The organism is Paenibacillus puerhi (assembly GCF_009846885.1).
Taxonomy (GTDB): domain Bacteria; phylum Bacillota; class Bacilli; order Paenibacillales; family NBRC-103111; genus Paenibacillus_G; species Paenibacillus_G puerhi.
On record NZ_WUWM01000031.1, the window covers coordinates 1 to 57,081 of the forward strand.

General features: G+C 53.7%; 58 protein-coding genes and 1 rRNA gene (1 of these 59 only partly in view). 18 read left to right on the forward strand and 41 right to left on the reverse strand.

Translation table 11 applies throughout. The features are described 5' to 3' along the window. From GSF01_RS23025 to GSF01_RS23095, 15 genes are all read right to left on the reverse strand, one after another. A 16S ribosomal RNA gene (locus GSF01_RS23025) occupies positions 1-105 on the reverse strand; the annotation flags it as partial. A 510-nt stretch (positions 106-615) separates the two neighbouring features. Beyond that, the gene (locus GSF01_RS23030) at positions 616-1,320 is read right to left on the reverse strand and encodes a 5'-methylthioadenosine/adenosylhomocysteine nucleosidase (protein ID WP_159887629.1); all 705 of its coding nucleotides are present in this window, start codon (positions 1,318-1,320) and stop codon (positions 616-618) included. A 37-nt stretch (positions 1,321-1,357) separates the two neighbouring features. Next, a complete protein-coding gene (ccpA, locus tag GSF01_RS23035; protein ID WP_159887630.1) occupies positions 1,358-2,371 on the reverse strand; it encodes a catabolite control protein A in 1,014 nt (337 codons plus the stop codon). Between the two features lie 153 nt (positions 2,372-2,524). Beyond that, the gene (locus GSF01_RS23040; RefSeq protein WP_159887703.1) at positions 2,525-2,941 is read right to left on the reverse strand and encodes a hypothetical protein; all 417 of its coding nucleotides are present in this window, start codon (positions 2,939-2,941) and stop codon (positions 2,525-2,527) included. 147 nt (positions 2,942-3,088) lie between these two features. Continuing rightward, positions 3,089-3,484: a VanZ family protein gene (locus GSF01_RS23045; protein ID WP_159887631.1), complete on the reverse strand. Its 396-nt coding sequence runs from the start codon at positions 3,482-3,484 to the stop codon at positions 3,089-3,091. A 36-nt stretch (positions 3,485-3,520) separates the two neighbouring features. After that, the gene (locus GSF01_RS23050; RefSeq protein WP_159887632.1) at positions 3,521-4,054 is read right to left on the reverse strand and encodes a type 1 glutamine amidotransferase domain-containing protein; all 534 of its coding nucleotides are present in this window, start codon (positions 4,052-4,054) and stop codon (positions 3,521-3,523) included. A 77-nt stretch (positions 4,055-4,131) separates the two neighbouring features. Further along, positions 4,132-5,931: a phosphoenolpyruvate--protein phosphotransferase gene (gene ptsP / locus GSF01_RS23055; RefSeq protein WP_159887633.1), complete on the reverse strand. Its 1,800-nt coding sequence runs from the start codon at positions 5,929-5,931 to the stop codon at positions 4,132-4,134. Then, the gene (locus GSF01_RS23060) at positions 5,924-7,822 is read right to left on the reverse strand and encodes a glucose PTS transporter subunit IIA (protein WP_159887634.1); all 1,899 of its coding nucleotides are present in this window, start codon (positions 7,820-7,822) and stop codon (positions 5,924-5,926) included. Before GSF01_RS23060 ends, ptsP begins: the two co-directional genes overlap by 8 nt. Positions 7,823-7,969: 147 nt before the next feature. After that, on the reverse strand, positions 7,970-8,737 hold the full coding sequence (locus tag GSF01_RS23065; RefSeq protein WP_159887635.1) for a hypothetical protein: 768 nt from the start codon (positions 8,735-8,737) through the stop codon (positions 7,970-7,972). A 141-nt stretch (positions 8,738-8,878) separates the two neighbouring features. Continuing rightward, positions 8,879-9,535 (reverse strand): thiamine phosphate synthase, encoded by a 657-nt coding sequence (gene thiE / locus GSF01_RS23070; RefSeq protein ID WP_235941692.1) that lies wholly within the window; start codon positions 9,533-9,535, stop codon positions 8,879-8,881. Position 9,536: 1 nt separating this feature from the next. Beyond that, on the reverse strand, positions 9,537-9,965 hold the full coding sequence (locus tag GSF01_RS23075; RefSeq protein ID WP_159887636.1) for a CoA-binding protein: 429 nt from the start codon (positions 9,963-9,965) through the stop codon (positions 9,537-9,539). Positions 9,966-10,003: 38 nt separating this feature from the next. Continuing rightward, on the reverse strand, positions 10,004-10,858 hold the full coding sequence (locus GSF01_RS23080) for a C39 family peptidase (RefSeq protein ID WP_235941693.1): 855 nt from the start codon (positions 10,856-10,858) through the stop codon (positions 10,004-10,006). A gap of 99 nt (positions 10,859-10,957) precedes the next feature. Next, positions 10,958-12,253 (reverse strand): 3-phosphoshikimate 1-carboxyvinyltransferase, encoded by a 1,296-nt coding sequence (gene aroA, locus GSF01_RS23085; RefSeq protein WP_159887638.1) that lies wholly within the window; start codon positions 12,251-12,253, stop codon positions 10,958-10,960. Between the two features lie 53 nt (positions 12,254-12,306). Then, entirely contained in the window at positions 12,307-12,675 is a 369-nt protein-coding gene (gene crcB / locus GSF01_RS23090; RefSeq protein ID WP_159887639.1) for a fluoride efflux transporter CrcB, read from the reverse strand. Beyond that, a complete protein-coding gene (locus GSF01_RS23095; RefSeq protein ID WP_159887640.1) occupies positions 12,672-13,058 on the reverse strand; it encodes a fluoride efflux transporter FluC in 387 nt (128 codons plus the stop codon). The genes crcB and GSF01_RS23095 overlap by 4 nt, the downstream gene beginning before the upstream one ends. A 136-nt stretch (positions 13,059-13,194) precedes the next feature. Here GSF01_RS23095 and GSF01_RS23100 point away from each other — a divergent pair, with 136 nt between their 5' ends. Further along, on the forward strand, positions 13,195-13,497 hold the full coding sequence (locus GSF01_RS23100) for a rhodanese-like domain-containing protein (RefSeq protein WP_159887641.1): 303 nt from the start codon (positions 13,195-13,197) through the stop codon (positions 13,495-13,497). A 7-nt stretch (positions 13,498-13,504) separates the two neighbouring features. Here GSF01_RS23100 and GSF01_RS23105 read toward each other — a convergent pair whose 3' ends face one another. Beyond that, positions 13,505-14,023 (reverse strand): shikimate kinase, encoded by a 519-nt coding sequence (locus tag GSF01_RS23105; protein WP_159887642.1) that lies wholly within the window; start codon positions 14,021-14,023, stop codon positions 13,505-13,507. Between the two features lie 173 nt (positions 14,024-14,196). Between GSF01_RS23105 and GSF01_RS23110 the strand changes: the two genes are divergently transcribed. Beyond that, on the forward strand, positions 14,197-14,541 hold the full coding sequence (locus GSF01_RS23110) for a hypothetical protein (protein WP_201305468.1): 345 nt from the start codon (positions 14,197-14,199) through the stop codon (positions 14,539-14,541). On the opposite strand, the gene gndA is transcribed toward GSF01_RS23110, so the two are convergent. The 9 genes from gndA to GSF01_RS23155 form a co-directional block, all read right to left on the reverse strand. Continuing rightward, positions 14,538-15,953 (reverse strand): NADP-dependent phosphogluconate dehydrogenase, encoded by a 1,416-nt coding sequence (gene gndA, locus GSF01_RS23115; protein ID WP_159887643.1) that lies wholly within the window; start codon positions 15,951-15,953, stop codon positions 14,538-14,540. The two genes, GSF01_RS23110 and gndA, sit on opposite strands and share 4 nt — an antisense overlap. Positions 15,954-16,087: 134 nt before the next feature. Further along, positions 16,088-16,855, reverse strand: coding sequence for an SDR family oxidoreductase (locus GSF01_RS23120; protein WP_201305473.1), 768 nt, complete (start codon positions 16,853-16,855; stop codon positions 16,088-16,090). A gap of 20 nt (positions 16,856-16,875) precedes the next feature. After that, positions 16,876-18,420 (reverse strand): gluconokinase, encoded by a 1,545-nt coding sequence (locus GSF01_RS23125; RefSeq protein ID WP_159887645.1) that lies wholly within the window; start codon positions 18,418-18,420, stop codon positions 16,876-16,878. Positions 18,421-18,435: 15 nt separating this feature from the next. Then, the gene (locus GSF01_RS23130; protein ID WP_159887646.1) at positions 18,436-19,704 is read right to left on the reverse strand and encodes a nickel pincer cofactor-dependent isomerase, group 22; all 1,269 of its coding nucleotides are present in this window, start codon (positions 19,702-19,704) and stop codon (positions 18,436-18,438) included. A 5-nt stretch (positions 19,705-19,709) separates the two neighbouring features. Then, the gene (locus GSF01_RS23135) at positions 19,710-20,723 is read right to left on the reverse strand and encodes a LacI family DNA-binding transcriptional regulator (protein WP_159887647.1); all 1,014 of its coding nucleotides are present in this window, start codon (positions 20,721-20,723) and stop codon (positions 19,710-19,712) included. Between the two features lie 158 nt (positions 20,724-20,881). Beyond that, on the reverse strand, positions 20,882-21,478 hold the full coding sequence (locus tag GSF01_RS23140; protein WP_159887648.1) for a hypothetical protein: 597 nt from the start codon (positions 21,476-21,478) through the stop codon (positions 20,882-20,884). Between the two features lie 466 nt (positions 21,479-21,944). Beyond that, positions 21,945-23,090 carry an ABC transporter permease gene (locus GSF01_RS23145; protein WP_159887649.1) on the reverse strand — a complete coding sequence of 382 codons (1,146 nt, stop codon included), beginning with the start codon at positions 23,088-23,090 and terminating at the stop codon, positions 21,945-21,947. Next, the gene (locus tag GSF01_RS23150) at positions 23,083-24,261 is read right to left on the reverse strand and encodes an ABC transporter permease (protein ID WP_159887650.1); all 1,179 of its coding nucleotides are present in this window, start codon (positions 24,259-24,261) and stop codon (positions 23,083-23,085) included. The genes GSF01_RS23145 and GSF01_RS23150 overlap by 8 nt, the downstream gene beginning before the upstream one ends. 13 nt (positions 24,262-24,274) lie before the next feature. Further along, positions 24,275-25,210, reverse strand: coding sequence for an ABC transporter ATP-binding protein (locus GSF01_RS23155; protein ID WP_159887651.1), 936 nt, complete (start codon positions 25,208-25,210; stop codon positions 24,275-24,277). A gap of 157 nt (positions 25,211-25,367) precedes the next feature. Between GSF01_RS23155 and GSF01_RS23160 the strand changes: the two genes are divergently transcribed. Further along, positions 25,368-26,498 carry a sensor histidine kinase gene (locus GSF01_RS23160; protein WP_159887652.1) on the forward strand — a complete coding sequence of 377 codons (1,131 nt, stop codon included), beginning with the start codon at positions 25,368-25,370 and terminating at the stop codon, positions 26,496-26,498. Between the two features lie 40 nt (positions 26,499-26,538). After that, positions 26,539-27,234, forward strand: a complete 696-nt coding sequence (locus GSF01_RS23165; RefSeq protein ID WP_159887706.1) for a response regulator transcription factor — start codon at positions 26,539-26,541, stop codon at positions 27,232-27,234. Positions 27,235-27,255: 21 nt separating this feature from the next. Here GSF01_RS23165 and GSF01_RS23170 read toward each other — a convergent pair whose 3' ends face one another. Beyond that, on the reverse strand, positions 27,256-28,140 hold the full coding sequence (locus tag GSF01_RS23170) for a stalk domain-containing protein (RefSeq protein WP_235941694.1): 885 nt from the start codon (positions 28,138-28,140) through the stop codon (positions 27,256-27,258). Between the two features lie 205 nt (positions 28,141-28,345). Here GSF01_RS23170 and GSF01_RS23175 point away from each other — a divergent pair, with 205 nt between their 5' ends. Genes GSF01_RS23175 through GSF01_RS23185 form a run of 3 tightly spaced genes read left to right on the forward strand, consistent with a single transcriptional unit; the run spans position 28,346 to position 30,989 of the window. Continuing rightward, a complete protein-coding gene (locus GSF01_RS23175) occupies positions 28,346-29,185 on the forward strand; it encodes an ABC transporter ATP-binding protein (protein ID WP_159887653.1) in 840 nt (279 codons plus the stop codon). Next, positions 29,118-29,885 (forward strand): ABC transporter permease, encoded by a 768-nt coding sequence (locus tag GSF01_RS23180; RefSeq protein ID WP_235941696.1) that lies wholly within the window; start codon positions 29,118-29,120, stop codon positions 29,883-29,885. The genes GSF01_RS23175 and GSF01_RS23180 overlap by 68 nt, the downstream gene beginning before the upstream one ends. A gap of 42 nt (positions 29,886-29,927) precedes the next feature. After that, positions 29,928-30,989 (forward strand): ABC transporter substrate-binding protein, encoded by a 1,062-nt coding sequence (locus GSF01_RS23185; protein WP_159887654.1) that lies wholly within the window; start codon positions 29,928-29,930, stop codon positions 30,987-30,989. A 240-nt stretch (positions 30,990-31,229) separates the two neighbouring features. On the opposite strand, the gene GSF01_RS23190 is transcribed toward GSF01_RS23185, so the two are convergent. From GSF01_RS23190 to GSF01_RS23225, 8 genes are all read right to left on the reverse strand, one after another. Then, the gene (locus GSF01_RS23190; RefSeq protein WP_159887655.1) at positions 31,230-33,536 is read right to left on the reverse strand and encodes a DUF4962 domain-containing protein; all 2,307 of its coding nucleotides are present in this window, start codon (positions 33,534-33,536) and stop codon (positions 31,230-31,232) included. Between the two features lie 31 nt (positions 33,537-33,567). Next, positions 33,568-35,622, reverse strand: coding sequence for a heparinase II/III domain-containing protein (locus GSF01_RS23195; protein ID WP_159887656.1), 2,055 nt, complete (start codon positions 35,620-35,622; stop codon positions 33,568-33,570). Next, on the reverse strand, positions 35,619-36,386 hold the full coding sequence (locus tag GSF01_RS23200) for an SDR family NAD(P)-dependent oxidoreductase (protein ID WP_159887657.1): 768 nt from the start codon (positions 36,384-36,386) through the stop codon (positions 35,619-35,621). The genes GSF01_RS23195 and GSF01_RS23200 overlap by 4 nt, the downstream gene beginning before the upstream one ends. Continuing rightward, on the reverse strand, positions 36,383-38,287 hold the full coding sequence (locus tag GSF01_RS23205) for a cache domain-containing sensor histidine kinase (RefSeq protein WP_159887658.1): 1,905 nt from the start codon (positions 38,285-38,287) through the stop codon (positions 36,383-36,385). Before GSF01_RS23205 ends, GSF01_RS23200 begins: the two co-directional genes overlap by 4 nt. Beyond that, positions 38,284-39,324 carry a response regulator transcription factor gene (locus GSF01_RS23210; RefSeq protein WP_159887659.1) on the reverse strand — a complete coding sequence of 347 codons (1,041 nt, stop codon included), beginning with the start codon at positions 39,322-39,324 and terminating at the stop codon, positions 38,284-38,286. Before GSF01_RS23210 ends, GSF01_RS23205 begins: the two co-directional genes overlap by 4 nt. A 103-nt stretch (positions 39,325-39,427) precedes the next feature. Then, positions 39,428-40,993, reverse strand: a complete 1,566-nt coding sequence (locus GSF01_RS23215) for an extracellular solute-binding protein (RefSeq protein ID WP_159887660.1) — start codon at positions 40,991-40,993, stop codon at positions 39,428-39,430. A gap of 165 nt (positions 40,994-41,158) precedes the next feature. Then, entirely contained in the window at positions 41,159-42,040 is an 882-nt protein-coding gene (locus GSF01_RS23220; RefSeq protein WP_159887709.1) for a carbohydrate ABC transporter permease, read from the reverse strand. A gap of 30 nt (positions 42,041-42,070) precedes the next feature. Next, positions 42,071-43,033, reverse strand: coding sequence for an ABC transporter permease (locus GSF01_RS23225; RefSeq protein ID WP_159887661.1), 963 nt, complete (start codon positions 43,031-43,033; stop codon positions 42,071-42,073). 200 nt (positions 43,034-43,233) lie between these two features. On the opposite strand from GSF01_RS23225, the gene GSF01_RS23230 reads away from it, so the two are divergent. From GSF01_RS23230 to GSF01_RS23240, 3 genes are all read left to right on the forward strand, one after another. Beyond that, positions 43,234-43,857: a YktB family protein gene (locus tag GSF01_RS23230; protein WP_159887662.1), complete on the forward strand. Its 624-nt coding sequence runs from the start codon at positions 43,234-43,236 to the stop codon at positions 43,855-43,857. Between the two features lie 192 nt (positions 43,858-44,049). Continuing rightward, the gene (locus GSF01_RS23235) at positions 44,050-44,211 is read left to right on the forward strand and encodes a hypothetical protein (protein WP_159887663.1); all 162 of its coding nucleotides are present in this window, start codon (positions 44,050-44,052) and stop codon (positions 44,209-44,211) included. A 164-nt stretch (positions 44,212-44,375) separates the two neighbouring features. Continuing rightward, complete coding sequence (locus GSF01_RS23240) at positions 44,376-45,149, forward strand: hypothetical protein (RefSeq protein ID WP_159887664.1); 774 nt, start codon at positions 44,376-44,378, stop codon at positions 45,147-45,149. 85 nt (positions 45,150-45,234) lie between these two features. Here the strand turns inward: GSF01_RS23240 and GSF01_RS23245 are convergent, their stop codons facing one another. Then, on the reverse strand, positions 45,235-46,416 hold the full coding sequence (locus GSF01_RS23245) for an MFS transporter (protein WP_159887665.1): 1,182 nt from the start codon (positions 46,414-46,416) through the stop codon (positions 45,235-45,237). A 222-nt stretch (positions 46,417-46,638) separates the two neighbouring features. Between GSF01_RS23245 and GSF01_RS23250 the strand changes: the two genes are divergently transcribed. Continuing rightward, the gene (locus GSF01_RS23250) at positions 46,639-48,108 is read left to right on the forward strand and encodes an aminotransferase class I/II-fold pyridoxal phosphate-dependent enzyme (protein ID WP_201305469.1); all 1,470 of its coding nucleotides are present in this window, start codon (positions 46,639-46,641) and stop codon (positions 48,106-48,108) included. Between the two features lie 92 nt (positions 48,109-48,200). Here the strand turns inward: GSF01_RS23250 and GSF01_RS23255 are convergent, their stop codons facing one another. Next, positions 48,201-49,037, reverse strand: a complete 837-nt coding sequence (locus GSF01_RS23255; RefSeq protein WP_159887666.1) for a Cof-type HAD-IIB family hydrolase — start codon at positions 49,035-49,037, stop codon at positions 48,201-48,203. A 219-nt stretch (positions 49,038-49,256) separates the two neighbouring features. On the opposite strand from GSF01_RS23255, the gene GSF01_RS23260 reads away from it, so the two are divergent. Continuing rightward, complete coding sequence (locus GSF01_RS23260) at positions 49,257-49,676, forward strand: DUF1885 family protein (protein ID WP_159887667.1); 420 nt, start codon at positions 49,257-49,259, stop codon at positions 49,674-49,676. 98 nt (positions 49,677-49,774) lie between these two features. On the opposite strand, the gene GSF01_RS23265 is transcribed toward GSF01_RS23260, so the two are convergent. Beyond that, positions 49,775-50,077 carry a DUF1292 domain-containing protein gene (locus tag GSF01_RS23265; RefSeq protein WP_159887668.1) on the reverse strand — a complete coding sequence of 101 codons (303 nt, stop codon included), beginning with the start codon at positions 50,075-50,077 and terminating at the stop codon, positions 49,775-49,777. A 96-nt stretch (positions 50,078-50,173) separates the two neighbouring features. Then, a complete protein-coding gene (locus tag GSF01_RS23270; protein ID WP_159887669.1) occupies positions 50,174-50,788 on the reverse strand; it encodes a stalk domain-containing protein in 615 nt (204 codons plus the stop codon). A 348-nt stretch (positions 50,789-51,136) separates the two neighbouring features. On the opposite strand from GSF01_RS23270, the gene GSF01_RS23275 reads away from it, so the two are divergent. The 3 genes from GSF01_RS23275 to GSF01_RS23285 all read left to right on the forward strand — a co-directional run bounded on the left by GSF01_RS23275 (position 51,137) and on the right by GSF01_RS23285 (position 54,012). Then, positions 51,137-51,895, forward strand: coding sequence for an MBL fold metallo-hydrolase (locus GSF01_RS23275; protein WP_159887670.1), 759 nt, complete (start codon positions 51,137-51,139; stop codon positions 51,893-51,895). A gap of 53 nt (positions 51,896-51,948) precedes the next feature. Further along, entirely contained in the window at positions 51,949-52,182 is a 234-nt protein-coding gene (locus tag GSF01_RS23280; RefSeq protein WP_159887671.1) for a DUF3892 domain-containing protein, read from the forward strand. A gap of 195 nt (positions 52,183-52,377) precedes the next feature. Beyond that, positions 52,378-54,012 carry an ATP-binding protein gene (locus GSF01_RS23285; protein ID WP_159887672.1) on the forward strand — a complete coding sequence of 545 codons (1,635 nt, stop codon included), beginning with the start codon at positions 52,378-52,380 and terminating at the stop codon, positions 54,010-54,012. Here the strand turns inward: GSF01_RS23285 and GSF01_RS23290 are convergent, their stop codons facing one another. Together GSF01_RS23290 and mobA are read right to left on the reverse strand one after the other, a co-directional pair. Further along, positions 54,013-54,495 (reverse strand): divergent PAP2 family protein, encoded by a 483-nt coding sequence (locus GSF01_RS23290; RefSeq protein WP_159887673.1) that lies wholly within the window; start codon positions 54,493-54,495, stop codon positions 54,013-54,015. Between the two features lie 42 nt (positions 54,496-54,537). Continuing rightward, positions 54,538-55,206 carry a molybdenum cofactor guanylyltransferase gene (gene mobA, locus GSF01_RS23295; RefSeq protein WP_159887674.1) on the reverse strand — a complete coding sequence of 223 codons (669 nt, stop codon included), beginning with the start codon at positions 55,204-55,206 and terminating at the stop codon, positions 54,538-54,540. 182 nt (positions 55,207-55,388) lie between these two features. On the opposite strand from mobA, the gene GSF01_RS23300 reads away from it, so the two are divergent. Then, positions 55,389-56,105 (forward strand): Crp/Fnr family transcriptional regulator, encoded by a 717-nt coding sequence (locus GSF01_RS23300; RefSeq protein ID WP_159887675.1) that lies wholly within the window; start codon positions 55,389-55,391, stop codon positions 56,103-56,105. On the opposite strand, the gene GSF01_RS23305 is transcribed toward GSF01_RS23300, so the two are convergent. Then, positions 56,102-56,395 carry a DUF1811 family protein gene (locus GSF01_RS23305; protein WP_159887676.1) on the reverse strand — a complete coding sequence of 98 codons (294 nt, stop codon included), beginning with the start codon at positions 56,393-56,395 and terminating at the stop codon, positions 56,102-56,104. The genes GSF01_RS23300 and GSF01_RS23305 overlap by 4 nt on opposite strands. Positions 56,396-56,560: 165 nt before the next feature. Between GSF01_RS23305 and GSF01_RS23310 the strand changes: the two genes are divergently transcribed. Together GSF01_RS23310 and GSF01_RS23315 are read left to right on the forward strand one after the other, a co-directional pair. Continuing rightward, complete coding sequence (locus GSF01_RS23310) at positions 56,561-56,791, forward strand: hypothetical protein (protein WP_159887677.1); 231 nt, start codon at positions 56,561-56,563, stop codon at positions 56,789-56,791. A gap of 118 nt (positions 56,792-56,909) precedes the next feature. Continuing rightward, on the forward strand, positions 56,910-57,081 hold the start of the coding sequence (locus tag GSF01_RS23315; protein WP_159887678.1) for a PilZ domain-containing protein. 275 nt of this gene lie beyond the right edge of the window; only the first 172 of its 447 coding nucleotides appear in the window; the start codon lies at positions 56,910-56,912; its stop codon lies beyond the right edge, outside the window.

A 57,081-nucleotide genomic window follows, 5' to 3' on the forward strand; every position in this document is an offset into this window, starting at 1 on the left:
CCCGTCCGCCGCTAACCTATCCCCGAAGGAATAAGTCCGCTCGACTTGCATGTATTAGGCACGCCGCCAGCGTTCGTCCTGAGCCAGGATCAAACTCTCCATTAAGGGTAGTTCGACTTGCTCAAAAGTAATGCTAGCGAGAATTTTCATTCCCTATTTAACACTCACTCGTTGTTCAGTTTTCAAAGGGCAATTGCTAGTACTTCACTTGCGATTCGTAATGTAGCACATCCGAATCTCTTTTGCAACCGTGTTTTTCGATTCTTCCATTCAAGGGGTAATCCTCATGCTCAGAAGCTCTCATTCACTCTTGCTTGCCTCTCTCTCAAGGGGCGAGAAGTAATGTACCATATTCGATTCTGTTTTGCAACCTCATTTTTCATCTTCCATTCAAGGGGTCTAACCGCATGTGCAGAAGCTAAAGTTCTCCGTTGCAAGACATTAAATATATCATAGCCCAGCCAATCCTGCAACCCGTTTTTATCACTCTCTTTATTCCATGTCAACCGTTGCCAACTGAGACAAGTAACATCGATAAAAACAAACCTGCCCCCAAGCTAGATGGGAGCAGATGAATGATACCTATATGGTTATCTCCCGTTCAGTTCCTCGCGTCTACTCGAGTCTCTGAAGCATGGTTTCCACGATCCGGAAGGAATTCTCCGAAGCGAGCTGAGTAAATTCCGCAAAATTGACATGTGCCGATCCATCCGCCTTGTCAGACATCGAACGAATGACAACGAAAGGAATATCGTTCATGCAGCAGACCTGCGCGACAGCGGCTCCTTCCATCTCTACACAAGCTCCTTGAAGCTCGTTATATAAGGTAGATACGGTGTCGCGGCTGGCGATGAACTGATCGCCGGACAAAACACGGCCTTCCATGACATGGCCGTCAAAGTGCTCCTTGCTGACTTCATAAGCGAGAGCTCTCAAGCCGCTATCCGCGACAAACAACGAGGTGGCTTCATATGGAATGGTACCGCGCGGAAAGCCTAGTGCCGTCACATCCATATCGTGCTGCAAGCACTCCGTGGAAACTACGATATCCCCTACGTTCAACCCGGGATTTACAGCCCCGGCTACGCCCGTAAATACGATAGACTCAACGCCGAACATATCGATTAGAAGCTGTGTTGTCACAGCAGCATTAACTTTCCCTACTCCCGACTTGCACAAAACAATCGGCCGGCCGTGAAATTGTCCTTGAACAAAAGTAATACCCGCTTTGACCGTTTCCTTCGGTTCCATCAGAAGCGCGTGAAACTTCTCGATCTCTTCCTTCATAGCGCCGATAATGCCAATTTTAGAATACGCCAATCCACGCTGCCTCCTTTACAAAAAGAAGTGGCTCACATCAACGATGAGCCACCGAGTTTCTATGAATTAGATCATGCGGCAAAATAACCTGCGTGAGTTCCGAAGACTCCTTGGTTTCTTTATTCATCAGCTTCGTTAATAGCCTCATCGCTACGGCACCGATATCATACATAGGCTGAGCGACCGTGGTAAGCTGAGGGCGCACCATCGAAGCCATACGAATGTTGTCCACACTGATGACCGATACATCTTCCGGCACCTTGATCTGGTGATCCTGCAACGTATGAATCGCACCGATCGCCATTTCATCCGTAGCGGCGAAGATAGCCGTTGGCCGCGGATCGAGCGTCAGAAAATACTTGGTTACCTCAAGGCCCGATTCGTACCGGTAGTTGCCGACCCGTACATATTCCTCCCGCACAGGGATTCCCGCTTCCTCCAATGCTTTCTTATAGCCTTGGTAACGGGCATAGCCGTTCGCCGGATCCTGTAGGTGACCCGAGATCATGGCGATGTCACGGTGTCCTTGGGCAACCAGATAAGAAACTGCATCGTAAGCTGCCTGTTCATGATCAATATCTACGGACGGGATCTTGCGCTGTTCGTCGGCTGTTGCACAGAGCACTACCGGAACGGAGGAAGTTTTGAACGCCTGTACGTGCTCGTCCGTAATGGCTCCGCCCATAAACAGCAATCCATCGACCTGCTTCTCCAGCAACGTGTTGATGACTCGAATCTCTTTATCCTTCTTCTTGTCAGCGTTGCACAGAATGATATTGTAATGGTACATGTTAGCGATATCTTCGATGCCCCTGGCCACTTCAGAGAAAATGGAATTCGAAATATCGGGAATTACTACCCCGACGGTCGTTGTTTTCTTACTGGCCAAGCCACGTGCAACGGCATTGGGACGATAGCCCAAGCGTTCTATAGCTTCGAATACTTTCTTGCGTGTTTGAGGCTTAACATTCGGATTGTTATTGACTACTCTCGAGACAGTTGCCATGGAAACGCCTGCTTCTCTGGCTACATCATAAATTGTCACAGTCACGGCCATTCTCTCCATTGCTTAATAAAGTATAGTGCGATCAGGTCAATTAGCCTTATCATACGACAAAAAGCTTGCTTTCGCAATGAATCTGGGGCACGCCTGTAGTAATAGTATCAAATTATGCCAAAAAAGCCAACTGCGAAGCAGCGGCTTTCAAAAATCTTGCACCGTTAGGGCATGCTTGGCAATCTGCGACAACCTTTTACGCAAATCCTCGCTCCAGACCTCATCATGCAGAGACTGCGAGAGCAGCAATAAATCCAAAAGCTCATTAATGCGCTCATCGATGATCATTTCTACAGAATCATCTGCCCGATTTTTTTCGGTTGCTTTCATCATCAGATGAGCGATTTCACTCACTTCATTGAACAAGAACTGCTGCTTATCGGGATTTCCTCCCAGCGTTCCGATCAGCCCCGTCAATTCGGGCTTCACTTCGGGAAACACTTCACTGCGGTTGCAGGAATCGCAAGAGAATATAGGGACGTTTTCGATTTCGACTTTATTTTGATAAATGACGGTGCGGAGGCGGATGCCCATAAGCTCTCCGCATTTGCACTGCTTCTGCAACACGACCACTCCTTTTGGCAGTACACCAAACTTGCATTTCATTCTTTGCCTGATGATACAAATATTCGATGTCGGCTTCCGTTCTCCTGCCTTCGGGCTCTTAGCAAAATTAGGATGAGTGTGTCGCAGATAACAGGCAATATACGCTTACTTCCGCTCGAAATACCGGGAAACGGCAGGAATAGAAACGACCAGCATAGCAAGCAAGGCGCCAATCCCGTCATTGCGAATGTCGGCGATATCCGGTGTCCTTCCTGGAACGAAGACTTGATGGTATTCATCCGTTATCCCGTACAGCACACACAGCACAATGACTAGAGCCTTGGTCGTCCAAACGATACGCCTCGGTCTCAATCCCCATAGATACGCGAGCGCAAGCAAGAAATAGGAAATGAAATGTCCCCAATCGAAGCCTTCCATCCATGGCACGTACATTCGGATACCGTCAAGCCATCCGCCCAAATCGTCGCCCGTCCGCGACGAGAAATAAAATATGGCTGCCATCCAAAGGATGGAAGGCAGCCACCTCAGTACTATATTCATAATTGCTCCTTCTTCTATCTATTGAGGCTTTGCAGGTCAGCCGCGCACCGATTTGGCCAGCACATCTACGAATGCTTTGCTGAACGCAGGCAGATCCGGAGGACGCCGCCCTGAGACGATATGCCGGTCTACGACGACCTCGGCATCGACCCATATGGCGCCCGCATTCTCCAGGTCATCCTTAATCCCGGGCGTGGAAGTCATCGTATAGCCCTGGCAGATCTTCGCAGAGGCCAATACCCAGCCGGCATGACATATGTGAGCTATGGGCTTCTCCGCTTCGTGAAATTCGCGTGTTAGCCGAAGCACGGAAGCGTAGCGGCGCAGCTTGTCCGGAGCCCACCCTCCCGGTACATAAAGGCCGATGTAATCCTCAGAGCGAACCTCATCTATCGCATGATCCGTTGTCAAGGGAACGCCGTATTTGCCAACGTAAGCCTTCCCGGCGACAGGACCCGCCAGATGAACCTCCGCGCCGGCCTCCCGCAGTCTCATAACGGGATACCACATCTCCAGATCTTCAAACTCTTCATCGACGAAAGCAAGTACCTTGTAGCCTTTCAGTTCCACGTTATCTACACCCCTTCTGGCTTAATGCCCATCTTGTTTGAAAGCATAATATCGTCAGCAGACACAGCAAGCTCATGCTATCGCTGCATACACCCGTTCGCCGGGGATTCCGACTGAGGCGGGTCGGACGGTTCTTCCTTAGCCGTCTTTTTGGCGAAATCAGTTTCCCAATAGCGCCCTAGCACCTGAAGCACCGATGCGCTGCTCGGACAACCGGCCAGCTCTTGCCATAAGTTAGCCGCATCGCTGTATCGGCTTTGGATCAAGCTATTCTTCATTCGGAGGATCGAGGAAACCGACATGCTAAGCTCCCTGATGCCAAGGGACATCCAAAGCGGCAGCGCCCGGACGTCTCCGGCAAGCTCGCCGCAAACGCTAATATGGATCCCGTTGGCTTTGGCGCTATCGGACGTTAGCTTCAGCATGCGAAGCACCGCCGGATGGAACGGGTCATATAGGTGGGCGACCTGCTCGTTCATCCGGTCTACGGCCAATATATACTGCACGAGGTCATTAGTCCCAATGCTGAAGAAATCGACTTCCTTGGCAAGCAAGTCGGAAATCATAACCGCGGCCGGCAGCTCGATCATGATACCGACCGGAATATGGTTGCTGTAAGGAATGCCGGCGGCAGTCAGCTCCTCCTTGACCTCTCCTAGCACTTCGTTAGCCCGGCGAAGCTCATCCAAGGTCGAGATCATCGGATACATAATCTTGATGCTGCCATAATGACTGGCACGCAGAATAGCGCGCAGCTGGGTCTTGAATAAATCGACACGGTCCAATAGAACGCGTATGGCTCGATAGCCCAGCGATGGATTTTCCTCTTCGGGAAGCTCCAGGTAATCCAGATGCTTGTCGCCCCCGATATCAAGCGTGCGAATAACGAGCGGCTTCCCGCCCAGCCGCTCCGCAGCCTCTCGGTATACGTCAAATTGCTCTTCTTCCTCGGGGAAGGAGGTGCGGTTCATATACAGAAACTCGGTACGGAACAATCCGACTCCGCTGGCTCCTTTGGCGATGGACTGCTCCAGCTCTTTGATCGAGCTGATATTGGCTGCCAGATGCAATTGCATCCCGTCCATCGTCTGCGAAGGATGATCCGCCAGCTGCTGCAGTTGATCCTGCTGCTGCTTCCATGTTTCATGCATACGCTGGTAGCGCTCGACCTCATGCTCCGGCGGATTGACGTACACAATCCCTTCGTCGCCGTCGATAACTAAAAAATCTCCTGTCTGGATCGGCTCCTGAAGCTTCCCCTCCAGACCAAGCACATAAGGAACGCCCATCGCGCGGGCCATAATCGCGACATGAGAGGTTTTTCCTCCCATCATCGTGACCAGTCCCAGCGTTTGGGTGACATCCAGATGTACCATCTGGGATGGGATCAGCTCCTTGGCAACGAGAATATAGGGTTGATCCCGGGGAGGCAGCGTCTCCTCCAGCGCACCCAGCAGGTGCTTCAACAGCCGATTGCCGACATCCTTAATGTCGAGGGCTCTCTCTTTCATATAGCCATCGTCTAGCAAATCAAACATATTCACGAATTTTTCGATCGTCTCTTTAACCGCGACTTCGGCGGCCTTGTATTGGCGCTGCATGATGCCCTGGACCTCGTTCATGAAAACGGGATCCTCCAGAATAGCAAGATGGGCGTCAAAAATCTGGGTCTGCTCTTCTCCTAAAACATTGACGAACTCCTGCTTGATCTGTTCAATTTCGTCCTTGGAGTGGCGTATGCCGTCGTACAGCCGCTCAAACTCGTAAGCCAGATCGGCAACGTCGATCAATTTATCAGGAAAGTCCCACTCCCAAGTCGGGATAACATATGCCCTGCCCATGGCTATACCGGATGAAGCTCCGATCCCCCTAACCAAAAACGTTCCCCCCCCTTGTTCCTGTTGTACCGGTTTCTTTAAGAACGACCGACATGACGGAGGCCTGGCCTTTCTTCACCGCTTTATAAGGTGCGAAGCCCCATGATTTGACGGCATCCGCATTCGTGATCAGCATCGGTGTTGCCAATGATTTGGAGCCTTGCTTGACCTTCTGGAGATTAAACCTGACCAGAAGCTGCCCTGCCTCCACTTCATCGCCTTCCTTCACATAGCATGTGAAATGCCTGCCTTGCAATTGCGCGGTATCGATACCGATATGAAGCAGCACTTGAAGTCCTTCCTCCGTCTCGATGCCCAGCGCATGTAGAGTCGGATAAACATGGATGATTCTCCCGGCGATCGGGGCCACCAGTTCTCCTTTATCGGGAATAAAGGCGACTCCATTGCCCACGATTTTGCCCGCAAAAATCTTGTCGGGAACATCCTCGAGCGCGATCATCCTTCCCTGCATCGGGGAACTGAACAGCACTTGGCGAATATCCTTGCGCAGCACCTTGTTGATCTCTTCGCGGATAAGCTCCGAGTAAGTGCCGAATACAACTTGAACGTTGCCTCCGCCGAGCGAGATTACCCCCGCAGCACCCAGATGGCGAAGAGCGGCCGTATCCATCAGCTTCTCGTTCTCCAGCGTGATCCGCAGCCGGGTGATGCACGCCTCCAGGCTCTTCAGGTTGTTTTTGCCCCCCAGAGCTTCGAGGATCAACGGAGAGCGATAAGGGATGTCGCCGGCCCATTCCTCCAGCTGAGACCCTTCCTCGCGCCCTGGAGTCGGCAGACGGAACGTTCGGATCGCCCAACGGAACAGCACGTAATAAAATACGCCGTAAGCAAGTCCGATCGGGATAAGCAATAGGCCATTCGTGGATAAATGCAGATTAATCAAATAGTCGATGGCCCCTGCCGAGTAGGAAAAGCCATGGTGGATCTCAAGCTTATACGCAATCCACATCGATATCCCGGACAATAAGGCATGCACCATAAACAAATAAGGAGCGACGAACAAAAACGCAAATTCGATAGGCTCGGTTACTCCGGTCAAGAAACAAGCGAAAGCTGCCGTCAAGAAGGTCTTGCGAATCTTGGGCTTCAAGTCCTCTCTGGCCTCTTGAATGATCGCAAGCGCGATGGCCGGCAGGGCAAACAGCATGATCGGATACAATCCGGCCATATAAATCCCTGCGGTCGGATCGCCGGCAAAGTAACGGGGCAAATCGCCGAAGACAGGCTGCCCCTGATGATCGTAGCTGCCAAGCTGAAACCAGAAAAAATTATTAAATACATGATGGAGACCGGAGGGCACGAGGAGTCTGTGAATGACACCATATAAAAACGTGCCGAATCCGCCCATACTCAGCAGCATATCCGTAAGCTTCTGCATGCCCAGATTCAACAGCGGCCCCAAAACTATCGTAAGGAGCACGAGAACGAACATAGCGGGTCCCATAAAGATGGGGACCAAACGGGGCCCTCCAAAAAATTGTATGGCCTCCGGAAGCTGAATATGTTTGACCCGGTGATAGATGACGGCCGCGATCAACCCGACCAGTATGCCTCCAGGTACGCCGAGCTGGAACGATTCACCCAGGTAGCGCTGCAGCGTCTGAGCAAACATAAAATGCCCGATCAGTGCCGACATACCGGCTATGCCCGCACTCTCCGTCAGACCGAGCGCAACGCCAACCGCAAAAATCAGCGGTAAATATGTAAAAATAATGGTACCGAAAGTAATGAAAATCTCCCCGACCTGGTGCATATGCACCTGATCCCAGGGCAACGTGCCCAGACGGAGCAGTAGCGCCGCTATAGGCAGCGTGATGGTTGGCAGCATCAACGATCTTCCAAGCTGCTGCAAATTTCCCATCCAGTTCAAAGGCGCTAGCCCCTCCTTTCTTGAAGTACTTCCCCCAACTATTACGATGGTAAGCGCTAGCTCTCTATTTGTCAACGAGAGCCCCCCGCGCTTAAAGCAAGCAAAAGCGAGCCTTTCGGCTCGCTCCTGCTTGCTGTTCCCTTGCATCTAGAACTGATATTTATTGATATAGCTTGCGCTCGCTGATCCGATGCCATATTGGCTTTGCGCCGGTTGGCTGGAATCGGAACGCAGGTAAGAGTCATGGCCCTGCTGGTTACCGCGGTAGTTAGCCGTGTGGTAAGCTTGCGGGCTTTGGTATTGGTTTTGGGATTGCGAATAGGCATTATTGAACGCTTGTTGCTGGCCAAACCCCGAATTAAAGGAAGAAGCGTACTGGCTGCTATTCGAGTAAGATCCTGCTCCAATCCCGTATTGGCTTTGCGCCGGCTGGGTGGAGTCGGAGCGCAGATAAGCGTCATGACCCGGCTGATCGCCGCGATAGTTGGCCGTATGGAACGACTGAGCGCTTTGGTATGGGTTGTTATAAGATTGGTTCGCAGTCACAGCTTGATTATTGATGCCCGATCCGATAAAGGCATTGCTGCCGGAGAAGCCTGCAGCGCCGATCCCATATTGGCTTTGTGCCGGCTGCGTGGAGTCGGAGCGCAGGTAAGCGTCATGGCCCTGTTGGTCTCCACGATAGCTAGCCGTATGGTAAGCTTGCGGGCTTTGGAAGGACTGAGCTAACGAGTAGCTTTGCGGCTGCTGGTTGATGGCCGATGCAAACGAAGGGTTTGCGCTCGGGTTCAGCGACTGGTTATACTGGGATTGCACATAGCCGACCGGTTGATATCTGCTATCGATCCCGCGATACTGGGATATGCCACCGGAAGCTTGGTTCTGGAAATTGTTTTGGAATTGATTGTTGTACATACAAAATCCTCCTTAGCATTCAATAAGAAGTCTTCCGGCAGTAAGCGCCCTGAGCGTCCGTCCGAAAGCCTTTCTTAGTGTCTTCAAGGAGGATTTATTTTATTACCGGAACAGGAATAATCTTTTAGAGCGAATAGGCCGTCATTCGGAAGTCACCTTGAATCGCTTGACCATACCCGCGAGGCGGCTGGCGGCCGCAGCCGGATCGGATTGTCTGGCAATGGCGGATACGACGGCAATTCCATCGGCCCCTGCCTGAAGGACGGCCTCTGCGTTTGCGCTCGAAATTCCTCCTATGCCGACAAGCGGCAGATGCGGCCATCTGGATTTCAATTGACCGATCAGCTCGGTACCGATAGGAGCCCCAGCATCGCCTTTGGTCACCGTGGAATAGATGGCTCCGACCCCCAAATAATCCGCTTTCTGGGATACGGCCCATTCCGCCTCCTCCATGCTGCCGGCGGATACGCCGATAATCGCATCAGGTCCGAGCAGACGCCGGACTTCGAGAGCCGGGAGATCGTCCTGGCCCACATGCACTCCGTCGGCTTCCAACAGTAAGGCGAGATCGACGCGGTCGTTCACGATAAAGGCTACCCCATGCTCCCGGCAAGCTTTCCGAATGGCCCCGCCCACTTCCAAAACCTGCCTTAGCGGCGCCGTCTTCTCACGCAGCTGCAGCATCGTAACGCCTCCGGCTATAGCCGCCTTTGCTATCTCCAAAGCCGACTTTTCTTCATGGGAAGCGATATCCATAACCAAATAAAGCGAAAGAGAATGTGACAGCTCTGTTGCCAACTTACTTCCCTCCAGGCAGCAGGATGGAATCCTCGACCTTGATGCAGCGGTCCATAATGACTTCTAGCCCGCCTTCCTCGGCGATCCTGGCAGCCTCTTCGTTCGCTATGCCAAGCTGCAGCCAGAACACCTTGGCGCCGATAGCCACCGATTCCTCGGCGACAGGCACCACTTGGTCGCTCCGCCGGAAGACATTCACGATATCGACCTTTTCCGGTATATCCTTCAGGCTTGCATAGCAGGTCTCGCCAAGGATCGTGCCGGATACCATCGGATTAACGGGGATGATCCGGTAGCCCTTCTGCTGCATGGCTTCGGCAACCATGTAAGAGACGCGGTCGGGCTTGTCCGACAAGCCGACAACCGCAATATGATGAGCATCCGTTAAGATTTGCTTGATTCTTTCCCGAGATGGATTTTCAAACGCCATGTTTGGTTCACTCCTTTATCAGAGGATTATTTCCGTCCTTAAATGTTCGTATAGCTAATCGCCTGCCGCCCCATTGCTTTCCAGGTAGCGATAAACTGCTCTTTATTAATCTTTTGCTGACGGCTTCCAGGCAGCGGATCGTTCACATACACATTTTCCTCATCAAAGCCGACAAGCAAAACGGCATGCTCCATAAATGTCGTCTGGATCGGGCCCAGAGACGTATCCCAAACGACCCATTTCTTCGGTACCTTATAGTCGATCGTCGTCCAAACAACAGATGGAATACCGTCGCGCAGCTGATCCTCCAGTCTTTCAAAGGGCTCCCGGGTCAAGTCTATGGCCGTCGGAATATGATCCTTCAGCTGCTCGAACAGCGCCGTATGATAGATGCCGAAGCCCTTGGCTTTCCCTGTCGGCTCACCGACAAATCCGATATTGGGGTTCCCCCAGTATGCGATCGAGCCATCCTTATTGTACCGGATCGGCGTCGTATCCCGCTTCATCTCGGCAGCAAGCTCCATCTTAGTCTTATCGATGCCCCGGAATTTAAGCAGCATCGTCAGACTCGTCACTTCGCAGCCTGAGGGCAGCTCGGGCAGCTGTCGGACAGCGGGCGCATCCAGCATGACGCTGGCCGCTTTAGGCTTCGGCTGCTCGATCGCGGCTGCAGGGGTAGTGGGAGCGTCCTCGGAAGCCTTGACGTCCGCAGCGGTCCGTGCAGATGCGGGGAGGATATCCGCTTCGAAAGCGTGGACAGCCGGACGCATCCAGTCGTCTTGTCCGGTAATTTTAGCATACAGCAGGACTGCAAAAACACTGCTGGCAAACAGCAGACCGCCGATTAGGAAGAACCCGAGCGTGACCTTGATGCCTTTCCAAAGAATGGTCACGTACCTCACCGCCTTTGTTACATACTGAATGAAACGTCTGGTTGTCAGGAAAACGCAGCATCACGGCTTTCGTCCGCTCAAGCCGAGCGACAAGGCGACTTAGTCCTCGACCAATTCGATCTGTGCGCCGAGCGACAGCAGGTGGTCAAAATATTGAGGATACGACTTGGCTACATGATGGGCATCGTTAATGATGAGCCCCTTTTCCGAGCGAAGCCCTACTACGGTTAACGCCATGATGACGCGATGATCGAAATGAGCGTTGATCTCCACCCCGCCGGTAACGCCTTGAGGACGCCCATGGACGATGATCTCGCTCTGGCGCTCCTCGACATCCGCGCCCGCTTTGCGCAGCTCGGCCAAATAATCGGTAATACGATCGCATTCTTTGTATCGCAGGTTCTCCACATTATAGAAGCGGGACGTACCTTCGGCAAACACGGCCGCAGCGACCATTGCCAGCACGCCGTCGGTAAAGTGGTCGCCGTCGAACTCGCCTGCCTTCAACGTCTGATTGCCCTGCACATGAACAATATCATTCTCATGCGTCAGGTTAACTCCCATCTCGCGGAGTACATCCACAACCGCACGCTCACCCTGTCTGCTTTGCTCGGCCAGTCTCAGCACCCGTACATCCGAGTGCGTGACGGCGGCTGCAGCCAGTATGGCCGCCGAGCCCGGATAATCGCCTTGTACCGTATAGCTTTGCGGCTTGTACTTCTGACGCCCCGGAATCCGATAGGACATCAGATCCTCGGATGCCTCGATCTGAATGCCGGCTTGGGCGATAACCTCAAGCGTCTGACCAACGATAATTTTCGATTTCAAATCATGCAGCACCGTAATCTCGGTGTCTTCTTCCAGCAAAGGCGCCACAAATAATAGCGAGCTCAGGAACTGGGAGCTAATGTTGCCCGATACCGTAAGCTTGCCCCCGCGCGGGTGACCGCCGCGGATCGTAATCGGCAGCTTGCCCTCGCGATGGTCCACCTCCACCCCCATCTGACGAAGCGAATCGATCAGATCGTCATGCGGGCGTTTGCCGAGCGAATCCGGGTAAGTGTTTACGAACGTCACTTCCGGCAGAAAGGCGGCAACAGACATCAGAAACCGCAGCACGGCGCCGGCATTGCCAACGTTCAGCTCGCTGACAGGCTTGGGATGGCTGCCGAAGCCGCGAATCGTCATCTTCTCATCATCCTCTTCGAGGATAGCGCCCAGGTCGCGAATACAGCGTCTCATGGCGTCGCTATCTTCGCTATGCGCCGGATAATGGACGGTGCTGGTACCATCGGCCAAAGCGCCGATGAGCAAGTAGCGGGTCGTATAATTTTTCGAGGATAATGCGTTAATTGTGCCTTCCAATCGAGGCGTCGGTTTGACGATGGCTTTCATCCGTATGTATTCGCTCCTTCACTTGTGATCCTTATAGTCAAATCGTTACAGCCTTACAGCGCATATCCCGCCGCAGCCAAAAGCAGGCCCAAGATATACGATAGACCTATATACAGCCAGGCACTTCGGGCCCTGCCTTCCCTATATAGCGCATCGCACTCCAGCTTCAATGTCGAGAAGGTTGTGAAAGCGCCCAGGAATCCCGTGCCGAGGAGCAGTGCAGCTCCTTGAGCGGGAGCCTGTCCCCACAGCAGGCCGATCAGAAAACAACCCAGAACATTGACCGTCAATGTTCCGTAGGGAATTCGCATCGAAGGAAAGCGGGAAGAGATAGCACGGCTAACGGCATATCTGGCGATCGCTCCGGAAAACCCGCCGGCGGCTACCCACATCATCTGGGTCATGATCATATTCGACATCATCCGGCAGTTCCCTTCCTGCTCAACCTAAAAATCATCTCGCGCCCTAGCCGAACGAATAAAAGCCCTCCGCCTGCGCTGGCCAGTACGTACAAAAAAGCATGAAGCCACAGCCGGCCCGTAACATACTGCAGCAGTTCCCAGCTGAGCGTAGAAAAAGTCGTAAACGATCCGATCAGCCCCGTCGTCAGCGCCGCCTTCAGCTTCGGATGTCGCGCAACCCGGTCGGAATAAGCAAGCCAACCGAGAATGAAGCATCCCAGCCAGTTCGTTAACAGTGTACCCCAAGGTAACAAAGCAGCTTCGCCGCCGTTCAACAGCATGGACAAGCCAAGGCGCGCCAAGGCGCCGACGGCACCGGCAATCCCGATATACAACCAAGTCACAGTCTGTCTCCCTCCCTAGATGAAATACAGGGTCGCCTGCAAGCTCGAACCGGTTTGACAGGATTTCCCGATCCTAGGTATGATGAGGACAATCGGCTGCCGGGGCAGCCGTTCAGACTAAGGAGGCGTTTCACCTATGCTCACCATTACTCCGGCCGAAGTTCGGCAACGATTAGCGGAGGGAGAAAAGCTCGATATCGTCGATGTCCGCGAAGACGAAGAGGTCGCTCAGGGAATCCTGCCCGGAGCCATCCATATTCCGCTCATGCAGCTGCCGGAGCGCTTATCGGAGGTACCGCAGAACGGGGAGACAATCCTGGTCTGCCGAAGCGGCAACCGTAGCGGACGCGCACTGGATTATCTGCAGTCCCAGGGCTTGGCGAATCTGAAAAACATGACAGGGGGCATGCTGGAGTGGGAGCAGCTGGAGCAAGCTTGATCCCTTGCTAGGTAGCCTGAAGCTGCATCCACGCGCGGCAAATCTCGTCGGCGATGTCTTCGACGCTCCGCCCATCGGTCTCTACATATAGATCGGCAAAGTCATAAGCATGCTTGCGGCTTTCCATGATTGTTCGTACGCGCTCTTCGAGATCTCCCTGAAGCAGCGGACGGCTTCGATCCTCGCTGACGCGCCGGATAATCGTATCCGCGCCGGCCGCAAGCGCGACGACGAAGCCGCCGGCCTTCATGGCGGACCTGTTGGCTTCAGCCAGTACGGCTCCGCCTCCAGTGGCTACCACTTGATCGAAACGCTCCATAATAGCAGCTACCGCTGCCGACTCCGCCTCCCGGAAAAACGGCTCCCCGTGCCGGGCAAACATCTCCTTGATCGTCATTCCCTGATTCTCTTCGACGGCCGAATCCGAATCGACGAATGAAAAACGCAGACGGCGAGCCAGTTCAACGCCTACGGTCGACTTCCCCGTTCCCATCATGCCTATTAATACTAGATTGCGTTTAGCCAATGAAAAACACCTCTGGACTTCATCTCTGACTTATCCCCACTCATTCTATCACAGCTCGGTCTCAGCTTGCCAAATATGAATAGAAAGTTTAATAAAAACATATGATGGAGTGAATAAATCCCAGCCAGAACAGTCAAGCTGATAAAGCCTAACTCTAGAAGGGAGACATATCTATGCCGCAAAGCGCTTTGCCACACAAGCAGGCTACGGCCTCCGATCTGACCGGGATGAAGCTCGACCAAATCATGGATCCGACCCGTCCGCTATGCAAAGAGGAAGTGGTTTGGATGCTGGAATATATCAAAAAAAAGGTGGCTGAGGAAGATCCAAATTTAATGGACCTTTCCCAGCCACGTCTGCTTCAAAATTTCCGTTATTTCGCCGAGATTGCGCTCATGCTGATCCAGCGCCGCAACGGCTTCGACCAAGAGGCCGACCGGCTGAAAAGCTGGCTGAAGGAAGCCACTTACGGCCTCCATCAGCCCCAGCCCGGGCGAGGTCCCCGGATCCGCTCTTAGTCTTCCTGAATCCACTGATAGTGGAAAGTTCCCTCTTTGTCCAGACGCTTGAACGTATGGGCGCCGAAGTAGTCGCGCTGAGCTTGAAGCAGGTTAGCCGGCAGACGCTCAGTGCGGTAGCTGTCGTAGTAAGCCAGAGCCGAAGCGAACGCCGGAACCGGAATACCGCTCGAAATAGCAGTCGAAACGACCGATCTCCATGCATCCTGATAGCCTGTAATGATATTTTTGAAGTATTCATCCAGCAGCAGGTTGCGGAGCTCAGGGTTACGGTCGTAAGCATCCTTGATATTTTGCAGGAAGCGGGCACGAATGATGCAGCCGCCGCGGAAAATCATGGCGATGCTGCCGTAATCCAGATCCCAGCCATACTCTTCGCTTGCCGCTCTCATCTGAGCGAAGCCTTGAGCATACGAGCAGATTTTGCTGGCATACAGCGCTTTGCGAACGGATTCGATGAAAGCCGCGCGATCGCCATCGAATGGCTTGGCTTGCGGTCCGCTAAGCACCTTGCTGGCTGCTACACGCTCTTCCTTCATTGCGGAAAGGAAGCGGGAGAAGACAGACTCTGTGATGATGGACAACGGCACGCCCAGATCGAGCGAGCTTTGGCTTGTCCATTTACCCGTGCCCTTCTGGCCGGCGGAGTCAAGAATCACGTCGACCATCGGCTTGCCGGTTTCTTCATCATACTTGGTGAAGATATCGGTTGTGATCTCGATCAGGTAGCTGTCGAGCTCGCCGCGGTTCCAGTCCGCGAAGATCTCATGCAGCTCCTTCGTGTCGACGCCGAGCACATCCTTCAATAACTGGTAAGCTTCGCAGATCAGCTGCATGTCGCCGTACTCGATACCGTTGTGTACCATTTTTACGTAGTGGCCCGCACCGTCCGGACCGATATATGTGCAGCAGGCATCGTCGCCGACTTTGGCAGAGATCGCCGTCAGGATCGGAGCCACGAGCTCGTATGCATCCTTCTGACCGCCCGGCATAATGGAAGGACCCTTGAGCGCGCCTTCTTCGCCGCCCGATACGCCCGTACCGATAAAGCGGATGCCGTGCGATTCCAGCTCTTTGTTGCGGCGCTGCGTATCCGGGAAGTATGCATTGCCTCCGTCAATGATGATATCGCCCTTATCCAGATGCGGAACGAGCTGGTTGATCGTATCATCTGTAGCGAAGCCAGCTTGGACCATAATCAGGATCTTGCGCGGCACTTCCAGCGACGCTACAAATTCCTCGATGCTGTATGTACCGACAAGCTTCTTGCCTTTGGCTTCTTCCAGAAGAACATCCGTTTTCTCGCGGGAACGGTTGAACACGGACACGGTAAAGCCGCGGCTTTCGATATTAAGAGCCAGGTTTTTCCCCATGACCGCCAGACCGATGACGCCGATTTGCTGTTTGGACATATGGTTTTCTCTTCCTTCCTTATACTTCCATATTTATTTACCCCTATGCGCCCACGCTTTGCAGCTTAAAAGTCGCATAGAACTACTCAAGAAACCATTATCAGACATTCTCAATTCAATTTCAAGACCTCATCTTAGATCGTCATCGCACCGAAGCCGCCGTCTACGCGGAGCAGAGATCCGGTAACGAAGCCGGAGGCTTTCTCCGAAGCCAGGTAGATTGCCGCTCCCTGCAGCTCCTCCGCATCGCCGAAACGGTTCATAGGCGTATGCTTCAGGATCGATTCCGTGCGCTCGGGCGACAAAATTTTGCGGTTTTGCTCCGCCGGGAAGAAGCCCGGGATGATCGCATTGACGCGAACGCGTGCAGGTGCAAATTCCCTTGCCAGAAATTTCGTAACGCTGTTGACAGCCGACTTGGATGCGGAGTAAGTGAACACGCGGGACAAGGGCGGCTCCGAGGAGACGGAGGAAATGTTAATAATGCTGCCTCCATTGCCGCTGTCAACCATATGCTTCCCGAAAATTTGGCAGGCCAGCACAACGCTCTTCAGATTGACATCCATAATCGAATCCCACTCGTCCATCTGAAGATCGAAAAATGGAGTCGTGCTGTTTCTGCCCGGGCAATTCATCAGAATGTCGCAGCGCCCCGTCCACTCAAGCACCTCTGCCAGTACCCGCTTCAGGTCGTCCGTGCTAGTCGCATCCGCGGAGAAACAGCGGGCACGGCCGCCGGCCGCTTCTACGGCTTCGGCCACTTCGCGGGCTTTATCCTGGTTGCGGCCGACGATGGCCACATCCGCGCCATGTCCGCCCAAGCCAACGGCCATCGAGCCGCCAAGGGTACTGTTCCCCCCGATGATTACTGCCGTCTTGCCGGTCAAATCAAATAAATTCATAGCCATGTTCGCTTCCTCCTTTAAGTTAGCGTGTACTTTTGCTGAAAGGCCGCTATCGCATCGAATTCGCCCTTCAACTGGTGGTACACACGGTTATAGATCGTTGTCAATTCGTCGTAAATGTCGCCCGTCTTCGGATCCGCCTGCAAAGTATGGTGGACCTTCACCCATTCATGGGCGCCGGAGAAGTCGGCGATTTCCCCTGTAGCCAGAAGTCCGAGCAAGGCCGCTCCGGCTCCGGATGCCTCGATCGTATTGGGTACGCTAACCCGGCTGCCCAGCACATCGGCCATCATCTGCAGCCAAAACTCGGAACGGGCAAAGCCGCCAGAAGCGCGTATTTCCAAGGTCGGACCGCTCAGCTCCTCCAAGGCTCTCACAACGGAATGAATACGGTACATGACGCCTTCCAGCACGGAACGGATCATATGCGGCTTCTGATGATACAGCGACAGGCCAAAGAAAACGCCACGCGCATTGGCATTCCAATAAGGAGCGCGCTCGCCCGCTAGCAGCGGAAGGAAAATCAAGCCGCCTGAGCCAGGCTCGACCTCGGAAGCCAGCTTCGTCAAATAATCGTAAGGGTCCATGCCCAGACGCCGGCCCTCTTCCGCCTCCGCGGTAGCCAGCTGGTCGCGCACCCAGCGGAACATGATGCCGCCGTTGTTGATCGCCCCGCCTACTACCCAGAAGTCCTCCTTAAGCGCATAGCAGAACAGTCTGCCCTTCGGATCGGTCACCGGTTCGCGTACGACGCCGCGCACGGCACCGCTGGTGCCGATCGTCACCGCATAGACGCCCGGCTCGAAGGCCGCCGCACCTAGATTGGCCAGAACGCCGTCGGAGGCGCCGACGACAAAAGCTGTATCCGGAGCAAGCCCAAGGCTGGCTGCATCGGCCGGATTGAGGCCTTGAACGATATGCGTCGTCGGTACGGGCAGGGACAGCTGGTCTCTGCGCACCCCGCATGCAGCAAGTGCGCCCACATCCCAATCCAGCTGACGGAGATTGAACAGGCCCGTACAGCTGGCGATCGAATGGTCGATTATATATTCCCCGAACAGTCTGGCGAATACATATTCCTTGATTCCGATAAATTTATGCGCCGAAGCGAACAGGTCCGGGCGGTTATCGCGGAACCACATCAGCTTAAGCAGCGGGCTCATCGGATGAATAGGCGTCCCGGTCCGCATGTAGATCTCATGCCCGGCTGCAAGGTCCTTGAGCGTCTTCACATAGCCGACGCTGCGGTTATCGGCCCATGTGATGCACGCCGTCAACGGACGGCAAGCATCGTCTACCGCAATCAGACTGTGCATCGCCGAGCTGAAGGATACGCACAATACTTCTCCTGCATTTACAGCGCCTTGCCTGACAACCGACTGGATCCCCGCAAGAACCGCCTGATAGATTTCCTCAGGATCCTGCTCCGCGATATCGGGTCTTGGCGTATGAAGCGGATATTCCACCGCGTGAGTGGCCAGGATGTGGCCGCTACGATCGAACAAGAGCGTTTTGGCGCTTGTTGTTCCGATATCCGCGGCAATAATGTATGACTTATGCACGATTGAAGCTCTCCTTTATCTCAGATTGCCTTTTTCATTGAACTTCAGCTCGTAGGCTTCCGTCAACACTTCGATATCCGGGTGCCGTCTGGCTTCCTCCAGCAAATTAACGGAAATTTCGATCTCGCCCAAATGAAGCGTATCCTGGATACGGACCAGCCTGCACTTTGTATAGTCGAGAATATTGCAGGTCTTGACTGCAGCCTTGATCGCATAGAAATCGTTCTCAAGCGTCGTGGCGATCTTCGTCGGCGCACATACGGTCGAGGTCAAGCCGTTGGCATAGGTTGCGGCCAGATCGGTTTTGTCGACCAGGCGCTGCGTCGTAAAGTCAGCGGTTCCAACGCCGTTGGCGTTCCCCTTGGTCTCGTGCGTCAGATCCAGCACGACCATCTTGGATACGTCAGGTCCACCGTGCGCATAAGGCGTAGGATAGCGGCCCGTGACATTCGGGTCCATACCGTCTCCGCTAATATTTTTACCGATATAATCGATAACAAGCACGTCGATCTGTTCGAACAAAATTTTGGGCAGGCGGGATTTCGCGATCTCCAGCAAATCCACCTCGCGCTCCTCGATCTGCTCGGCAGGCAGTACCTCGACCAAGCACGTTTCGTCGTAGGCATTCTCAACAAGCGCCACCCCGAATACGATCGGCAGCTTATCGATCATAATCTTGGCCATAGCCGGCACGTTTTCAGCCATATATTTGAATCCCAGCTGGTGGCAGGCTTCGGCACCCTTCTGCTTGCCGAGACCGATTGCGATCATCTTCATAATGCCGCTTTCGATCCGTCCCCGGAACGCCGTATGCGGCTTGACCCGGTTGATGACGACGATAGCATCAGCCTCCGAGGCGTACTTGTCTACGTAGACCGGCAGCCCGTTCGGGAGCTGGTCGATCTCAACGACCTCCATCGATGACAGGATCGGAGCGCCCATGGCTTCCTCGGTGACTCCCAGGTGATGCAGCACTTCCGTCTGACCTGCAGCCGTAGCGCCTCCATGACTGCCCATGCAGGGAACGATGAACGGCTCCCCGCCGGCCGCCTTGATCGCTTCGATCGTTACGCGCGTAAAGTCGGCGATGTTGGCGACGCCCCGGCTGCCTACGGCGACAGCTACCCGCTGTCCGGGCCGGATGCGGTCGACGGCGCCCGGCTTGCCGAGCTCCTCCCTTAAAGCCTGCACCGGATCTTCGAGCTTCGTTCCGTCGAATTTTTGTCTAATGCGAACCATCTGTGGGATCGGGATGTCTTGCAGCAGCGTTCTCAATACGCTCATCGTCTTCAGTCTCCTTCGGATATCGGTTTAACGGAGTCGCGAATCACGAGCTCCGTGCGGAACATTCGTTTATGGTCTTCCACATGCTTCTTCTCAATAAAAGCAACCAGCTTCTCCGCCCCTGCGCGGCTCATCTCCTCGATAGGACGGCGGACGGTTGTCAATGCGGGCGTGATAAACGCCGAATACAGCGTATCGTCGAACCCGGCGACCGAAATATCGTCCGGCACGCGCACGCCCCGCTCCGCGGCGGCCTTCACAGCGCCTAGAGCCATATCGTCGCTGCTGCAGAAAACCGCACTCGGTCTGTCCTTCAGCTCCAATATGCGCACCATCGCCTGGTAGCCGCTCTCGAAATCATACTCGCCGCGCATACAAAGCTCGTCCTCCGGCTCGATCCCTGCGGAACGGAGCGCATCCAGGTAGCCTTCCTTTCGCGCATGCGACGACTTAAAGCCCGGCTTCCCTTCAATAATCGCAATCCGGCGGTGGCCGCATTGCAGCAAATATTCAGTCATCCGGTAAGCGCCGCTCTGATCGTCCGGCACCAGGTTCCAGACCCCATCCATCTCAATCTGCCGGTTCAGTACGATCAACGGGATCGCCCTCTGCGCGGCATACTCGATAAACGGCTGATCCGCCGCGCTCTGACTCATCACGATAATGCCGTCGAAGCTTTTGCGGTTGACATGATGGAAGCTGGTGTAATCATCGATCCCCCGTACGATCAGGTTGTATCCGTCCTTAATCACCTCATTGACCCCGCGCAATGCCGCGTAGAGAAAGCCTGACGAGGTCCCTTGATGTAAGGTGGTGAAAAACAACCCTAGATTGTAGGAGCGATCGAGCACCAGGCTCTTGGCGTTATAATTGGGCGTGTAGTTCAGGCTGCCGGCGATGGACTTGATTCTCTCCTTCGTCTCCGGGTTAATCAGGGGGCTGTCATTCAGCGCCCGGGAGACGGTCGTATGGGAAACTCCAGCCATGCGGGCGATATCCTTAATCGTAACATCGCTCATGTAACCACCTCTCCGTCTCATCATATCATGTTGTGCACACGTTAACAATCATCAGTTTTTATCCTCTGCCTTCGAGGAAAACAGGTCGATTTGCACGCGAAAGGCCTCCCAGTCAGAACGAGTCTGATTAACGGGAGGCCCTTCGTTTAAAGCGTGCCTTACATTTCCAGCAGTAGCATTTCATGCCGCAGCTCCTTCAGTTTCTCTTTGCAGGCCGTAACCTTTGAGTTGTCCCCTTCTGCCAGCGCTTCGTGCAGCACGGCCAGCTCATAATCGAGCTCCAGCCTGAGCACCGGGATTCGTTCGTCCGGGCGCTTGGAGCGGAACGCCTGCATCATTTCTTCCAACGTGACGACGGGCTCTTTTTGAAATAACACTTTATGCTCCACCCCCGATATTTCTACCATGCGGATGATCTCGCCGAACATGATATTCTCAATGAGTATTTGGCGGTCCTTGAACCGCTTCACGACCGCGTGTCCACGGGTATCGCCGATCATCTTCTCCATAAGCTCTGCAAGCTTCTCGTCCTTGAAGGAATAGTTGCCGACAATTTTGTATCGTTCGCCGATCCGCTGGAACTTCAGCTTCACGAGCTTGCGTCCTGTACGGATCGATACGATAAACTGCAGATCGCTTTCGTTCCAATACAGGGAATAGCCTTCCTGGATCAAGGTTTTGATGAAGTTACGGATTAGCCGACGGTCAAATCGTAACTCAAGGTTGCAATATTCAACTTCATGACTTTTACTCACGGCAATCCCTCCCTCAAGGTATAACGGTATCAACAGGGTGCATCGGCTGCTGCGACTTGTGCGAAGATCATTCCCTGCCTTATTGGTGTAACTATGGTTGATACGAGGGCAGGAACCATGCGAAGAAGAAACCTCATCGTTTGATCGAATTTTCTGACTATTCAGTTTCTTATTTATATCTTATTATGAATCATATGTTTTAGCAACTTGGATTATTGACTTTTTTTTCGAAATGACGCACCTAATTTTCCGCAGCACGCCCCTATGATAGCGCTGTCATGTTTAGAACCGCTAGGATGCCAAAACCTTGTCCTCATCGGCTGCGCCGCTTTGCCCTGCCCCGTGTGCACCCTCCCGGCGATACCGATACCCTGCTGCGCTTGCGGCAGCTTCCATGGGTCACCGCACGCCGAAAACCGCCGGAGTGGCGGTTTTCGTTTACCTTGTTACAACCTTACTTACACCCTCAGGACGCCGCTTCCCGCGCGGCCGGCTTCAGGATGACCGCTCCAAAGCCGAGCAGGACAGCGGCGAACAGGAGCAGAACTCCCAGGTGCAGCGTCAAATCGGATAAACCCTGGCCAGCTGCCAGACGTTTAACCGCATCCATCACCCAGCTCTGCGGCACGAAGCTAGCCAGCTTCTGCATGGACTCCGGCATGATCGATACCGGCCAGAAGCAGCCTCCGAGCAAGCACATCGGCATGGAGACGACGGAGTTGAGCGCGGAGATGTTTTCCTTGCTTCTGACAAGTCCGCCCACCGCGCTTGCGATGCCCATCACCGACAACAGAAACGACTCCATAACAAGAAGGTGGGGGCCGAACGGCAGCCCGTAATCAAAGCCGAGAGCATAGCGCGTAAAGACCAGTAGAATGAGTATTTGCAAGGATCCGACAAGAAAGCTGCCCATAAAATTGCCCAAAGCGATCTCGAAGGCCCTCACAGGCGCCGCATACATCCGCATCATCGTATACAATCGGCGGTCTTCGAGGATAAGGGATACCGAATGGCCGATCAGGGCCATCACGAAAAGAATCATGATGCCGGTTGACAGTCCCAGCGTCTCTTTCTCGCCCCAGCCGTAGTCCGTCAATGTCCGGCTTACCCGATGCTTCTCCGTTTCTTCAAGCATTAGCGAGAAGCTGCTACCTAAAACCCCGGCAGCCCTTAGCGCCTCCGTACTCTCGGTAATTCGCACAACCGCCTGCTGCAAGTCTATACGAAGCGTAAACGATTCTTCGCTCATAGCCCGCTCGAAATGATCGATCGCGAGCGGGCTTCCCGCCAGCACAGCTTCCGTAAATCCAGAAGGAATGACGAAGCCTGCGACAGCTTTCCCCGTAAGCACCGATTCCTTCAAGGCTTCCAAGTCACGGGCCTCGGACAGGGCAAAGCCTGGATCGCGGGAGAGCTCCCGAATAATATGCGCCCCCGTCTCCCCTTCGTCCGCGTTGATGTACGGAATGGCTGCCGGCCTGTCACGATCCGAGCCGAGCAGCCCGATAATAAGCGATACCGCCATCGCAGGCACGAGAATATAGAGCAGCACTCCCTTCCAATTGCCGATCGTCCGCTTCGTGAGGTTTGCCGCAATAATCAAGCTATTCACGATATCCCACCTTCCTAAACGTCATTCCCGAAGCAAGCACCAGCAAAGCCGCTACGCCGGCCAACACCGCGAGCGGAGACAAAGCCGCCGCCTGATCGTGAACCATCAGATGCAGCATGCCTTGCATGGCCCAATAATTCACACTGGCCTTACCGATCAGCTCAATCGAAGGAGGAAGCGAAGAAATGAAGCCGCCGCTAATAAAGGTCATGATGATAATGATGAATTGAAATACGGCAGTGGCCGCCTTGATCGTCCTGGTCCAAGCGGTCACGAGCATAGCGATGCTCATCGAGGATACGATCAATGCGCCGCATATGCCAGCCAGCAGCAGCGGACTGTTTCCCCAGTCCACGCCATAGACATACCTCGTGAAGCCGATGATGACGACTGCTTGCAGCAGCGACAGCATCGTATGCCCGAGCACCTTGCCGCCGATGATCTGATTCATCGTCACGGGCAGAGCCGTAAGTCTCGCCAGGGTATGTTCTTCACGCTCTCCTACAAGCGCGATGGCGGCCATCATGCCGGAATACAGCATGAACATGACGAGCATCGCACAGGCATAATACTGAATGGCCGAGTAGTCATGCCCCTCCTTCCCCAGCTTGCCGACCTGGACATAGGCCTCCTGTCCGCTGTCTTCTCGCGGCTCCGTTTCGGGCAGCATCGCCTGCCTCGCTCCCGCTCCAGCCGCAAGCATCGCCGCTTGTACGCTGTTGAGCCTGTTCAAGAAGCCGGTAAAGAGGCTTTCGGCGATTTTGTTCTGCCCGCTATCCTGCCCGGCTATCAGCTCCCAGCTGGCTTCTTTGCCCTGTACAAGGTCCGCTCCGAAGCCTGCTGGAATGATAACCGCATATTCCGCGGCGGCTGTCCGCAGAAGTTCTACCGCTTCTTCCCTCGTATCCCGCTCCACTACCTGCCCTATTCCCTGCATGTCCGGAGCCTTCAGATAAGACAGCAGCCGCTCGCTCCAGACTCCCTGATCTTGATTGACCAGGGCGACCTTGAGCGGCTTCAGCTGGACGTCGCCTTCTCCGAACGTTTGAGAGAGAGCCGCTCCCAGGATCGTAATCAGCAATAGCGGCAGTACCATCAATACGAACATAACCGCCCTTGCGCGGCTTGTTAGTTTCATTTGAGTCCATGCGATCTGCCATAGGTTAATCATACGTCTGCCCCCTCTAGTCCCGAAGCGTACGTCCCGTCAGCGACAGGAACAACGCCTCCAGATCCGGCTCTACCCGGGTCAACGCTTGAATGCCTACATCATGCTTGGAGAGTATGAACAGCACGTCCTGCAGAGGCGCCTGCCCGGGCGGCACAAACAGCTCCAGTCCTCCAGCGGTATCCACCAGTCTGCGGATGCGAGGATGCGCTCTCAGCTCGGCCATCGCCGCCTCCGACAAATGAACCGTTTGGATAAGAAGTCTTTCTTCCTGCGACACCTGTGCCCTGAGGTCTTCCTGAGTCCCGTGAGCGATCAAATGCCCTTTATCGAGAATGCCTATTCGTGTGCTGAGCGCCGCCACCTCTTCCATATAATGGCTGGTGTAGATGATCGTGGAGCCCATCCGATTCAACTGACGCACCGACTCCAAAATATGATTGCGCGATTGGGGGTCGATGCCCACCGTCGGTTCGTCCAGAATGATCAGCTTGGGCCGGTGGGCAATCGCACAAGCGATGTTCAGCCGCCGCTTCATTCCGCCCGAATAAGCCCCTGGACGCTCATGCTGCCTGTCACTTAGGCCGACGAAGGCCAGCGCTTCGTCTACGCGCTCATGGAGAAGGCTTCCGCGCAGCCCGTAAAGCCTGGCGAAAAAAGCGACGTTCTCGCGAGCTGTCAGCCGCTCATAGATCGCCAGATCCTGCGGCACCAAGCCGATCCGCTTCTTGACCTCAAGCGGCTGCTCCCGGATCGAGATCCCGTCTACCCGAATCGACCCCTGATCGATGTCCAGCAAGCCGCACAGCATATTGATAGTCGTGCTTTTCCCTGCGCCATTGGGTCCCAGCAAGCCGAAGATTTCCCCCTGGCGTATAGTTAGACTCAGATGGTCGATCGAGATGCTGCCGCCATAACGTTTGACCACCTGCTCTATTTCTACAAAGCTCATCGGTGCCACTCCTTTATCGGAACTTCTTTATAATCGTATTGTAAGCCGCCATCCGTTTGTTTACAGGTAGCTATGGTCATCGGTTGACATGACGAAAGTCACCACCGCGGACCAAAACAGGTTGTGGTATAATCGGCCAAGGAGGCGTTATGAGACTATGCTCGCTCTACTGAGGTACCTGATGATCCTGCTGCCTGCCGCCGGCACCGCCTTGTTTCTGCCGCTCTCCGAAGTCGGCTTGCTTACGCTGAGCACACTCTTACTGCTATTATGGGCTCAACTCCGCCAGCATGGGGTGCCGGAACGCATGCACGCTGCGGCGGCAATGGCAGAGACGCTCGGCATAGTGTGCATCGGCCATATGTACGGGGGGTTGCTTTTCATCTGTCATCTGTCTACCTTGTTATCAGAAAGCCTCCGCGGCAAAAGCGGACTGCAGCCCCAGCAGCTTGTCGTACATTTCATAGGACTGAACGCTACCTTATACCCGATAGCCGATTGGCGATTAACGCTAGCGGTCAATCTCTGCAGCCTCACTACCGGCTTCTTGCTGCTCAAGCTGTCGGAGACGGGCAAGCAAAAGTATGATCTGGAGCGGGTATATGACGAGCTCAGAAGCAAAGCATACGAGCTCGATGCAGCCCGCAGCCGTCTTGTCGAGTATGCCGGCAAGGTGGAGCAGCTTGCTCAAGCGGAAGAGAGGACGCGCATTGCGCGGGATATTCATGATGATCTGGGCCACAAGCTGATCCGCTCCAAGATGATGCTGGAAGCCGCCGTTCATCTGATGCCCGAGCAGACCGACAAAGCCCTCGGGCTGACCAAGCAGGTAAAGGAGCATTTGACGGAAAGCATGGAAACGCTGCGGCAAACCGTGCGAAGGCTGAAGCCGGAGGAGGCCGAACTGCAGAGCTTCTCTCTGCGCCGGCTGATCGACAGCCTGGCTGAGGATCACGGTCTCACCGTCCGCCATCGCGTAACCGGTCTGCCCCGCCCGATCTACCCGAGTCTGGAAATCATTCTGTACCGCAATGCGCAGGAGGCGGTTACCAATGCGATCCGGCATGGAGGCGCCAGCGAGATTGATATTCTTCTACATTACGATTCCTCCCATGTGGTCATGACGGTATCCAATAACGGACGCTTGCCAGATGAACCTGCCCTGAGGAGAGGCCTGGGCCTCAGCGGGATGGAGGAAAGGGTACGGTTGGTAGGCGGTGAGCTTGCAGTCGGGCGAGGCAGCCCGTTTCAGGTCGTAACCTCCCTGCCGCTTCCGCACAATAGCTGAGCCCTTGAACGAGATAGATTCCAGAGAGGAGAAGTTTGCCATCATTTCGCTCATTATTGTCGATGATGATCCCTTTATTCGCGAGAGCTTGAAGTTGATATTGGAGCTGGATCCGGAGTTGTCCGTCCAGGGCACCTTTGCCGATGGCGAGTCCGCCCATGCTCATGTCGCGCAGGGCGGGAAGGCCGATGTTGTGCTGATGGATATCCGTATGCCGGGCTGCTCGGGGGTCGAGGGGACGCTGAGGATCAAACAGAAGTCTCCTGATACGAAGGTGCTCATCCTGACGACCTTCGACGATGATGACTACATCGTGGAGGCGCTTCGTAACGGAGCGAGCGGCTATCTACTGAAAAATATCCCGCCGGACCGTATCGTGCAGGGCATCAAAGCTGTCCATCAAGGCAACCTGCTGATCCATCCGGATATCGCACGCAAGCTGACCGGCTGGATCCAGCCGGTACCCGGGCAAGGCCATCCACGCACAGCGAACTCAGCCAAGGAGGATGCCACGGGCCCCAGGATCGCCCGGCTGGAGCCTTATGGGCTGACCGGGATGGAGCTGCAGATCGTAGAGCATATCGCAGAAGGACTTTCGAATAAAGAAATCGCCCAGGACCTGTTCCTGAGCGAAGGGACCGTGAAAAATTATGTCACGGAAATATTAAGCAAGCTGGGGGTCCGGGACCGGACTCAGATCGCCATTATGTATTGGCGCGATAAGGAACGGACATAGCTTAAGCCTTGTCCTGCGCGTCTACTTGCTTTCGGGATGCTCCCGCTTTTGGGCTTCGATCTCCAGATCGGTTGTGTTATGAATGTTCACCACATAGGAATCAGGGAGAAAGATGTCCTGAGTAATGACAAGTCGGGCGATTTTGTAGCGTGTAATAGGCGGGAAATACTCCTTCAGCATACGCACGGTTTCCAAATAAAGAAAATCATACTCGTTCTCTTTGCCCGATACCTTCTGAGCCATAACCGGCTTGATCGTAAATTCCGCATCCCCGTAGGTGCTCTTCTCCATGGCCTTGATATGCTTGCGCAAAATATCCGTCTTCTTCGGATGGGTTTCGTCGGCGATGACATACGCTTCGTAGCCCGCGGTATACACCTGGGTAGGCGTCTGGCGCCACCGCTTTTGCAGCTCGTTCTCATGAACGAACACCTCGTCCGTCAGACGATCCTTAGCCTTGGCAAGCCCGCTTGTATCAACCCCCATGCGCTTCACATCCGATTCCCGGTAGTACCTGCCGTAGCTGCCGGATTTGATGTTCGAGGTGATGAGTACCGGATATTCCGCTCCGAGATAGCTGACCATGGCCGAATACGCGTTGTTCAGCTCTATCGTTTCATAACTTTGATTCGGATTCTCTTGACGCTGCTCCGCGTTGACCCGGGTGTTGATATAAATCTGCTTGGTCTCGCCCTTCCAATATACGCTGGAGCCGAGCCGCTGCGAGATTTCCTTCAGTGGCAAATAACTCGTATCGTTATAAACAAGGACCGGACTGTCCATACGCACGGCTTCGCCGTCGATCACGATTTGAAAATCGGGACGCAGGTAAGCGTCCACCCGCTCAAGCACATCCTGAGCATATACGCCTGCAGTGAATGCGCCGCTGACCAGTCCGGCGGCCAAGAGTACGCGTTGATAACGTTTTATGCGGATTCATTCCTTTCTGTGGTAAAATAAGCTAATGCGCGTTTTTGAAATATTCGACAAAATCCGTGTATTTCCTTCTAAAAAAATCAAGTTGACATCTGGTCTAATTCCTATAGAATTAGTTTGCATATAGCCTACCAGAAGTCAGACAACCAGAATGACGTAAGAGGAGTGATAGCAATTGATCGAGATTAGCAACGTTAGCAAAACGTTCCAGCAACGGGGCTCTACCCCCTACACGGCTGTGCAAAACGTTTCGCTTACGATCAATAAAGGCGAGTTCGTCTCGCTGCTCGGTCCTTCCGGCTGCGGCAAGTCCACCTTGTTGAACTTGGTCGCGGGTCTCGAGAAGGCCGAGCAGGGCACGATTACGGTAAACGGCAAGCCTTGCGAAGGTCCCGGACCCGACCGCGTCGTTGTGTTCCAGGAGCATGCCCTGTTCCCTTGGCTGACCGTGCTGGAGAATGTAGCGTTCGGCCTTAAGCAGAAAGGGATCGGCAAAGCGGAGCGTGAGGCTGTCGCCAGGGAGCATATCAAGGCCGTTCATTTGAGCAAATTTACGGACCGTTATCCCCATGAGCTGTCCGGCGGCATGAAGCAGCGGGCGGCTATTGCCCGGGCTCTGGCTATGGATTCGGATATTTTGCTTATGGATGAGCCGTTCGCCGCATTGGACGAGCAGACCCGTCTGATCTTACATAAGGATCTCGAGGAGATTTGGCTCAGGACGCGGAAGACGATTTTGTTCATCACCCATAATATTCGGGAAGCGGTCATCCTGTCCGATCGGGTGCTTGTGATGTCTACGCGTCCGGGCACGATCAAGAAGGAATTTGCCGTTAAGGCTGCGCGTCCGCGCAATCAGGCTGACCCCGTTCTGCACCATGTGGAAGCCAACATCATGGAAGCGCTGGCGGACGAGCTGGAGAAAGTCGTAAGGGAGGAAACCGGCGATGAGTACAGCCTTAAGAAGAACGATCTTTCTGATCCTGCTTCTAGTGGCCTGGGAGGCGGGATATAGGCTTTTCGACTGGGGCTGGAAGTTCCCTTCCGCTACCCAAACCTTCCAAGCTTTCTATGACGGGTTCGTCCATGGACAGCTGCTGGAGGCAACGCTGCAGAGCATCAAGCGGCTGCTTTTGTCTTTCCTTATTGCCATTACGGTCGGCACCGTCCTTGGCTTTCTGTTCGCTCGTTACCGTCTGATCGACGATACGATAGGATTTCTCGTCGTGGCGCTCCAAACCATACCGAGCATCGCATGGCTGCCCTTCGCCATCATCTGGTTCGGGATGAATGATTTCTCGGTTATTTTCATCACAACGCTGGGAGCAACCTGGACGATGGCGATGTCCAGCCGCACCGGCATCAAGAACATTCCGGCGATTTATACGAAAGCCGCCCTGACGCTGGGTACCGGCAACGGCTTCCGGATGTTCTACCAGATCATGGTCCCGGCGGCGTTCCCGCATATGATGACAGGCGTTCGCGTAGCCTGGGCGTTCGCTTGGCGGGCGCTGGTCGCCGGAGAGCTGATCGCCAGAGGCGTAGGCCTCGGGCAGCTGCTGCAGGACGGACGGAGCCTGGGCGACACCGCGCTGATGCTTTGTATCGTAATCATCATCGCCGTGCTGGGCACCATCTCCGACCATTTCTGCTTCAAACGTCTGGAGGACAAGCTGCTCGTTCGCTACGGACTGGCAGGACCGTCCAAATCTTAATCTAGGGAATACCATCTGTGCACAAAAAAGGAGTAGAGAGAAATGAAAAAAAAATGGTCATCCATCCTTACAATCGTACTTGGCGCGTCCCTGGCGCTGACGGCTTGCGGAAGCAAAACTGAGCCGTCCCCTCAGGGCGGAGGCGCAGCAGGCGGAGCAGCAGCCGCGCCTTCCACGGTCCGCATCGGCATCTTCAAGAACGTGACCCACGCGGCAGGCTATGTGGCGCTGGAGCAGGGCTTGTTCAAAAAGCACTGGGGCGACAATGTCAAAATTGAAGTCCAGGCGTTCGATAACGGCTCCGACTTCTCGACGGCGATAGCGACGGATCAGATCGACATCGGCTTCGTCGGTCCCGGCCCTTCTACCAACCAGTTTCTGAAAAGCAAAAACTTCAAGGTCATTTCCGGCTCTAACAACGGCGGCGCCGTACTCGTAGCAGGCAAAGATTCCGGCATCTCCTCGCCGAAGGATCTTGTCGGCAAAACCGTTGCGATCCCGACGAAGGGCAGCACTAACGAAATCTCACTTCGTCTTCTGCTCAAGGAGAACGGTCTGAACGTTACTACGGACAAAACCGGCGTCCAAATTATCGCCCGCGCGCCAGCGGACACGCTGATCGCTATGCGTCAGAAGGAAATCGACGCCACGCTCATTCCCGAGCCATGGGGCACGCAGATGGAGCAGGAAGGCATCGGCAAGGTTATCGTGCCGTGGGACCAAGTGCCTCCGAACAAAGGCAACTACCCGCTTACGATCCTTGTAGCCAGCGACAAGTTCCTCACGCAGCACCGCGAAGCGGCCAAGCAGGCGATCAAAGCGAACAGCGAGGCGATCGAGTTCATCAAGGCGAATCCAGACAAATCGTATGAGCTGATCAACAACCGCCTCAAGGAGCTCAGCGGCAAGGGGATGGACATCAACCTGATCAAGGCGGCACTCAGCCACCTGAATCTGACTACGGATGTCAGTAAGGAAGCCATCGAAGAGATGGCAAAGGTGTCTATCGATGCAGGTTACATCAAGGATGTTAAGAAAGAAGAGCTTGACCTGAGCAAATTCCTCGACCTTTCTCTTCTCGACGAAGTGAAGGCCGGTAAATAAGCTTGCCAAAAACGCCTGGAGCTATTAAGAAGCTCCAGGCGTTTTTCATGGTTTTGAGCAGGCTGGACGCATCAGCGTGCTTCACCTGGCCTTTGCGTAATCGACCGCAACGAAGTGCTGGGCGATGCCCTGTCTGCTCTGCACGCCTCTGCCCACTCTGCCCGCACTGTCCGCTCTGCCTGCCGCCGCAAAAAATACCCGCTTCCCGGCCCAAGCGGGCCAAGAAGCAGGTATTTCAGGTTAATAAGCTTTCGGCACTTCTACCTTGTGGGTAACGCCATCCTCGGTAAAGTACAGGTGAACGCCGTGGTCCTGATCATCCATGAAATGCGACACGTACTTCGGCTCGCCGTGCCTGACGGGAACAAGCAAGGTGGCGATCCGATGGCTGCGGGCCTCGCGGGTCGAAGCCTGCAGGGTCCAGTGCAGAGGCAGTCCTTCGATCTCGGCAGGCTCGACGTCCGGGAAGCCTTCCCGCTGCGTCAGCCGCAGCTCGCCGGAAGAGCAGTACACGAACCGGCCGTCCATATCGGCCTTGCGTCCCTGCACGCGGAAGCTTTGACCATCCAGCTTCATCTCGTACAAGGTTTGAAACAGCCAGTCAACCTTCCCCTTCTGCCCAAGATCGACGTGATCGACCACGACGATGTACGACCCTCCGATAAAGTAGAGCTCCCGCACGTATCGTTCCAGATAAGGAACCTGCTCCTGATAGGCGGCTGTCGCGTTACAGCGGGAATAAGCATAGCCTGCCCGCTGCTCCGCAGCCTCCACCTTCCCTTGCGCGGCCATGTTCAGCACCTTGTTCGTGCCGGCATACTGCCCTAGGCCGTCCACGAGGATGCTGTTAGTGGATCGGGTCTGCTTACGCCAGTTCATATGCATGGTGCTGCCGAAGGCGACGTAGTGGCCGCTCTCAATAGCGAGCGGCTCTCCGTATGCATGCAGCAAAAAGCCGTTCTGATCCCCGTGGCTGTGGCTGACCGAGCCGTACTTGCTGCTTTTGGTCAGCAGCATGACATGACGCTCCGGATCGGCCATATTGGCATGAAACGCCACCCAGCCGATATCGCGGAACCATTTGATCCCCTCGATCCGGTCATCGGTCGGCTGCATCGCTTCCACCTGAGGGTAATCATGGAGATAGACCATCTCATCGAAGCGGAAATCCCACCAGCCGTAATTGTAGAATTTCATTTCCGAATCGGTATCCGTCTCCTTCACCCGTTCAAAGTACCATTGATACAAGCCATTTCCCGTAACTCCCGCAAACTGACGGATATTAAAGCCTGTTTTCAGGCTCACCGGATCACCCAGCGTAGACTGATCGCCGAAGCTGGCGCGGAGCGTATCCGGGCTGAAGCAATACAGCGGGAAATCTCCGGTTTTTGAGAAAAACGGCCGCTTGTAAAAGTCAAAGCCGGTATATTTCTTCAGCAGGTTCATCGCTTCCGTCATAAAGGCCATGCCTGTCGTCCAGTACATCGGCCCTTCCGCCCAGCCGCCATCCTGTCCGCCCCATGGCGAATACAGGCCTGCATAATATTCAAGCGTATAATCGAGCCATTCCCGGGCTTCCGGTTCCTCATCCAGCATGGCTATGCAACAGGGAACCAGCACACTGGACAGGGAACGTACCGCATGACTGTCGAAGGGGACGTGGTGAATTTTCGAACGCTCGATGACGTGGAAAGCGACCTGTCGTGTGCGAGCCAGCAGTACAGCGCGCACCTCGGACCTTTCCTGTTCGCTCAGGCTGTTGTATAGCCAGTCATACCCCCAGGCGAGCGCCCCCGCGATCCGGAATGAAGCTTCGTCATTATAGTCCCGGCTGGTCGTGCCCTCCGGGTTCCACGAGGCGATATGGAGCAGCCAGGCTTTGGCCCTTTCGCGCAGATCAGCATCATCCAGAATAACGCCAGCAACCGCCAAATGCCTTACGGCATACAAGGCCTCCTGGCAATCCATATACATCTGGCGCCACAGCTTAGCTACCCGTTTATTGTTCGGATAAGGGAGCGGCTCAGCGATCAGGTCGCGTTCGATCCAGGGCCGGACGGACTTCTCGTAGAACGCATCCCAGCCGCAGTAAGCGGGATCGTCCATCAGACTCGTCCGGAAAGCAACGGTTTCTTCAGGGGCCAGCCATAGTCTGGGGTGCGAGGAAGCGGCAGACTCATATCGGCCCGCCCTGCCCGGCAAGGGGGTAAGCGGCAAACCAGCCGGCACCTCGAACTGGCGGACCCGGCTCCAGGCCGTCCTTACGCCGTCCTCCTCCAGCAGCGCATAACGCCAGTAATATACGCCCGGCGCAAGCGGCTCATCGGGTGTGTACAAATTATATGGAATCGGTTCGATTGTTCGCGTTTCCTGTTCGTCGAACTGCTTGGACCCTGAAATCTGCAGCACATATTGATCCCGCTCCAGCCGTGCCGGTATCCAGGTAAACCGGGGCGGGTTTTCAGCCAGCATCGTTTCTTCATTCGGTTCATATTGAACGGTCAGCGTACCGCTAAGCGGCTCGTATAAGGGTGCATGTTCACTCATCTCTCTCCCGCTCCTTTCGATAGATGCTCATTTAGATCCAGACTAATCCCTGGTCCGGCGACAGCTGTATCCTCCAGTGCCGGCCGCCTGCTGCAAGCTCTAGCCCCCGGTCGGGTAAGGCTCGGAGCGCGCAGGCCGTGTCGCCGGCTCGGTAAGCATGGACAAACGAAGCCTTCGAGCCATATTGACGATGCAGCAATGCCGTCAAGGGAAGGCTCGGATCGACGGAGGTCCCCGGCGTTTTGACGCTTAGCAGCTCTTGCCCTGCCATGACCAGCGCCGTATGCATCACCGTCTCGCCGCGCGCAACTTCATACCCGATAGAAGACGATTCCGCGCCATCTGCATCAGCAGCCGGAGTGAAGCGCCCCAGAATCGGAAGCGATTGCTCCTCGTCCTGCAGACGAACCGTATAAGCTTCCCTGCCTTCTGCACCCGCTTCGGATGAATGCCAGGGAGCTGCGACTGCGGCGACCGGATGCAGCCACCACTCGATATCGGCCTCCTGTCCCTCTGCCGATTCCACCTCATACCAATCCAACAGCCATCCTTCCGTCAAGAGCAGATGGCGGTCCAGCTTCCAGCCGGGGTAAGCCGCTGTGGTTTGCAGCCACGCATAAACATAGCTTCCGCTTTCTTCAAAGCGAACGCAGCGGCCCGCATGGGGCGTTTGAGACATGCCATCTATCGAAACCGTATTATGCGAGGCCGTCTCGGCAAACCACGTCTTCCTCAGCGATGAGCCGTACGGTACCATGCCGAAATCGGGCGTCAAGGCTCCCTCATTATGCATCAGAGTGACATGGAGCTTGTCATAATGCCCGTGCGAGCCCCCATGCTCGCCAAAATCGGCGAGAAAGCTAAGCTTGCTGCCGGCTACACGGCCCACAACAAACCCGGATTCCGGCCACAGGACGGACGGCCTGACCGCTCGATGGCCCGCTTCCGGCTCACGCAGCTCCCCCTGACCATACAACAATGCCTCCAGGCCGCTTCGTTCTCCTGCTGGCGATCCCATCTGACGATTCGCTTCCCGCAAGATCGGCACAAGCTCCTTGATGCCGTAGCGGACCAGACCCTGCTCCATAATCTCGGCGATCTCACGCGCATACGGCAGCCGCTCCATCGGACCGTCGTGCAGCGCGGGCAGTACGCCCCGTTCGTCGGCAAGCAAAGCGAGCGCTTCGAACATGCCTCTCATCGACTGACCTTTCTCCCCTTGCGCCTCGTACAGATCGATACCGAACCTCCCGGCCATCTCGGCCGTGATCAGATAAGCGCGCAGCACGAAGATATGGTAGTACACGCTGCCCTCGAACTCCAGTTGGTCAGGCTTCACCCCGATCGACAGATGGTGCAGAAAGCCGCCTTTATCCGCGAGAATCGCCTCCAGCTCCTCCTTCTGTCCGCGGACCGCATAGACGCAGGAAAGCGACGCGTTCAGCCAAGCCGTGTAGTTATTCTCAGCATTACCGCGTTCATGTATTAAAATATGACGATACTCCGTCATGCTGACGGCCAGCATGTCGAGGAAAGCTCCAACGGCACGTCCTTCTTCCTCTGTAAACGCAACACCTTCATCCAGCAGCAGCACATAGGCGCGCAGCAGCGTGGTGGACCAGATCGCCTCGGTGAGCGCCTGATGGAATGCCCGGCCTTTCAGCATCCAGCTCTGCGCATCCGGATGAACCGGATACAGCGGGAATTGTGCCGCATATTCCACGATCAAGCGCTTGCCCAGCAGCGCATAGGAAGCTTCCCCCGTGCTGGCGTAGACGGCCGCCGCCTGCAGGGCGCTGCGGGCGAGCGACTGGTGCTTGAACACCAGCCACGCGCCGCGGTAGGCCTCCCCCTCAATCCGGCAGCCGTGGGGACATAGAAAATGCGTCGGGTCCTGTTCCCGTTCATCGAACAGCAGCTCGGTGTGATGCACCGGACAAACATATTGATGCCACCAGCCGCCCGGCTCGGCCGGGATCGCCAAGCACCCTGCGGCGCTTAGTCCGTCGAGCTCCGTCTGCAGCGCCCGGACTGCTTGCGCGGCCCAGGCGTATGCTTCACGCTTCTCTCCCACGGGTACGTTCATCGCATCATCATCCCGCCATTGATCTCGATGGTTTCCCCAGTCACATAGGAAGCAAGCTCCGAAGCGAGATACAGCACAGCCCCGGCCACATCCTCAGGGGAGCCTTCGCGCTGGAGCGGAATGCCCGCAACCGTCGCCTGACGTGCGGCATCCGGGGTAAAGGTCGCATGAAACATCGTGTTGCCGATAAATCCCGGCGATACATTATTCACCGTAATGCCGCTTCCGGCCACTTCTTTGGCCAAGCCCTTGGAATAAGCCATGATAGCGGCCTTGCTCGCTGCGTAGATGCTAGAGCCCGGTCCGCCGCCGTTATGCGCGGCTACCGAGGTCATGTTGACGATACGGCCGCTGCCCTTCTCCTTCATGCCCCCGAGAACCCGCTTGCTCATGAATACGGTGCTTTTCAGGTTCACATTGAGGATGCGCTCGTACATCTCCTCCGTCATCTCGGTGTTTGGAACACGCTGAACGAGATGGCCTGCATTGTTTACCAGAATATCTATCGTTCCGCCTAGCGCCTGCTCCACCTCGGTGACGAGCCGGTCGATCTGAGCCGTGTCCGTAACATCCGCCTGTACGAGTACCGCCTGTCCGCCTGCGGCCCGGATAGCCGACACGACCTCTTCGCCTTGAGCGACATTATTCAGGCAGTTGACGCCGACCTTGGCGCCGTTCGCCGCCAGAGCGATAGCTATCGCACGTCCGATCCCCGCATTCGATCCTGTAACCAACGCTATTTTGCCTGTCAAATTGATGTTCATTGTAATTCCTCCCATGAATAATTTGTTTTATGTTTAGGTTTCCGCCCCATTCTGGGTCGATCCGTTTCCGGCATTGTCATCGTAATTTTCGTCCAGGAGCCGAGCTCGCTAGCGAGGGACAGCCCATATGCTTCACCGAATACCATCTGAATGCGCCGATGCACATTCATCAGTCCGATGCCGCCGCCTCTGCGGCCTTCTCGGTCCTCGGGCGCCGCCAGACGGTTCTCCTCCAGCTTGCGCCGCAGCTCATCAAGCCGCGCAGCGGGGATGCCCGCTCCGTTGTCCTCAATGGTCACTTCAAACAAGCCGTGCTGCTTCCTGGCATCGATCCTGATAAAATGACGGGATTCCAGCCCGTCCGGAAAGGCATGCTGAAAGATGTTTTCGATCAGAGGCTGCAAGGTGAGCCGGACCATCTTCTCCAACAGAAGCTCCGGGGGCACCGCCACATCAATCTCAAATTCGCGGCCGATGCGGTGCTGAAGGATGATCATGTAATTGCGGACATGATTCAGCTCGTTGGCAACCGTAATTTCCTCCAGATTCGTTTGAACCGAGTAGCGGAGCATGAAGGACATCGCTTCGACCATCTCGGTAATTTCATCCGAATCCTGGACGATCGCGTAGCAATTGATCGTCTCCAGCGTATTGTAGAGAAAATGCGGATTGATCTGCAGCTGCAGCGACTGGAATTCGGCCTGCTGGCGCTCCAGCTCCGATCGCCCAAGCTCCAGCGCATGCTTCTGCTGCGCCAGCTCCGCCTCATATACCCGCTCGATCATCTCGGAAAGACGCGTCACCATCAGATTGTAGCTGTGAATCAATCCGCCGATCTCATCGGTCCGCCCGATCTCGTTAATATGCTGCCAGTTTCCTTTCTCCGTCTCGCGCATGCTTTCCTTAAGCTCCCGGATCGGCGCTACGATCGAGCGTCCGAATCGGGAGGCGAGAAACAGCGCGGCGGCCAACGTAGCCAAGCCGATGAAGATTGTCGTCGTGCGGATCGTCGAGGCCGGACGGCGCAGCTCCTCCACCGGCATCGAGGCAACCAGATTCCAGTTGGAGTAGCTCGACTTGCGCGAGACAAACATCCGCTCTTCCCCGTTATATTTATGCACCAGCGTCTTAGTGCCGCTCGATAGCATGAGCCTAGCGAGCTCATCCCCCTGCTTCGGAGACTCCTTCATCGGGTCGTTCAGCGGAGGGTGATAAATGTAATTTCCGTCATCGTCGATGATGAAGAAATAGCCGCTTTTCCCCAGACTGACGCGTTCCCATATTTTTGCGAGCTCGGCGAGCTTGATTTCAATGGCAACAACACCCTGATTATAGTCTCCGTACGACGAGCCCAGCACCTTGACGGCCATCGTAACGACCGTGCCCTGATCTTCGGGCCGGATGCTCGTATTGAGCAAGCTGATCCGCCCGTCGTTCGGCGTGGACCGCATCAGGTTTTCGAAGTTTTTCTGGACTAGCAAAGGATCGACATTAAGCACGTTTTGATTCTCATAGACGACCGCGCGACCGTGCCTGCCGACCACGTAGACCATATGCAGCTGTTTATACAGCGTCACGATCAGGGTGATCGACTCCTGAGCGAATTTTTTGATACTGGTCGAATATTCGTAGTATTTATAAGCATCGTCCGGGTCGATCTCAATAAAGCTGCGCACATCCGGATTCGAAGCAAAGGACTTGCTAAACAGCTCATACGTTTGCAGATAAATATCCGTCTGGTAAGTCGCGCTGTCGATCATCTGCTCCATGTACTGCGTCACCTGATCATCCAAGGCCCGCGAGGATTGCATGTAGGAGAAGACGCCAACCGAGGCGAGAGAGAGAACGATCACGATCATGAAGTACACGTAAATTTGTCGGGAAAGCGTCTTGCGCTTCATGACTTGATGCCCATCTTCTGACGGTATTCAGACGGCAGGCAGCCGGCATATTTTTTGAAGGTTTTCGTAAAATGCGGATGATCCGCATACCCCACCTCACCGGAAATATCCGTAATGCGCCAGTGCGGCTGCTCCAGCAGCTTCTTGGCCTTCTCCATCCTGCGCCGGGTCCGGTATTGCACGAAGGTTTCCTGCGAGGACTGCTTGAACAGCTGGCTGAAGTACGAGGCGTTCAGCCCGATATAATCGGCCACTTCCTCCAGCGACACCTCCTCGGCCAAGTGTTCCTCGATATACTGCTTTGCCTCCTCGACAGGATCCTTCAGTTTTCCCTTCCGCCTCGTCTTCAGCTCGGCAAGACGGTCGCGTACATCCTTCTCGAACCGAGCCCAAGCTTCCGTTTCATCGCCGGCTTCAGCAAGACACAGCTCATTGTGCAGCAAATAAACTTCGCGTGCATTCAGCCGCTTATGCAGCAGCGCATGAAGCTCCAGCAATACCTCCACGAGCCGGTTCAGCTTCAGCCGGCTTCCCGTCAGCTCGAGACGCATCTCCTCCAGAAGCTCATCCAGTTCGGCTTCCTTCAGCATCCATACGGCGCTTTCCATGATGTCCGCCCAACGCTCCAGCTTCGTCACAGCGACGAACGTCTCGGTGCTTTGCTTGCTCTTATGCTTGGCCAGCTTCTCCAGCACATGATGAACAGCCTTCTTGTTGACCGGCTTCAGCAGGTATTCCTTCACCCCGAAAGACAGGCATTTTTGCGCATACTCAAAGTCCCCATATCCGGACACCACCACGATCTGAATATCTGCGTCCATCTCCGCCACCAGACGGCATAGCTCAAGTCCGTCCAGCTTCGGCATCCGAATATCGGTAAATAAAAAATCAGGGCGTTCCTCCCGAATCCGCTGCAGCGCGACCGCCCCGTTCTCGGCTGTCCGGATGCTCGCGATAGGCAGCTCGGATTGCTCTACCAGCTTGTGCAGCCCTTTGCGGATCATCGGCTCGTCATCGGCGATTAGTATGCGGTACATGGGAACGCCCCCTTCTAGTCGAACTTACTTTTGGTTAGTTATGGAAAAACCGCTCCCCACGGCTGATAGCTCGTGAGGAGGCGGAGGGTGCCCGTGAAGAGCATTATTTGCGCGGCATCGAAACTGTCGTGCCGGAATCTTTATTGTTAAACTTCTCAGTCGCTTCCTTGATAACCTCATTGCCGCCTTTGGACTTCCACTCCTCTAGCACCTTCGGCCAGTCCGAGATCGGCTCCTTGCCATATACCATCTTGACCATATGCTGCAGGATGACCGGCGGGGCCTGGTCAGACAGCGGCGAGATGTCCGGATTTTTCATCAAGGCATCCAGTCTCGGCTCGAAGGACATACCGTCGCGGCCTTCGTTGGCCAGCGTTGTGTCATAGACGCTCATCAGCTTCTTGCCCTCTTCGGTCAAGCTTAGCGTTCCCTTATTATACGTCGTATCCTGTACGAGCCACAAGAAGGCTTGGCGGTAGCGCTCCTCGTCGACCGCTTGCGGATCGGTCGGCGCTTTGTAGTTTATTTTGCCATCGACCGTCGTATAGGTGTCGCCTTCGATACCGAAGGTAAAGAATTTCTCAGCTTCATCCGACAGCATCCAGTCGTAGAACTTGATGATGCTGGCCGGGTCCTTCACGTTCTTATTGATGAAGTAAGCGCGCGGGACAGGACCGTACAGATAGTAGCCGCCTTTGCCGTCGGGACCGACCGGCGAAGGGATAATTTCCAGCTTGGCCGTCGGCACGCTGGCCTTCAGCTGCGTTTCCCATTGAATCAGCTCATTGGCATTCATCGAGAAGATGCCTGCTTTACCGGCAAGGATCGTATTTTTGAATACCGTGGCATTGATCGTAGCAAATTCCTTATTGATCAGCCCTTCATCGAACATCGTCTTGTAAGTTTGCAGAGCCTTCGTCATGTTCTCCGTGTCAAAGAATTTCGGCAGGATCTGATCTCCCTGCTTCTCGAACATCGACAAATACGGGAACACATCGTACGCCCCGAAGAACGTATCGGCGTATTTGAAGTTCTCTCGTCCCATATAAGGGTTCTCGACGCCCATTTCCTTGAACTTGCGCAGCACGTTCAGGTACTCGTCAACCGTCTTCGGCACCGGCAGTCCCGCTTGGTCGAGCAAATCCCTGCGGATAAAAGTTGCGCGACGGGAAGGGTTGGACAGGTACTCGGGAATCGCGAATATTTTGCCCTGATACGTGACGTTATCCCAAGCATCCTTAGGTATTTTTTTCAACAGGTTCGGTCCGTGCTGCTTAAGCAGATCATCCAGCGGCATGAACACGCCCGCCTTCACGGAACCGGCCATCTCCTTGCCGTTAACGCCGCCGCTGCCCTGCACCACATCCGGGATATCGTTGGTCGCGAACATCTGGATCATCTTCTGCTCATATTCTTTGTGCGGGACAAGGACGATATCCAGATCCGTATTGGTCATCTCCTCCAGCTTTTTCACCCATTTGTCTTCGTTGATGTTCGGAGATTTCTCCACGTGCCCGAAGTTCAGCGTGCGCAGCGAGATGGAAAACTTGGTCTTCTCGGCTGGCTTGGAGCTGCCCTGAGTGTTTGTTTCTTCAGCGGGCTTGGAACAAGCGGCCAGTAAGCTGACGGTCATGACGGTGGCCATAGATGCGGAAACCCATTTTCTCATAGTACCCCTCTTTTCACTAGTTGGATAACAGCGCTTTCATAGCCTCATTGTAAGAGCGCTACCTGCTTGTCACAAGGGAATGAATTTAGTTCGAATTGTCTTTTTTTTAGAATACGTCTTGTTTAGGAAAAAAACGCGAACGTTACATCACAGGCAAATCACCGCTTACGACTTCACGGAACCGACCATCATCCCTTTGACAAAGTGCCTTTGCAGGAACGGATAAATGATAATGATCGGAATCGTAGCGACGATGATCGTAGCCATCTTGATCCCTTCCGGGTCCATATGAGCAAGAGCGCTGAACTGCGAAGCAGCCGGGTCGATGCTGATGTCGTCGGACATGATCATCTGGCGCAGCTTCACCTGCAACGGATACAGGGCGGGCTTATTGATATAGTACAAGGCGCTTTGATACGTATTCCAGTGGTTGACCGCATAGAAGATCCCTAGAGACGCCATGACAGGCTTGGACAATGGTAGGACGATGCTCCAGATCATCCTCATCTCGGAACAGCCGTCGATGCGGCCAGAGTCGATAATTTCGCCGGGGATCTGGATAAAGAACGATCGCATGACGAAGAAGTTGAAGGCGCTGATGGCACCGGGTATGAGCAAAGCCCACAAGGAATTGGTCAGTCCGAGAGCCTTCATCAGGATGAAATTCGGAATGAGCGGAGCGCTGAACACCATGGTGATCAGGACCATAATGACGATGACATTCCGCCCCTTGTACTCCTGCCGCGATACGGGATAGGCCAGCGAGGCGGTAGCAATCAGGTTGATCAGCGTACCGACTACCGTAATATACACCGTAATGCCGAAGGAACGCCAGATGGCTGCATCGCTGAACACATATTGGTAGTTAATCCAGGTGAATTCCACCGGCAGGAAAAACACCTTCCCGTTAACGATAGCCTCCGAGCTGCTGAAGGACTGCGCGAGCACGTTGAGGAACGGCAGGAACATCGCCAGCGACAGCGCCGTCAGAAAAAGCAGATTGAACACGTTGAATACTTGCCAGCCGGCCGTTTGTTTTCGATTCATCATAAGTTCACCTCCCGTTGCGATTCAAATTTAGTACAAGCTTTCGCCAGTCGTTTTTTTACTGATAAAGTTGCCGATGACAATCATGAGCAGACCGACTACCGACTTGAACAAGCCGATCGCCGTCGTATAGCTGAACTGCTGGCCAAGCAAACCGGCCTGATAGATGTAGGTATCGAGAATTTCGCCGTTTTCCTTGTTTAACGGGTTCAGAAACACGTAGACCCGCTCGAAGCCGAAGTCCAGGAATTTACCGATGTGCAGCAGGAACAAAATCATGATCGTCGGCATCAGCGCAGGGATCGTGATGGAAAGGGTCTGACGCCAGCGTCCGGCTCCGTCCACCTCAGCCGCCTCGTACAGATCCGGGTTGATGCCTGCAAGCGCCGCCAGATAAATAATCGTGCCATAGCCGGAATCCCTCCAGATGCCGGAACCGATGAGCACGGTGCGAATCCAGGACTCCTCGCCCAGGAAATAGATCGGCTCGAAGCCCAGCCACACGAGGAATTGATTCACCGCGCCCGTGGATGGGGACAAAATGCCGATCGCAATCCCGCTGACGATCACCCAAGACAGAAAGTGAGGCATGTAAACCACGGTCTGAAGCACGCGCTTGTACAGTACGAGACGCAGCTCATTGAGCAGCAGGGCAAGCAGAATCGGTGCAGGGAACGCCAGCACGAGATCGTACAAGCCGATCAGAAGCGTATTGTTCAAAATGTTCAGAAAGTCATAATGAGCGAACATTCGTGTGAAATGCTCAAGCCCTACCCATTTGCTGCCGAGAAATCCATCGAAAATATTGTAATCCTGAAAAGCGATCACCGAACCTAACAGCGGAACGTACTTGAAGATGATGAAGTAAATGATGCCCGGCAGCGAAATCAGATACAATGCTTTATACTTCCAGATCGTGCGAAGCAGGCTTCTGAGCTTCCCTTCCTGTGTGCGGCCCTGCAACGGTTTTACGGCTTGTGCGTCGACTGCCATACGCCTTTCCTCCTAACTCGATTAGCTTCGTTGTTGTAGGCTAATCGTAACCCGATACAGCGCTTCCAACAATGGAATGGCTTTTCACTCACTTGTGTTTTTTTTGGATCGCCGGGTCGTGCCTGAACCCCTAGATTTATGATATAGTAGTAGGTATTCTAAAGAGATCATTTTTCACCCGAAGGAGCAGGAGGAGCAGCATGGCATTCAGCGGATTCACGCAGCACGATTTCGATACGTTTCACATAGAGGGCCTGGAAGGACGGATGGAAGCTATCCGGGAGAGAATACAGCCCAAATTCAAGGCGATCAGCGACGAGCTATTGCAGGAGCTATCCGTTCAGGCAGGGGAAGAACTGTTCCTGCATATCGCCCAGCATGCCCGGCGAACCGTCAATGCTCCTGTCGATACGTGGATGGCTTTCGCCGGCAACAAGCGCGGTTACAAGCAGCATCCCCACTTTCAGATCGGACTGTTCGACGATCATGTGTTTATCTGGCTCGCACTTATCTATGAGCTGCCAAACAAGCCTAACATTGCCTCGGCCTTTCTTCGGCAGCTCAGCGAGTTCACAACGCTGCCACCGGAGATGGTACTGTCATTCGATCATATGAAGAAAGAGCATGTCACCCTTCAAGAGCTCGGAGAGCAAGGCCTCATCCAGGCGCTGGAGAGATTCCGTGACGTGAAAAAGGTGGAGTTTCTAATCGGCCGTACGATTGCCGCAAACGATGCGGAGCTTCTACAGGGGGACCGGTTTCTGGAACTGGCCAAGCATACGTTCCAGCAGCTCCTCCCTCTCTATCGGATTGCCAAACTGTAGCATTTTCTCGTTATACCAAGACACCTGAATGTCACTGGACATCAGGTGTCTTTTTCTTTGGATTCCCCAATAGTATTGCACAGTTGAAACAAATTCATAAAAATAACATAATACGCTGGACAATGACAAAATTTTATCTTATAATCAAAAATGATACAGGATGTATCAAACATAAGTTAAGGAGTGATTATTTTGTCAAAGCAACTTTATATGAAGCCTGAAGTTTTACAGCATGAACAAATCGCTTTTGAGACCGGTCTCTCCAGCTGTGTAAAGATCGGGATCGTCGACGGTTCCAACCCGCCCGACCGCGTTTGCTTGCGCCCAGACGGAACTTGGGTTGATATTGATTAATTGATTGCCGCTTGACCTAAAGGGACGACTTGTCGTCCCTTTTTTTGTTTTTAAGCCAACATTTAGGTTAGCCTAAGGTGGCCTTAAGCTAGCTTTAATCCTTCCCGTATATGCTACAGTTGGTTATCTATAACCGAAGCATACCCTAGGAAAGGAAGGATTCCATGAAGTCTGCGCATGCCAGGAAAGTGATCATCTCAACCTTGGCGCTTACCCTGTTATTCGGTGGAGGCGCCCTCTGCGTGAATAACTTTGCCAATGCGGAAGATAACCCCGCCGCCGTTCCATCGACCGGCTCGGGCGGAGCCCCGGAGGATTCGGCAAACCAGGCCTCGCCGAAAAGCTGGTTCGGCAAGGGCGAACGCAAGGACAAATCGCCCAAAAGCGAAGGCGGTCGGCAAGGCGAACGCGCCGAGCGGCATTCCGGACATAGCTCCCTTGTAGAAGAAGCATCCGGTGTGCTCGGCATCTCCCAGGATGAGCTCAAAAAATCCTTGGAGGACAAAACGCTTGTCGAGTTGGCCAAGGAACGAGGAATGAGCGAAGCCGATCTCGTAGCGAAGCTGAAGGCGGTCCGAATCGCCCAGCTCGATCAAGCGGTAGCAGCAGGCAAGCTTACGGCGGATCAAGCTGCTCGGATGAAAGAGAAGCTGGACAATCACTTGTCGTTCCTCGTCAATCAGCATCTGAACAAGCTGGGCAAGCATCGCGGCGGCGGCCATAAGAGCCGTATGCTCCCTGCACAGGATAAGCTTGCCGACATCATCGGCATCTCGGAAAGCGAGCTGAAATCTCAGCTTAATGAAGGTAAATCTCTGACCGAAATTGCCGAAGCTAAAGGAATGAGCAAGGATCAGCTGATTGCAAAAATTAAGGACGAACTCACTCCCTGGATTGAAAAAGCTGTAGACCGCAAGCCTTCGAAGAAAGAAAAATAGAATCGACACGTAAGCAACGACAAAAAAGCTGCCGAATACGATGGGAATCATCGTACTCGGCAGCTTTTTGCAGCTTGGCCTCCTCTTAGGAGACCAGCTTGCCTGTTTTAAGCGCATCCGATCTGTCCAGTACCATGAAGCGGTAGAGCAGGTACAGGGCGGCTATCGACAGCACCGCGCCGATCAGGAAAGGCAGATTATGGCTGTAATCGTAAATACCGGCGCCAAGCAGAGGACCTGCGATTCGTCCCAGGCTGTCCATGGACGAGCTTAGACCCGAAGCGACGCCTTGGCCCACCTTCGTCTTCTGGGTAATTAATGAGGTTACGCACGGACGGATCAGTGCGTTGCCGGCGGCAAAAACGCTCAGATAAATGGAAGCGGTCAACAGACTGCTCGAGAACAGAATAAGTACAAAGCCCAGCGCGGACAAGACAAGCCCGATCCCGATGACCCGGGACTCCTGACCCGCCTTGATCAGCCGGCGGACGACTCCCCCCTGGATCAAGGCCCCTACAATTCCGCTGACGGCGAACATGAAGCCGAGCTGAGTAGGCGTCGCTCCGATCGCATCTCTCTCGAACAGCAGCAGCGTCGCCTCCAGCCCCGCCAGCGAGAACGAGACAAAGAACGACAGCACATACAAATATTTGACCGATCCGACAAATGCGGCCCACCGGGACTGCTTGCCTTCACGCGACTTCTGACGATTCTCCGGGGTTACGGATTCCTTCAGAAGGAAAAAAGCAAATACAAACATCGCAAGAGCAAGTGCTGCGGCTGTAAAGAACGGCACCCCATAGCCGTAACCGCTCAGCAATCCCCCTACCGCCGGTCCGAAAATAAATCCGAGACCTATCGACATCCCGACCATACCCATTCCTTTGGTCCGGTTCTCTTCTGAGGTGATATCCGCAACATAAGCAACGGCACAGGCGGTAACCGCACCCGAGAACAAGCCCCCAAGTATACGGGATACATACATCAGCATTAGGTTATCCCCGGCCATTCCGAAAACAAAGAAGCTCAAACTGAAGCCCAGCGTTCCGATCATAATAATCGGACGTCTGCCGATACGGTCCGACAAGCCGCCCCAGAACGGGGACATCAAGAAGGATACGAGTGAATAGACCGAAAGCAGCATGCCCAGATGAAAGCTGCTCGCTCCTGATCCGGTTACGACCTCGGGAAGAACGGGAATAATGATGCCGAAGCCAATAAACACGGTCATAATCAGCACCATAATAACAAGAAGTCTTTTATCCATCGCAATCACACTGCCTTTTTATTTTTAAATGAGCTATTTAACTGTACCACATCTTTTTTACCGATGGAAATAAGGGATGTAAGGTTAACAAATTTGACACACTCCTGCTTGGGGCGGCCGGTCGATAAAAACTGCTTGCATCCGTGTCGCATTTTGCTATACTCGATATGTTTGCTTGTTTTGTGAGCAAAGCTATTATACCAATGAAGGGTAGGGATAACCGTGGATCAGACGAAAACTCCCCTGTTCACCGCGTTACAAGAGCATGCTGCGCGCAATCCGGTACAGTTTCACATTCCAGGACATAAGAAGGGTGTGGGCATGGACCCCGAATTCCGGGAGTTTATCGGCGATAACGCGCTGTCCATCGACCTGATCAATATAGCACCGCTGGATGATCTTCATCAGCCGACCGGTGTCATCGAGCAGTCGCAGCAGCTTGCCGCCGAAGCCTTCGGCGCGGATCATACTTTTTTCTCCGTACAGGGGACAAGCGGAGCCATCATGACGATGATTCTGACCGTATGCTCCGAGGGCGACAAGATTATCGTGCCCCGCAACGTACACAAATCCATAATGGCAGCCATTATTTTCGCAGGAGCGAAGCCGGTGTTCCTCAAGCCGGTACGCGATGAGAACTTGGGCATCGACCACGGAGTAACTACCTCCTCGGTCAAGCGCGCTCTCGAGCGTCATCCCGATGCCAAGGCCGTACTGGTTATCAATCCGACCTATTACGGCGTGTGCGCGGATCTCAAGGAAATCGTTGACATCGTGCATAGCTATAACATCCCTGTGCTTGTGGACGAGGCTCATGGCGTCCTGATCCATTTCCATGACAAGCTGCCGATCTCAGCTATGGAGGCCGGTGCCGATATGGCGGCGACAAGCGTCCATAAGCTGGGAGGCTCTATGACACAAAGCTCAGTGCTTAACATCCGGGAAGGACGGGTCAACGTGCGCCGCGCCAAAACGATCATCAGTATGCTGACCACAACGTCCACGTCCTACATCCTGCTCGGATCTCTCGACTGTGCGCGCCGCCATCTGGCGCTGAACGGAAGGGCTATGGCCGAGCAAGCCATCGAGCTTGCCGAGTACGCCAGGAGCGAAATTAACGCCATCCCCGGACTCGAATGCTTCGGACGTGAAATTCTGGGAGGCGAGGCCACCTATGATTGTGATCCGACAAAAGTCAATATCCACGTCCGTCATCTGGGCATTACCGGCTATGACGCGGAGAATTGGCTGCGCGAGCAGTACAACATCGAGGTCGAGCTCAGCGATATGTACAATATCCTCTGCCTCATCACACCGGGAGACACCCGTGAGAATATCGAGATCCTACTGAAGGCGCTGCGCCGGCTGTCCGAAGAAAACTACACCATCCGTCAGGCGAATGAGCTGATTATCAAAATTCCAAAAATTCCGCAGCTGACTTTATCTCCCCGGGACGCTTTCTACGGCGACACCGAGCTGATCCCGTTCAAGGAATCGGCTGACCGGATTATTGCCGAGTTTATTTATGTGTACCCGCCAGGCATTCCGATCTTGCTCCCGGGCGAGGTCATCTCGCAGGATCTGATCGACTATATCACCGAGCATATCGAAGTCGGACTGCCGGTGAAAGGCCCTGAGGATCGCAGTATCGAGTATGTCAAGGTTATTGTCGAAACCCCGGCTATTTTCTAAATGGACAAAACAAAGCCGGTTGCCATGCGCTTTCTCAAGCTGGCAACCGGCTTTTCTATCGTATTCGAGCTGCTGCAGTTTCAGGACGAGCATTAGGAACGCTCCGCCCGAATCCTATCTTCCAACCAGCCAATCACATCCGCAACCGCATGCTCCGTGTGATGCTTACACACGTGATCGGCCGCTTCCAGCAGCAGCGGATGGGCATTGCCTACTGCAACGCCGACGCCGGCTCTCCGGATCATCTCCAGATCGTTCAGATGATCCCCCATCGCCACGCACTTCCGCTGCTCCAGACCGGTAAGAGCCAGCAAGTGTTCCAATGCATCTCCCTTGGTCGCTCCAAGAGGCAGCATCTCAAAGTAACGGTCATCCGAGCGCACCCACTCGATTCCCTTACCGCTCGTTAGCCTTACCATGCTTTCGCTTGCCAGATCGAGCTGCTCGGGCTCCCACGCAAATAAGATCTTCAGCCAATCGCTAGGGATGTCCGACACCTCTTGAACCGCCTGCAGAGGAAACCTTTCAATGCTCCTATGCCGCGCCGTCATCGCATTGTCCCGGATGGTGTAAGGATAAGGCTCGCCCTGTACGTAAATCTCCGCCCCGATCTCAGGAAAAGCATCCAGGACGCTCTGCAGCGCAGCCGCCCCTGCCTGGGGCAGTGTCGTTTGATGAACCGGTCTCTCATTGCCGTAATCATAGATCATGGCCCCGTTATACAGAATAGCGGGCGCATTTACCGGCAGCTGACGGGCATAATAGCCGGCAGGCTCGACAATACGGCCTGTTGCGATCGTAAACCGGCCTCCCAGCCGGACAAACCGTTCGATGGCCTCCCGATTTTCCCGACTGATTTCCTTATCTTTATCGAGCAGTGTGCCATCCATGTCCGTTACTAACAAGTAACTTTCGAAAATCGCTTCCATGGTTCTCTCCCTCTACTCTCTTCTCTTATCTCTCTTCTAGTCTCTATCGGCCTTGCAAGCTTGCCAAGTATTGTATTTACGATTTCATAATGCTATGATGATCTTGGTGCAGGTACTGGAGGATCAAGGAATCCTTGTGCCTGTTTCGCACATCTATCGTTGTTTCTCATTTCATATTATGAAATCGTTTTAGTCCATTCGTAGGCAGGTGCATGGGTCATGGCGCAAAGCGCGTATATTAAATTCGTTCAAGGCTCCGCCGTTTCTTCCTTAAGCTTGGATGAGCTTCGCCAGCAATTGGAGCATTACCGCGAACAGCTCGCGAAAACCGGTTCCCAGCTCGGCTGGGAGTACGACGATGTCGGATTTCCTTATACGATCGAGACTAAGCCCGAGGCGGAAGGCAAATGGTTTTATCTGAAAGGCACCAACCCGCTGTACAAATACATCGTGATGGGTATTGGCTCCGAGACCGTAGACGATACTCCGCGTTATTTCGTACAGATGGTGCTGCCAGACGACAGCACGCATGGCGATAAGTCCAAAGGAAATGAATTCAGCAAGTATCTGGGCAAGCTGTGGAAGGCAGAGCTTCACCTGTTTAACGGACGCGTCATGTATTTCAATCCCCGTAAATGACCGGGCAGCTAAGAACGCTGCAGCTCCCCTAACTTTCCGATAAGGAGCAGCTGAAAAACCCTTCTTGCCTAGACAAGAAGGGTTTTATCGTGGCATGCTTATTGTTCCTGTTCTTGTTCTTCGATGATCTCGTTATAGATAGCAACAACGCGATCCCATTCTTCCTCGTCCTCAATGCTGGCCAGGAATGCCTCGCCACTTTCTTCTTCGATTCGGAATATGACACCGTCAGCTTCCATATCATTACGATCGAGAAGCACGGCATAAGCGCGTTCGCTGGCTTCAAACGTGTACACCATCACCATCTCATGTTCGACACCATCTTGATCGGTCACGATAAAAATTTCTTCTTCATGATCGTGATCGTGATCGCAGGAAGCGTCATGAATGTGATCGCTCATGGTAAAACCTCATTTCATCTATTTATTGACTGCTCCACCGTATCGTACCACGCATTCCGATTCCAAGTCAATGAAACGAAAAGCGCCGCGGAACCATCAATCCGATAAAATGGATTTCTCAGAAATGACAACATAATCGCTATCGGCGGAAGGCTTGATCGAAAAGACGACCTTATAAGGACCTGACTCGCTGAACGTTACATTAAACGGCCAAGTGTACCAGAAGCTGTTCTTGGGTCCGTCCACGATCTCTTCGCGTGCCTTCACTTGTTCACCGCCGGGGGATACGATAGCGATACGGAACGAGTATATCGAGGTCTTCAAGCCATCAACCTGGGCGAAAACGGCAAAATCCAGCCGGTCTCCCTTCTTCACTCCACCGAACGGCTTCTGGATGGAATAGTCATCACCCACCGTTTTTGCTACGACCATATGAACATTGGGCTTGTACACGGAGACGGTCTTGCTTCCGTTATCCCACTTTACTATCGACTGCAGCGTCTCGGACAAAACTCGGGCAGGCAGCACGGCGCTTCCCTTCACCAGGAAGCTTGGAACCTCATCCGAGGAGAACGCTCTTTCCTCATCATTAACAAGAAGCCTGACCTTGGCATAGCCCTCGAAATCTCCCCATGCGGAGCTGGCGAGAACCCCTGCCGTTCCAAACAAAGAAAGCGAGAGCACCATCGTAAGCAATCGCGGTACTTTCATTGCAAGCAACCTCCATCATCTTTTCGCATTTGTAAGGTTATACTCCTATGGGAACGAAGAGTTGCGCGGAAAGCCGGAAATAATATAAATCTAGCGAAAAACAGATCCCACATCTTGTATATGTAAGTGTTTTCATTTAGTATTCATACAAAATATGGACTAAACCGAAAAGGAATGTAAAATCTGATCCGCAGCTCCTCTGCTATTTATAAAAAGCCGGAGGCCGATGATCAAATTTAGTCAAAATGTGACATAACCCGCTTGAATCGAAAGCATTAGGCATGATAGATTAGTTTAAGAAAACTTATGCATATCCAGCATAGCCAAACGATGAGTGGGGGTAAGCTTATGAGCCTGCAACTTCAAATGATCGGCACAGGGAGCGCATTTGCTAAATCCTTCTATAACAACAATGCCTTGCTCCATCTAAACGGCTATAAGCTGTTAATCGACTGCGGTTTTACTGCCACAAGAGCCCTCCACGAGCTTGGATTGCCCTTGGATTCGGTGGATGGCATCCTTATTACGCATGTTCATGCCGATCATATCGGAGGACTCGAAGAGTTCGCTTTCCAGAATAAGTACGCTTTCAAACGGCGCATCCGCCTTTTCGTTCCTTCCTCTATCGCTAATGATTTGTGGGAGCATTCTCTTAGGGGCGGTCTGGAAAACAAGTCCGAAGGGATCACGGCCCTGAGCGATTATTTCGACGTCGTATTGATGGCAGATGAGGACCCCGTCCTTATTCATCCCGATCTGTCGATCCGCCTTATTCCCAATAGGCACATCGAAGGCAAGCCCAGCTATTCTCTACTGCTGAACGATCAACTTTTTTACAGCTCCGATAGCACCTTTAACCGTGAACTCCTGATGGAGCTGCACGCACAAGGCTGCCAATATTTCCTCCACGACTGCCAGCTCCATTCCCCCGGCATCGTCCACGCTAGTCTGGATGAGCTGCTCACGCTGCCTGAGGAGCTTCAGCGAAAAATATGGCTTATGCATTATTCGGATCGCATGAGCGACTTTATCGGCTGCACAGGCCACATGTCCTTTATCGAGCAATTCAGAATATATAGCTTCACTCCTCTTTCTCCCCCCGCTTGAGAATAAAAGATTACTGGAAGGCGCATCCTACTACATGAAGGAGGCGATTCAAGATGACTCAGCAGCAGGAACAAGTCGTAGCCGTTCGCAAGAATGGGGACGGGGATATCGTAGAATTAAAGCTAACCTCGGGACAAGTCGTCGATTATCAGGAAGCGCAGCATATGGCCAAGAACGGACAAATCGCCGGCGTTAACGTATTCCGCGGCCGTGACGGGGACGAGCATCTGCGTTCCAATGCCGACGGCGACCCCAGCAATAATCTGGACAATTTGCCTGGATTTTAAGTAAATCTCGTATCTGATGGACCCGGCTATTTGTCGGGTCTTGTTTGGTTTCTCCCCCTTTTTGGAACTCCCTGCTCTAAAGACTAAAGAAAAATTCAGTCGAAATGGGAAAGTCTAGGAGGAATTTTCCCGCGGGCACAGAATTTCATTACTTACGACTAAAATAATCGATGCAATGGGAGTTGTCGTTCCGCCATGAAAGGTCACTCTATCTTCCTGATCTACTCTGTTCTTGTCTCCGTATGGTCGCTCCTGAACAACTCTGCCATAAACAGCCCTCTGCTCGTTGTGACAGCTCTGCTCTACATGATTAGCTTTCTGGTTCCCCGCTCGATTACCGGACATTACGCCGCTTCTATCGTCCTGCTGGTCCCCTTCCATGCGGTCAGCGCTTCCGATTGGTGCTTGCCTCTTTACTTGCTTCATATGACTAATACATACCGTATCATGCCAAGGCTGAAAACTTCCGTAGTCTGGAATATGCTGTTGACGGCAGCCCTGGCGTCCGTATCCTTCTCTTATCATGGCCTGGCCTTATCTTCGATCATCCAAGTGCTCTTCGCTTCTGGAAGCTGCTTCACCCTCTCCCTCCTATTTGGCAAACTGATCAAGGACATGGAACTTCAAAAGCAACGGTTAGCCCACGAAAAAAAACATCTCAGCACCCACGACCCACTGACAGGCCTGTATAATTTTCAAGAATTTCATCTTCAGATGGAAACGATCGTCGAGCAGCGCAAGCCTGTTGTACTGGTACTGGCAGATTGCAAAGATTTAAAATCCTTGAACACAACCAACGGGTTTCAAGGTGTGAACGATATTTTGAAGCAGGCGGCTCAGCTGCTGCGTATTATGTTTCCCGAGAGCTCCTTGATCAGCAGGTACGGGGGCGACGAGTTCGCTATCGTGATGGAATCGCATAATACGAAGCATACCCTGAGTACAATAACACAGCTGCTCGCTTCCGAATTCCCTAAGCTGACAGGGATTGAAATCAACTTCGGAATCGCCTGCTTCCCGGATGACGGACAAAGCAAGGACGACTTGATGTCGGCTGCGGAGCATCGGTTGTACATCATGAAGCGTGAGAGTTGGCTGAAGCGTGAGGAGCATATGCTGCGCAGCGAGAAGCTGAGGGTCGTGGGAGAACTTGCCTCGGGCATGGCGCATGAAATTCGCAACCCCCTGACGACCGTGAAAGGCTTCCTTCAACTTTCCAGGGCGAGCGGGTATAACATCGAACCGTGGTACGAATTCATTATGGATGAAATTACGAGAATGAGTATGCTAACCGCCGAGTTTCTGCAATTTTCCAAGCCCCATGTGACGCACTATCGCGTTCAGTCCATTCACAGCTGCATTAACCGGGTCATTTCGCTTCTGGAGCCGGAGGCGGCCCGACTCGGTCATAAGATTCACTTTATCCATGATCATGAGGACATCCGGATGCTGATGGATCAGGATAAGATGCTGCAGCTTCTTTTGAACCTATCCAAAAATGCCCTTGAAGCTATGAAAGAACAAGGGTTCATCGACATTCATTTATTTACGCAGGGGGGTATGGCCGTTATTGAGATATCCGATACGGGACAAGGCATTCCCGAGGCCGAGCTGGATAAAATCTTCATTCCCTTCTATACGACGAAAGATTCGGGAACGGGCCTCGGGCTATCCATTTGTCATAAAATTGTGCAGGATCACGAGGGTACGATCGAGGTTGAAAGCTTTATGGACAGGGGTACGAAATTTACGATCACCCTGCCCGCTGCGGGCATGAATCACGAAGCCGAGACCGGCCTTATGGAAGAGCAGGCCACGGTCTCCGTATAGTTAAAACAAAGCCCGGAGCTTAGACACCGGAGGTTCTGCAGCGTAGCTTGCCCAGCCGACTACAGCGCCGAGTAGAGCTCCGCACAGGACTTCAACCGGCAGATGGCCGAGCCTTTCCTCCAGCAGCTTGTCCCGCTTCGGATGCTGGTGGGCAGGATCGTCCTTGGTCAGATTCACCACGGTTTTCTCCAGGCCGTTGACTTCGCTGGCAATCAAACCCGCTTGGTGGCGTATTCCCATCGCATCATACATAACAATCAGTCCGAGCAGCGAAGCCACAGCGAATGAATCCGAACTGAAGCCGTGCTTCAATCCTAGATATGCAGCCAGGGAAACGACACCGGCCGCGTGTGAGCTTGGCATGCCTCCTGTAGCCGTCAGATCCGGCCATTTCCAAGCGTCACTCCCCCGGGGACGTGTCGCCATCTTCAGCACCTGGGCTAATCCAATTCCTATCAGGGACGTTCCTAACGCCCGGTTCATGCAGCATCACCTCCCGCTTAGCATGAGCCGGACGTTTTTGATCTATTCCAGCGATAGCTCCTTGCCGCGCTGCCAATAATTATGGATTGGATGCCCCGGGAACGGGCATAATTGAAGAGCTTGCTCGTAGTGTTCTTCGGACTTTATCCTAAGCTCGAACCCTGCCTGCACTTCGACTAGACTAGTCAAACGATCGACAGACATGACTTGGCAGGACACCTTGTCCAGCAACGCCTCCCACCGCTGCTCCAACGGGTTTGACTCCATCAATTTACTCAGCTTATCCAGACAGGATTGGCGGTAAATGCCGTGCAGCGGAAATGGCGCCTTTCTTACCTCGGGCACTACCGCTTCATTCTGAAATAATTGAGCATGCTCCCAGAGCAGTCTCGCCAGCTCGGCTGACACGAACGGCATGGCGCTGCCGGTAACCCAAAGGTAGGCATACTTGGATAATGCCAAAGCAGCATGCAGGCCTCCGAGCGGTCCGCGGTTCGCATAAAAATCGGTAATAATGCGCACGGAACGCGGCACATACTCCAGATACAGCCGCGGCTCGTCGGTAACGATAATCACTTCTCCACACAGCTTGCTCATTTCCCCAATCTGACGTTCCAGCACCGTCTCCGAGGCGAGCGGCAGCAGATCCGCGGACTTTCCGCGTATCGTTCGTTTCGAGCCTCCCGCCAAAATAACACCGGTCAGCATCATGACTCACTTCCTCCGTCAAAGGTGTACTCTATCCCAACTATACACCCCTGCCTTTGTTTTGCATGTTAGCTAGATCACACCTTTATTGATCTTTGCAGCGATTTGTGATGTACATCACATCGCAAGCTACGCACTATCCGGTATGGTAGAAGCAACAAGTCATAGACGCGGAGGAACCAGCCATGAGACATGCGGAGCAGCCTGAGCTGCACGTCGCCAATACGGAATGCTTCTCCGAAGGCAATCTGCTGAAGCTTCAGGAAATTATGTACGACATGCAGGCAGAGTCCGGCAGTCATTTGTTCTGGGAAGGCGACCCTGCCGATCGACTGTATTTCCTGAAGCAGGGGCGCATCCGGCTGACGAAAAGCAACGACGAGGGCAAAAACTATATTTTGTACGTGTACAATAAAGGAGATTTATTTGGACAGGTAGACCCGTTTATTCATTCGGTCAACAGCTTCAATGCAGAGGTCACGGAGGATAGTACGGTAGGGGTTATTCAGCAGAAGGATCTGGAGGTGCTTCTCTGGCAGCACGGGGATCTGGCCGTCGAGTTTATGAAATGGATGGGCTTGATGCACCGGATGACCCAAACCAAATTCCGCGATCTGATGATGTTCGGAAAACCTGGCGCGCTTTGTTCCACCCTTATCCGGCTTTGCAATACGTACGGCAAGCTCCAAGGGGATGGGATCCTCATCACCAAAAAATTCACGAATAGCGAGCTGGCCGATATGATCGGCGCAACCCGCGAAAGTGTAAACCGGATGCTGGGTGACTTGAAACAATCGGGCATCCTCTCGATGAATGGCAGTCTCCTGGTCATCCAAAAGCTTGATGAGCTCAAATTAATCTGTCAATGTGAGAATTGTCCCAAGGACATGTGCCGGATCTAAAACCGGGTCAGCATCGAAATCGGATAACTCGCTTCGGTTTCGTCGCCCAGCTTTCCCCAGGCCATGATCCCATGGATATATGCGACTTCGAATGGAATCTGAACGCCATCCACCTTATACAAACCCGGGCCGAAGTCTGCCGGATTCAGCAGGTAAGCCTGCGCTGTGAACAGCTTGCGCTCCGCTACGGCCCGCTGGCTGGCGAACACGGCCTTCTCCAGCTCCTTCCTTGCCAGACGGATTTCTTCCTGCAGCTCTGCTTCGGTCATTTGACTGTATAATTTTTTCACGATATCTACTTCTCCTTCGTTCCGACGTTTCATGGGGGTTTCTTGTCGAAAACTCGCCCGATTCACGCATTACTTGTCAGGTTATGTAACATTTTTTAAGTCGATCTATAAGAAGAGGAATGGTATAATGAGGATATCCGATCGTTATAAGGAGGAATATCCATAATGACCACGGAACTTCTCTTTAAGAATCAGGTAATTCCAGTCAGCTTTATTTCCAGCGATCAGAAAGCGATCCCCCAATTGATCAACCTGCTGGAACGTACCTCTTCTGACCGGTCAGCGTCAGCCGCAGCAGCCGATTTACAACTCATCGAGCGCATCGAGATTATTGGCAATAACGCCATATTGCATAGTAAAGCCACGAACGCAAGCATCGAGCTGCCGCTCTATTAGAGCGGTTTTTTTCTTGTAAATCAGATGGGATATCATTGCCATATGAAAGCATTTAAGCTATAGTGAACTGGGGTCATTCCTCATCCTTTCCTAACATTCAGATGCCGAGGTTATCACCATGAGTTTGGAAAACAAGAGACATTTTTTTCGCGTAAGCTTGCCGCAGCCCTTAGGGGCGGAATTAAAGATCATAGGGGCAGATGACATCGATAGCCACTACAAGGTTCACAAGGCCGCTATTATCGACCTTAGTGCGGGAGGAGCGCGCTTCTTCACGCCTTCGCCTCTCC

What these genes read in the sequence shown, in the direction of transcription:
- GSF01_RS23045 (WP_159887631.1), bottom strand. Translation starts at nt 3,484, where the DNA reads ATGAATATAGTACTGAGGTGGCTGCCTTCCATCCTTTGGATGGCAGCC.
- GSF01_RS23065 (WP_159887635.1), bottom strand. Translation starts at nt 8,737, where the DNA reads ATGTACAACAATCAATTCCAAAACAATTTCCAGAACCAAGCTTCCGGT.
- GSF01_RS23075 (WP_159887636.1), bottom strand. Translation starts at nt 9,965, where the DNA reads ATGGCGTTTGAAAATCCATCTCGGGAAAGAATCAAGCAAATCTTAACG.
- aroA (WP_159887638.1), bottom strand. Translation starts at nt 12,253, where the DNA reads ATGAAAGCCATCGTCAAACCGACGCCTCGATTGGAAGGCACAATTAAC.
- crcB (WP_159887639.1), bottom strand. Translation starts at nt 12,675, where the DNA reads ATGATGTCGAATATGATCATGACCCAGATGATGTGGGTAGCCGCCGGC.
- GSF01_RS23100 (WP_159887641.1), top strand. Translation starts at nt 13,195, where the DNA reads ATGCTCACCATTACTCCGGCCGAAGTTCGGCAACGATTAGCGGAGGGA.
- GSF01_RS23110 (WP_201305468.1), top strand. Translation starts at nt 14,197, where the DNA reads ATGCCGCAAAGCGCTTTGCCACACAAGCAGGCTACGGCCTCCGATCTG.
- gndA (WP_159887643.1), bottom strand. Translation starts at nt 15,953, where the DNA reads ATGTCCAAACAGCAAATCGGCGTCATCGGTCTGGCGGTCATGGGGAAA.
- GSF01_RS23120 (WP_201305473.1), bottom strand. Translation starts at nt 16,855, where the DNA reads ATGAATTTATTTGATTTGACCGGCAAGACGGCAGTAATCATCGGGGGG.
- GSF01_RS23130 (WP_159887646.1), bottom strand. Translation starts at nt 19,704, where the DNA reads ATGAGCGTATTGAGAACGCTGCTGCAAGACATCCCGATCCCACAGATG.
- GSF01_RS23135 (WP_159887647.1), bottom strand. Translation starts at nt 20,723, where the DNA reads ATGAGCGATGTTACGATTAAGGATATCGCCCGCATGGCTGGAGTTTCC.
- GSF01_RS23150 (WP_159887650.1), bottom strand. Translation starts at nt 24,261, where the DNA reads ATGATTAACCTATGGCAGATCGCATGGACTCAAATGAAACTAACAAGC.
- GSF01_RS23155 (WP_159887651.1), bottom strand. Translation starts at nt 25,210, where the DNA reads ATGAGCTTTGTAGAAATAGAGCAGGTGGTCAAACGTTATGGCGGCAGC.
- GSF01_RS23160 (WP_159887652.1), top strand. Translation starts at nt 25,368, where the DNA reads ATGCTCGCTCTACTGAGGTACCTGATGATCCTGCTGCCTGCCGCCGGC.
- GSF01_RS23180 (WP_235941696.1), top strand. Translation starts at nt 29,118, where the DNA reads ATGAGTACAGCCTTAAGAAGAACGATCTTTCTGATCCTGCTTCTAGTG.
- GSF01_RS23185 (WP_159887654.1), top strand. Translation starts at nt 29,928, where the DNA reads ATGAAAAAAAAATGGTCATCCATCCTTACAATCGTACTTGGCGCGTCC.
- GSF01_RS23190 (WP_159887655.1), bottom strand. Translation starts at nt 33,536, where the DNA reads ATGAGTGAACATGCACCCTTATACGAGCCGCTTAGCGGTACGCTGACC.
- GSF01_RS23195 (WP_159887656.1), bottom strand. Translation starts at nt 35,622, where the DNA reads ATGAACGTACCCGTGGGAGAGAAGCGTGAAGCATACGCCTGGGCCGCG.
- GSF01_RS23200 (WP_159887657.1), bottom strand. Translation starts at nt 36,386, where the DNA reads ATGAACATCAATTTGACAGGCAAAATAGCGTTGGTTACAGGATCGAAT.
- GSF01_RS23205 (WP_159887658.1), bottom strand. Translation starts at nt 38,287, where the DNA reads ATGAAGCGCAAGACGCTTTCCCGACAAATTTACGTGTACTTCATGATC.
- GSF01_RS23210 (WP_159887659.1), bottom strand. Translation starts at nt 39,324, where the DNA reads ATGTACCGCATACTAATCGCCGATGACGAGCCGATGATCCGCAAAGGG.
- GSF01_RS23215 (WP_159887660.1), bottom strand. Translation starts at nt 40,993, where the DNA reads ATGAGAAAATGGGTTTCCGCATCTATGGCCACCGTCATGACCGTCAGC.
- GSF01_RS23220 (WP_159887709.1), bottom strand. Translation starts at nt 42,040, where the DNA reads ATGAATCGAAAACAAACGGCCGGCTGGCAAGTATTCAACGTGTTCAAT.
- GSF01_RS23225 (WP_159887661.1), bottom strand. Translation starts at nt 43,033, where the DNA reads ATGGCAGTCGACGCACAAGCCGTAAAACCGTTGCAGGGCCGCACACAG.
- GSF01_RS23230 (WP_159887662.1), top strand. Translation starts at nt 43,234, where the DNA reads ATGGCATTCAGCGGATTCACGCAGCACGATTTCGATACGTTTCACATA.
- GSF01_RS23240 (WP_159887664.1), top strand. Translation starts at nt 44,376, where the DNA reads ATGAAGTCTGCGCATGCCAGGAAAGTGATCATCTCAACCTTGGCGCTT.
- GSF01_RS23245 (WP_159887665.1), bottom strand. Translation starts at nt 46,416, where the DNA reads ATGGATAAAAGACTTCTTGTTATTATGGTGCTGATTATGACCGTGTTT.
- GSF01_RS23255 (WP_159887666.1), bottom strand. Translation starts at nt 49,037, where the DNA reads ATGGAAGCGATTTTCGAAAGTTACTTGTTAGTAACGGACATGGATGGC.
- GSF01_RS23260 (WP_159887667.1), top strand. Translation starts at nt 49,257, where the DNA reads ATGGCGCAAAGCGCGTATATTAAATTCGTTCAAGGCTCCGCCGTTTCT.
- GSF01_RS23265 (WP_159887668.1), bottom strand. Translation starts at nt 50,077, where the DNA reads ATGAGCGATCACATTCATGACGCTTCCTGCGATCACGATCACGATCAT.
- GSF01_RS23270 (WP_159887669.1), bottom strand. Translation starts at nt 50,788, where the DNA reads ATGAAAGTACCGCGATTGCTTACGATGGTGCTCTCGCTTTCTTTGTTT.
- GSF01_RS23275 (WP_159887670.1), top strand. Translation starts at nt 51,137, where the DNA reads ATGAGCCTGCAACTTCAAATGATCGGCACAGGGAGCGCATTTGCTAAA.
- GSF01_RS23280 (WP_159887671.1), top strand. Translation starts at nt 51,949, where the DNA reads ATGACTCAGCAGCAGGAACAAGTCGTAGCCGTTCGCAAGAATGGGGAC.
- GSF01_RS23285 (WP_159887672.1), top strand. Translation starts at nt 52,378, where the DNA reads ATGAAAGGTCACTCTATCTTCCTGATCTACTCTGTTCTTGTCTCCGTA.
- GSF01_RS23290 (WP_159887673.1), bottom strand. Translation starts at nt 54,495, where the DNA reads ATGAACCGGGCGTTAGGAACGTCCCTGATAGGAATTGGATTAGCCCAG.
- mobA (WP_159887674.1), bottom strand. Translation starts at nt 55,206, where the DNA reads ATGATGCTGACCGGTGTTATTTTGGCGGGAGGCTCGAAACGAACGATA.
- GSF01_RS23300 (WP_159887675.1), top strand. Translation starts at nt 55,389, where the DNA reads ATGAGACATGCGGAGCAGCCTGAGCTGCACGTCGCCAATACGGAATGC.
- GSF01_RS23310 (WP_159887677.1), top strand. Translation starts at nt 56,561, where the DNA reads ATGACCACGGAACTTCTCTTTAAGAATCAGGTAATTCCAGTCAGCTTT.